Annotated in this window: 49 protein-coding genes and 2 tRNA genes; 31 read left to right on the top strand and 20 right to left on the bottom strand. The window is 71.2% G+C overall.

Annotated elements, in window-relative coordinates; all coding sequences use genetic code 11:
• On the bottom strand, positions 1–879 hold an 879-nt coding region (locus AC2CHG_RS09555; RefSeq protein ID WP_484524581.1), incomplete at its 3' end, for an ROK family transcriptional regulator.
• Between the two features lie 96 nt (positions 880–975).
• Positions 976–1,362, bottom strand: coding sequence for a hypothetical protein (locus AC2CHG_RS09550; RefSeq protein ID WP_135241524.1), 387 nt, complete (start codon positions 1,360–1,362; stop codon positions 976–978).
• A gap of 269 nt (positions 1,363–1,631) precedes the next feature.
• Here AC2CHG_RS09550 and AC2CHG_RS09545 point away from each other — a divergent pair.
• The 8 genes from AC2CHG_RS09545 (at position 1,632) to AC2CHG_RS09510 (ending at position 11,139) form a co-directional block, all read left to right on the top strand.
• Positions 1,632–1,704 (top strand) — tRNA-Asn (locus AC2CHG_RS09545).
• A 178-nt stretch (positions 1,705–1,882) separates the two neighbouring features.
• On the top strand, positions 1,883–4,018 hold the full coding sequence (locus tag AC2CHG_RS09540) for an MMPL family transporter (protein WP_262015204.1): 2,136 nt from the start codon (positions 1,883–1,885) through the stop codon (positions 4,016–4,018).
• Positions 4,011–5,246 carry an NAD(P)/FAD-dependent oxidoreductase gene (locus tag AC2CHG_RS09535; RefSeq protein ID WP_484524580.1) on the top strand — a complete coding sequence of 412 codons (1,236 nt, stop codon included), beginning with the start codon at positions 4,011–4,013 and terminating at the stop codon, positions 5,244–5,246. The genes AC2CHG_RS09540 and AC2CHG_RS09535 overlap by 8 nt, the downstream gene beginning before the upstream one ends.
• Positions 5,247–5,366: 120 nt before the next feature.
• Positions 5,367–5,443: transfer RNA gene (locus AC2CHG_RS09530), tRNA-Ile, on the top strand.
• A gap of 141 nt (positions 5,444–5,584) precedes the next feature.
• On the top strand, positions 5,585–6,784 hold the full coding sequence (locus AC2CHG_RS09525; protein WP_484524579.1) for a tyrosine-type recombinase/integrase: 1,200 nt from the start codon (positions 5,585–5,587) through the stop codon (positions 6,782–6,784).
• Positions 6,785–6,886: 102 nt separating this feature from the next.
• Positions 6,887–7,804 carry a hypothetical protein gene (locus AC2CHG_RS09520; protein WP_484524578.1) on the top strand — a complete coding sequence of 306 codons (918 nt, stop codon included), beginning with the start codon at positions 6,887–6,889 and terminating at the stop codon, positions 7,802–7,804.
• Positions 7,804–10,173, top strand: coding sequence for a hypothetical protein (locus AC2CHG_RS09515; RefSeq protein WP_484524577.1), 2,370 nt, complete (start codon positions 7,804–7,806; stop codon positions 10,171–10,173). Before AC2CHG_RS09520 ends, AC2CHG_RS09515 begins: the two co-directional genes overlap by 1 nt.
• 486 nt (positions 10,174–10,659) lie before the next feature.
• Positions 10,660–11,139: a DUF488 domain-containing protein gene (locus AC2CHG_RS09510; protein ID WP_484524576.1), complete on the top strand. Its 480-nt coding sequence runs from the start codon at positions 10,660–10,662 to the stop codon at positions 11,137–11,139.
• Here AC2CHG_RS09510 and AC2CHG_RS09505 read toward each other — a convergent pair.
• Positions 11,105–11,944, bottom strand: coding sequence for a hypothetical protein (locus AC2CHG_RS09505; protein WP_484524575.1), 840 nt, complete (start codon positions 11,942–11,944; stop codon positions 11,105–11,107). The two genes, AC2CHG_RS09510 and AC2CHG_RS09505, sit on opposite strands and share 35 nt — an antisense overlap.
• A gap of 259 nt (positions 11,945–12,203) precedes the next feature.
• Between AC2CHG_RS09505 and AC2CHG_RS09500 the strand changes: the two genes are divergently transcribed.
• A complete protein-coding gene (locus AC2CHG_RS09500) occupies positions 12,204–12,986 on the top strand; it encodes a transposase family protein (protein ID WP_484524574.1) in 783 nt (260 codons plus the stop codon).
• 157 nt (positions 12,987–13,143) lie between these two features.
• Here AC2CHG_RS09500 and AC2CHG_RS09495 read toward each other — a convergent pair whose 3' ends face one another.
• The gene (locus AC2CHG_RS09495; protein WP_484524573.1) at positions 13,144–13,524 is read right to left on the bottom strand and encodes a hypothetical protein; all 381 of its coding nucleotides are present in this window, start codon (positions 13,522–13,524) and stop codon (positions 13,144–13,146) included.
• A gap of 487 nt (positions 13,525–14,011) precedes the next feature.
• On the opposite strand from AC2CHG_RS09495, the gene AC2CHG_RS09490 reads away from it, so the two are divergent.
• Complete coding sequence (locus AC2CHG_RS09490; protein ID WP_463840835.1) at positions 14,012–14,326, top strand: hypothetical protein; 315 nt, start codon at positions 14,012–14,014, stop codon at positions 14,324–14,326.
• A gap of 90 nt (positions 14,327–14,416) precedes the next feature.
• On the opposite strand, the gene AC2CHG_RS09485 is transcribed toward AC2CHG_RS09490, so the two are convergent.
• Positions 14,417–14,890 (bottom strand): hypothetical protein, encoded by a 474-nt coding sequence (locus tag AC2CHG_RS09485; protein ID WP_357209417.1) that lies wholly within the window; start codon positions 14,888–14,890, stop codon positions 14,417–14,419.
• Between the two features lie 73 nt (positions 14,891–14,963).
• Here AC2CHG_RS09485 and AC2CHG_RS09480 point away from each other — a divergent pair, with 73 nt between their 5' ends.
• On the top strand, positions 14,964–15,401 hold the full coding sequence (locus AC2CHG_RS09480; protein WP_484524572.1) for a hypothetical protein: 438 nt from the start codon (positions 14,964–14,966) through the stop codon (positions 15,399–15,401).
• Between the two features lie 132 nt (positions 15,402–15,533).
• Here the strand turns inward: AC2CHG_RS09480 and AC2CHG_RS09475 are convergent, their stop codons facing one another.
• Positions 15,534–16,325, bottom strand: a complete 792-nt coding sequence (locus tag AC2CHG_RS09475; RefSeq protein ID WP_484524571.1) for an AAC(3) family N-acetyltransferase — start codon at positions 16,323–16,325, stop codon at positions 15,534–15,536.
• A gap of 108 nt (positions 16,326–16,433) precedes the next feature.
• Between AC2CHG_RS09475 and AC2CHG_RS09470 the strand changes: the two genes are divergently transcribed.
• From AC2CHG_RS09470 to AC2CHG_RS09460, 3 genes are all read left to right on the top strand, one after another.
• On the top strand, positions 16,434–16,940 hold the full coding sequence (locus AC2CHG_RS09470) for a SigE family RNA polymerase sigma factor (protein WP_357209419.1): 507 nt from the start codon (positions 16,434–16,436) through the stop codon (positions 16,938–16,940).
• Positions 16,937–17,434: a hypothetical protein gene (locus tag AC2CHG_RS09465; protein ID WP_484524570.1), complete on the top strand. Its 498-nt coding sequence runs from the start codon at positions 16,937–16,939 to the stop codon at positions 17,432–17,434. Before AC2CHG_RS09470 ends, AC2CHG_RS09465 begins: the two co-directional genes overlap by 4 nt.
• A 125-nt stretch (positions 17,435–17,559) precedes the next feature.
• On the top strand, positions 17,560–18,144 hold the full coding sequence (locus AC2CHG_RS09460; RefSeq protein ID WP_484524569.1) for a GNAT family N-acetyltransferase: 585 nt from the start codon (positions 17,560–17,562) through the stop codon (positions 18,142–18,144).
• A 4-nt stretch (positions 18,145–18,148) separates the two neighbouring features.
• Here the strand turns inward: AC2CHG_RS09460 and AC2CHG_RS09455 are convergent, their stop codons facing one another.
• Together AC2CHG_RS09455 and AC2CHG_RS09450 are read right to left on the bottom strand one after the other, a co-directional pair.
• A complete protein-coding gene (locus AC2CHG_RS09455; protein WP_484524568.1) occupies positions 18,149–19,336 on the bottom strand; it encodes an FUSC family protein in 1,188 nt (395 codons plus the stop codon).
• A gap of 50 nt (positions 19,337–19,386) precedes the next feature.
• Complete coding sequence (locus AC2CHG_RS09450; RefSeq protein ID WP_355508363.1) at positions 19,387–19,854, bottom strand: SRPBCC family protein; 468 nt, start codon at positions 19,852–19,854, stop codon at positions 19,387–19,389.
• A 157-nt stretch (positions 19,855–20,011) separates the two neighbouring features.
• On the opposite strand from AC2CHG_RS09450, the gene AC2CHG_RS09445 reads away from it, so the two are divergent.
• The 3 genes from AC2CHG_RS09445 to AC2CHG_RS09435 all read left to right on the top strand — a co-directional run bounded on the left by AC2CHG_RS09445 (position 20,012) and on the right by AC2CHG_RS09435 (position 21,666).
• The gene (locus tag AC2CHG_RS09445) at positions 20,012–20,773 is read left to right on the top strand and encodes a GNAT family N-acetyltransferase (protein ID WP_484524567.1); all 762 of its coding nucleotides are present in this window, start codon (positions 20,012–20,014) and stop codon (positions 20,771–20,773) included.
• Between the two features lie 80 nt (positions 20,774–20,853).
• Positions 20,854–21,246, top strand: coding sequence for a hypothetical protein (locus tag AC2CHG_RS09440; protein WP_194802274.1), 393 nt, complete (start codon positions 20,854–20,856; stop codon positions 21,244–21,246).
• 75 nt (positions 21,247–21,321) lie between these two features.
• Positions 21,322–21,666, top strand: a complete 345-nt coding sequence (locus tag AC2CHG_RS09435; protein ID WP_357209425.1) for a hypothetical protein — start codon at positions 21,322–21,324, stop codon at positions 21,664–21,666.
• A gap of 27 nt (positions 21,667–21,693) precedes the next feature.
• On the opposite strand, the gene AC2CHG_RS09430 is transcribed toward AC2CHG_RS09435, so the two are convergent.
• Positions 21,694–22,386: a hypothetical protein gene (locus AC2CHG_RS09430; RefSeq protein ID WP_484524566.1), complete on the bottom strand. Its 693-nt coding sequence runs from the start codon at positions 22,384–22,386 to the stop codon at positions 21,694–21,696.
• Between the two features lie 47 nt (positions 22,387–22,433).
• Between AC2CHG_RS09430 and AC2CHG_RS09425 the strand changes: the two genes are divergently transcribed.
• A complete protein-coding gene (locus AC2CHG_RS09425) occupies positions 22,434–25,577 on the top strand; it encodes an AfsR/SARP family transcriptional regulator (RefSeq protein WP_484524565.1) in 3,144 nt (1,047 codons plus the stop codon).
• 50 nt (positions 25,578–25,627) lie between these two features.
• On the opposite strand, the gene AC2CHG_RS09420 is transcribed toward AC2CHG_RS09425, so the two are convergent.
• Both AC2CHG_RS09420 and AC2CHG_RS09415 read right to left on the bottom strand, forming a co-directional pair.
• Positions 25,628–26,452: an ABC transporter permease gene (locus AC2CHG_RS09420; protein ID WP_355508353.1), complete on the bottom strand. Its 825-nt coding sequence runs from the start codon at positions 26,450–26,452 to the stop codon at positions 25,628–25,630.
• On the bottom strand, positions 26,449–27,405 hold the full coding sequence (locus AC2CHG_RS09415; protein ID WP_484524564.1) for an ATP-binding cassette domain-containing protein: 957 nt from the start codon (positions 27,403–27,405) through the stop codon (positions 26,449–26,451). Before AC2CHG_RS09415 ends, AC2CHG_RS09420 begins: the two co-directional genes overlap by 4 nt.
• 125 nt (positions 27,406–27,530) lie before the next feature.
• Here AC2CHG_RS09415 and AC2CHG_RS09410 point away from each other — a divergent pair, with 125 nt between their 5' ends.
• Complete coding sequence (locus tag AC2CHG_RS09410; RefSeq protein WP_484524563.1) at positions 27,531–27,914, top strand: hypothetical protein; 384 nt, start codon at positions 27,531–27,533, stop codon at positions 27,912–27,914.
• A gap of 47 nt (positions 27,915–27,961) precedes the next feature.
• Positions 27,962–28,519, top strand: coding sequence for a Uma2 family endonuclease (locus AC2CHG_RS09405; protein ID WP_484524562.1), 558 nt, complete (start codon positions 27,962–27,964; stop codon positions 28,517–28,519).
• Between the two features lie 20 nt (positions 28,520–28,539).
• Here AC2CHG_RS09405 and AC2CHG_RS09400 read toward each other — a convergent pair whose 3' ends face one another.
• Entirely contained in the window at positions 28,540–29,061 is a 522-nt protein-coding gene (locus tag AC2CHG_RS09400) for an SRPBCC family protein (protein WP_484524561.1), read from the bottom strand.
• A gap of 3 nt (positions 29,062–29,064) precedes the next feature.
• A complete protein-coding gene (locus AC2CHG_RS09395; protein ID WP_484524560.1) occupies positions 29,065–29,373 on the bottom strand; it encodes an ArsR/SmtB family transcription factor in 309 nt (102 codons plus the stop codon).
• Positions 29,374–29,460: 87 nt separating this feature from the next.
• Between AC2CHG_RS09395 and AC2CHG_RS09390 the strand changes: the two genes are divergently transcribed.
• Positions 29,461–30,390 carry an LLM class F420-dependent oxidoreductase gene (locus AC2CHG_RS09390; protein ID WP_484524559.1) on the top strand — a complete coding sequence of 310 codons (930 nt, stop codon included), beginning with the start codon at positions 29,461–29,463 and terminating at the stop codon, positions 30,388–30,390.
• Between the two features lie 295 nt (positions 30,391–30,685).
• Here the strand turns inward: AC2CHG_RS09390 and AC2CHG_RS09385 are convergent, their stop codons facing one another.
• Positions 30,686–31,138 carry a hypothetical protein gene (locus AC2CHG_RS09385; RefSeq protein WP_484524558.1) on the bottom strand — a complete coding sequence of 151 codons (453 nt, stop codon included), beginning with the start codon at positions 31,136–31,138 and terminating at the stop codon, positions 30,686–30,688.
• A 67-nt stretch (positions 31,139–31,205) separates the two neighbouring features.
• On the opposite strand from AC2CHG_RS09385, the gene AC2CHG_RS09380 reads away from it, so the two are divergent.
• Positions 31,206–32,432: an FAD-binding protein gene (locus tag AC2CHG_RS09380; protein ID WP_484524557.1), complete on the top strand. Its 1,227-nt coding sequence runs from the start codon at positions 31,206–31,208 to the stop codon at positions 32,430–32,432.
• 22 nt (positions 32,433–32,454) lie between these two features.
• On the opposite strand, the gene AC2CHG_RS09375 is transcribed toward AC2CHG_RS09380, so the two are convergent.
• Complete coding sequence (locus tag AC2CHG_RS09375; protein WP_484524556.1) at positions 32,455–33,594, bottom strand: site-2 protease family protein; 1,140 nt, start codon at positions 33,592–33,594, stop codon at positions 32,455–32,457.
• A 151-nt stretch (positions 33,595–33,745) separates the two neighbouring features.
• On the opposite strand from AC2CHG_RS09375, the gene AC2CHG_RS09370 reads away from it, so the two are divergent.
• Positions 33,746–34,360 carry a DUF6082 family protein gene (locus AC2CHG_RS09370; protein ID WP_355115794.1) on the top strand — a complete coding sequence of 205 codons (615 nt, stop codon included), beginning with the start codon at positions 33,746–33,748 and terminating at the stop codon, positions 34,358–34,360.
• 30 nt (positions 34,361–34,390) lie between these two features.
• On the opposite strand, the gene AC2CHG_RS09365 is transcribed toward AC2CHG_RS09370, so the two are convergent.
• Positions 34,391–34,597, bottom strand: coding sequence for a DUF397 domain-containing protein (locus AC2CHG_RS09365; protein ID WP_484524555.1), 207 nt, complete (start codon positions 34,595–34,597; stop codon positions 34,391–34,393).
• A gap of 13 nt (positions 34,598–34,610) precedes the next feature.
• Complete coding sequence (locus tag AC2CHG_RS09360) at positions 34,611–35,447, bottom strand: helix-turn-helix domain-containing protein (protein ID WP_091331024.1); 837 nt, start codon at positions 35,445–35,447, stop codon at positions 34,611–34,613.
• Positions 35,448–35,719: 272 nt separating this feature from the next.
• Here AC2CHG_RS09360 and AC2CHG_RS09355 point away from each other — a divergent pair, with 272 nt between their 5' ends.
• Together AC2CHG_RS09355 and AC2CHG_RS09350 are read left to right on the top strand one after the other, a co-directional pair.
• Positions 35,720–36,034, top strand: coding sequence for a DivIVA domain-containing protein (locus AC2CHG_RS09355; protein WP_151015826.1), 315 nt, complete (start codon positions 35,720–35,722; stop codon positions 36,032–36,034).
• Positions 36,031–36,285 carry a hypothetical protein gene (locus AC2CHG_RS09350; protein ID WP_484524554.1) on the top strand — a complete coding sequence of 85 codons (255 nt, stop codon included), beginning with the start codon at positions 36,031–36,033 and terminating at the stop codon, positions 36,283–36,285. Before AC2CHG_RS09355 ends, AC2CHG_RS09350 begins: the two co-directional genes overlap by 4 nt.
• Before the next feature lie 13 nt (positions 36,286–36,298).
• Here the strand turns inward: AC2CHG_RS09350 and AC2CHG_RS09345 are convergent, their stop codons facing one another.
• Complete coding sequence (locus tag AC2CHG_RS09345) at positions 36,299–37,150, bottom strand: alpha/beta hydrolase (RefSeq protein WP_355508323.1); 852 nt, start codon at positions 37,148–37,150, stop codon at positions 36,299–36,301.
• Between the two features lie 137 nt (positions 37,151–37,287).
• Here AC2CHG_RS09345 and AC2CHG_RS09340 point away from each other — a divergent pair, with 137 nt between their 5' ends.
• The 5 genes from AC2CHG_RS09340 to AC2CHG_RS09320 all read left to right on the top strand — a co-directional run bounded on the left by AC2CHG_RS09340 (position 37,288) and on the right by AC2CHG_RS09320 (position 41,646).
• Entirely contained in the window at positions 37,288–38,031 is a 744-nt protein-coding gene (locus AC2CHG_RS09340) for an SDR family NAD(P)-dependent oxidoreductase (protein WP_355508321.1), read from the top strand.
• Positions 38,032–38,141: 110 nt separating this feature from the next.
• A complete protein-coding gene (locus AC2CHG_RS09335) occupies positions 38,142–39,032 on the top strand; it encodes an ABC transporter ATP-binding protein (protein WP_484524553.1) in 891 nt (296 codons plus the stop codon).
• Positions 39,033–39,055: 23 nt separating this feature from the next.
• Positions 39,056–39,856 (top strand): ABC transporter permease, encoded by an 801-nt coding sequence (locus tag AC2CHG_RS09330; RefSeq protein WP_484524552.1) that lies wholly within the window; start codon positions 39,056–39,058, stop codon positions 39,854–39,856.
• A 21-nt stretch (positions 39,857–39,877) separates the two neighbouring features.
• Positions 39,878–41,029, top strand: a complete 1,152-nt coding sequence (locus AC2CHG_RS09325) for a sensor histidine kinase (protein WP_355508313.1) — start codon at positions 39,878–39,880, stop codon at positions 41,027–41,029.
• Positions 41,026–41,646 carry a response regulator transcription factor gene (locus AC2CHG_RS09320; RefSeq protein ID WP_043329150.1) on the top strand — a complete coding sequence of 207 codons (621 nt, stop codon included), beginning with the start codon at positions 41,026–41,028 and terminating at the stop codon, positions 41,644–41,646. The genes AC2CHG_RS09325 and AC2CHG_RS09320 overlap by 4 nt, the downstream gene beginning before the upstream one ends.
• Positions 41,647–41,652: 6 nt before the next feature.
• On the opposite strand, the gene AC2CHG_RS09315 is transcribed toward AC2CHG_RS09320, so the two are convergent.
• Both AC2CHG_RS09315 and AC2CHG_RS09310 read right to left on the bottom strand, forming a co-directional pair.
• Positions 41,653–42,543 carry a L,D-transpeptidase gene (locus AC2CHG_RS09315; protein ID WP_484524551.1) on the bottom strand — a complete coding sequence of 297 codons (891 nt, stop codon included), beginning with the start codon at positions 42,541–42,543 and terminating at the stop codon, positions 41,653–41,655.
• A gap of 73 nt (positions 42,544–42,616) precedes the next feature.
• Positions 42,617–44,062 (bottom strand): alpha-amylase, encoded by a 1,446-nt coding sequence (locus tag AC2CHG_RS09310; RefSeq protein WP_484524550.1) that lies wholly within the window; start codon positions 44,060–44,062, stop codon positions 42,617–42,619.
• Between the two features lie 236 nt (positions 44,063–44,298).
• Between AC2CHG_RS09310 and AC2CHG_RS09305 the strand changes: the two genes are divergently transcribed.
• Positions 44,299–45,331: ferric reductase-like transmembrane domain-containing protein (locus AC2CHG_RS09305; protein WP_484524549.1), on the top strand; the 1,033-nt coding region annotated here is incomplete at its 3' end.

Genomic DNA, 45,331 nt, shown 5'->3' with positions numbered 1-45,331 from the left:
GGCCACCGACAGCGTCCCGGCCGTGGCCAGCCGGTCCGCCAGCGCCGTCGAGCGCCCGGCCCGCGCGGCGCTCACCGCCTCGCGCACCAGTGCGACATCCCCGCAGTACGCCTCGACGCACCCGTTGTTGCCGCAGCCGCAGAGCGGCCCGTCCTCGGTGAGCTGGAAGTGGCCGATGTCGCCGGCCCCGCTGGCCGCGCCCCGGTAGAGCGATCCGGCGAGCACCAGCCCGCAGCCGATCGCCTCACCCAGCTTGACGTAGAGGAAGTCGTCGAACGGCCGGCCGGTGCCGGCGTGCCGCTCGCCGAGGGCCATCGCGTTGGCGTCGTTGTCCACCTGTACCGGGCAGCCCAGTTCGGCGGCGAGCGTGTCGCGTACCGGGAAGCGGTGCCAGCCGGGCAGGGCCGGCGCGGACACCGGCGTGCCGTCGCGGACCTCGACCGGCGCGGGCAGCGCCACGCCGACGCCGGTGAGCGACGTCAGTCCCGCCTCGACGCGCAGCTTGCCGAGCAGCTCGACGATGCGCCCGACCACCACGTCCGGGCCGAGCCGGACGTCCACCGGCTCGTCGTGCCGGGCGAGCGGGTTCAGTTCGCCGTCGGTGAGCGCGACCCGCAGGATGCCGTCGCCGACGAGCACCGCGCCGAACCGGACCTGCGCGCCGACGCGCAGCAGCGACGAGCGGCGTCCGCCCCGGGACGCGGCCGGCCCGGCGGTCTCCACCAGGCCGAGCGTGGTCAGCCGGTCCACCTCGGCGGCGAACCGGGCCCGGGGCAGGCCGAGGAGGTCGGCCAGTTCGACCCGGGAGCGTGGGCCGTCGTCGCGCAGCAGGCGCAGCAGTCGCGCCTGATCCGCCGTCTCCGGTCCGACCATCGGCATGTGGTCACCTCCCCACGGAGAATGTGCCACACCGCCGCCCGCGCACACGGGAGCGGGCCGGTCACCCGGAGGTGACCGGCCCGCTGTCCGCTTGCGTCAGAGCGTGTTGCCGGTGCTGGACGGCTTGGTGCTCGTGCCGGTGGTGGTCGAGCCGGACGCGCTGGTCGAGCCCGTCCCGTTGGCGCTGCGGCTGCCGACCGCGGCCGGCGTGCCGGCGAACGGCTTGTCGGCGTCGGTCATGCCCGGCTTGCCGCCGTTGGTGGCGAGCTTCTCACCGAGCTTGGTCTGCCCCAGCTTGTCCTTGCCCTCCGAGTAGAGCCGGTTCGCCTGGGCCTGCGCGACCCCGGCCGCCTCCTGGACGGTCGGGTGGTCGAGCACCTTGCGCCCGCGGACCACCAGCTCCTCGTACTTCTCCCGGCCGGCACGGGCGCCCAGGACGAATCCCGCAGCCAGCCCGCCAAGAAACATGATCTTTCCGCGCATGGCGGCTCCTTCCGTACCTGACGCTCTCGCCGGTTTCCCGCCAGCTCGGCGGAACGACCGTCTCGCGCCTGCGTTCTCTGTCGACGGCTAACTACCCATCCTGCTCTCCGCTCATGCCTCCCTGTGCCGAGATGACGATTTGTCCGGAATCCTGGCGCGTCAGCCGGTGCGGTCCTCCTCCGGTAACCCCCTGGCGCACCACCCCCCGATGTCCTGTACTCTTGTCCCCGTCGCACGGAGCGGAGAGATCCGAACCGAGCGGTGCACGGTCCCCTGTAGCTCAATTGGCAGAGCAGCCGGCTGTTAACCGGCAGGTTATTGGTTCGAGTCCAATCGGGGGAGCTTCGCTCCACGTCACGCCCGTCGGCATCGCCGGCGGGCGTTCGTCGTTCCGACGGCCTCCCTGCGGTGCCCGGCTGCCCGGTTTCCGCCCCCGAGGCCTCGTTCGCCCGGCAGGATGGTCGGCGTCGACTTAGACTCCCGCTGCGTCGATTGATGCGTCGATTCGAGGACGGTGGAGATGGCCGCAGGACGCAGCCGCTGGACCGCGACGCTGATCGCGGTGGCGGTGGTGCTGGGCTGGCTGATCGTAGGCGGCATCGCCGGCCCGTACTCCGGCAAGCTCGGCGAGGTCTCCACAAACGACAACGCCTCCTTCCTGCCGGCCGACGCCGAGGCCACCCGGGCGCAGGACCTGGCCGGCGGATTCGTCGACCGGGAGACCACCCCGGCACTCGTGGTCTACGAACGACCCGGCGGCCTCACCCCCGCCGACCAGCAGCGCATCCAGGCCGACGCGGCCCGCTTCGCCGAGGTACCGGGCGTGGTCGGCCCGCTGCCGCCACCTGTCGTCAGCCAGGACGAGCAGGCCGCCCAGGTGATCGTGCCGATCGACAGCGCCGAGGGCGAACAGATCCGGTCCGTGGTGCAACGCCTGCGCGACATCGCCGGCCCGGACCGCGACGGGCTCACCGTCGACGTGGCCGGACCCGCCGGGCTGCTCGGCGACCTGATCGAGGTGTTCAGTGCGATCGACGGGCCGCTGCTGCTGGTCACGCTGACAGTGGTGCTGGTCATCCTGCTCGTCGTCTACCGCAGCCCGGTCCTCTGGATCTTCCCGCTGCTGGCCGCCGGGATGTCGTACTCGCTCGCCGCCGTCTTCGTCTACCTGCTCGCCGACCACGACATCGTCAAGCTCAACGGGCAGGCACAGGGCATCCTCACCGTGCTCGTCTTCGGTGCCGGCACCGACTACGCGCTGCTGCTCATCGCCCGCTACCGGGAGGAACTGCACCGGCACGAGCGCCCCTGGGACGCCATGCGGACCGCCTGGAAGGGCGCCGCCCCGGCCATCATCGCCTCCGGCGCCACAGTCATCGTCAGCCTGCTCTGCCTGCTGCTGTCCAGCCTCAACTCCAACCGCGCGCTCGGCCCGGTCAGCGCCGTCGGCATCGCCGCCACGCTGCTGGTCATGCTCACGTTCCTGCCCGCCCTGCTGGTCCTCGGCGGGCGCTGGGCGTTCTGGCCCCGGCGACCCCGGTACGACCAGGCCGACCCGCGCACCGAGCACGGCATCTGGGCGCGGATCGCCGGCTTCGTGGCGCGCCGCGCGCGTACCGTCTGGGTCGTCACCGCCGTGGTGCTCGCCGCCCTCGCGATCGGGGTGACCCAGCTCGGCGCCACCACGCTCGGCCAGTCCCAGCTGTTCACCCAGCGCACCGACTCGGTCGCCGGGCAGGAGGTCATCGACAGGCACTTCCCGGCCGGCACCGGCAGCCCCGCCACCGTCTTCACCACCCAGGCCACCGCCCGGCAGGTCGCCCAGGTGGCGCAGGGCGTACCGGGGGTCGCCTCGGTGCTGCCGCTCGGCGAGCGGGGCGAGAACGCGCCGCCCGATCCGGACGCGCCCCCCAAGGTGGTCGACGGGCGGGTGCAGCTCAACGTCACGCTCGCCGACCCGCCGGACAGCAACGGCGCCGAACGCACCATCCGCGACCTGCGCGAGGCGGTGCACCGGGTACCCGGTGCCGACGCCGTGGTCGGCGGCTTCACCGCGATCAACGTGGACACCGCCGACGCCTCGGTACGCGACCGCGACGTCATCATCCCAGTGGTGCTGCTGGTCATCGCGGTCATCCTGGCCCTGCTGCTGCGGGCCCTGGTCGCCCCGGTGCTGCTGATCGCCACAGTGGTGCTGTCGTTCCTGGCCACGCTGGGCCTGTGCGCGCTGCTGTTCCGGTACGTCTTCGACTTCCCCGGCGTCGACCAGTCGTTCCCGCTGTTCGCGTTCGTGTTCCTGGTCGCGCTCGGCATCGACTACAACATCTTCCTGATGAGCCGGGTCCGGGAGGAGTCGGTGCGGCGCGGCACCCGCGCCGGAGTGCTCGCCGGGCTGGCCGTCACCGGCGGCGTCATCACCTCCGCCGGCATCGTGCTCGCCGCCACGTTCTCCGCGCTCGCCGTCCTGCCGCTCGTGGTGCTCGTCGAGCTGGGCGTGGCGGTCGCCGTCGGCGTACTGCTCGACACCATCGTGGTCCGCTCGCTGCTGGTGCCCGCGCTCGCGTACGACATCGGGCCGAAGGTCTGGTGGCCGGGCCGGTTGTCGCGGTCGCACCGCGAGGGCGACCGAGCCGGGGCGGGGGTGGACCGTGCCTGACACGGACGTGGTGGTCGTCGGCGGCGGCCTGGCCGGTCTCGCCGCCGCCCGGCGGCTGCACCGCGCCGGCGTGCCGTGGCGGCTGCTGGAGGCGGGCGACCGGCTCGGCGGGCGGGTCGCCACCGACCGGGTCGACGGGTTCCTGCTGGACCGGGGCTTCCAGGTGCTCAACGCCGCGTACCCGCGGCTCACCGGCCTGGTCGACGTCGGCACTCTGACGATGGGCTGGTTCACCTCCGGCGTGCTGGTACGCCGCGGCGACCGGCTGGAACGCCTGGTCAACCCGCTGCGCGAACCGACCGGCGCACCCGGCACGCTCACCGCCGGCATCGGATCACTGACCGACAGGTTGCGGTTCGCCGCGCTCGCCGCCGGCTACGCCACAGTGCCGGTCGGGCGGCTGCTCGGCACGCCCGAGACCAGCGCCGAGACGGCGCTGCGAAGGGCCGGGCTCTCCGACGCGATCATCGAGGAACTGCTCCGGCCGTTCCTGTCCGGCGTGCTGCTCGACCGCGAGCTGGCCACCTCCAGCCACGTGCTCGCGGTCATCATGCGCTCCTTCGCCCGGGGGAGGATCGGCCTGCCGGCGGACGGCATGGCGGCGCTGCCGAGGGCGCTCGCCGCGCCCCTGCCCGCCGAACTGATCGAGCTGAACACCCCGGTCACCCAGGTCGCGCCCGGCCGGGTCCGCACCCCGTCCGGCGAGATCACCTGCCGCGCCGTCGTGGTCGCTGTCGACCCGCCCGCGGCGGCCACGCTGCTGCCAGGGCTGCCGAGGGTACGCATGCACGCCTACACCACCTACTACCACCGCACCGACACGGCACCACTGGACGAGCCGATCCTGCTGCTCGACGGTGACCGGCGGGAACTGATCGCCAACACGGTGGTGGTGAGCCGGGCCGCGCCCACCTATGCCCCCGACGGCCAGCACCTGATCGCCACCTCGGTGGTCGGCCCGCAGGCCCCGCCCGAACCGGTGATCCGGCGCGAACTGGACCGCCTCTACGGCCGCTCCACCGCCGACTGGACCCACCTCACCACAGTCACCGTGCCGGACGCGCTCCCGGCCGCACCGCCACCGCAGGGCCGGCTGCGCAAGCCGGTGGCGCTCGGCGACGGCCTGTACGTGGCAGGCGACCACCGCGACAGCCCGTCCATCCAGGGCGCGCTCGCCAGCGGGTGGCGAGCGGTCGGCGCGGTCCTCGCGGAGTTGCGGCGCGGGTGAGCCGTCGACGGGTTGCGCGTTGTTATCCTCGCGTTGCCCATCGTGCTGTCGCGGCCGTGTTTCCGCCCGGTAGGTGGTGGTCCGCGCAGCGATCGGCGGGTTACGATCCGGCGCGGTCACGGGGCGGTAGCTCAGCCGGTTAGAGCAGGGGACTCATAATCCCTCGGTCGCGGGTTCGAACCCCGCCCGCCCCACCAGGTAGAACGCAGGTCATTCGATCTTTGCGTGGTGCTACTCGTGGTGCGAGCGAGCTACGTTCTGTCCCCATGGGGACAGCGAACGGGCGCGCGAAGCGCCAGCGGGGCGAGGTTGAAGAACTACCTAGCGGGTCGCTGAGGGTGAAGGTCTACGCGGGTATCGACCCCATCACCAAGAAGCGGCACTACCTGACCGAGACCATCCCAGCCGGCCCGGCCGCCCGGAAGAAAGCCGAGAAGGCGCGTACGCGGTTCCTCGCCCAGGTGGACGACCGGCGCAATCCGCGTACCCGGGCCACCGTCGACCAGCTGCTTGACCGGTGGCTCGAAGTCCTCGACGTGGAGGCGTCCACCCGGCAGGGGTACGTCAAGAAGCTCAACAAGCATGTGCGGCCGTTGCTCGGCAAGCTGCCGGTGGGCCGGGTGGACGCCGAGACGCTGGAGTCGTTCTACGCAGTGCTGCGGAAGTGCCGGGACCACTGTGGAGGCACTCGGAAGGCGATTGAGCACCGGAAGGCAGGGCCGCACGACTGCACCGACAAGTGTCGGCCGCATGAGTGCAAGCCGCTCGCCCCGGCCTCGATCCGGCAGATTCACTGGATCCTGTCCGGCGCGCTGAACCGCGCCGTCCGGTGGCGGTGGATCGCCGTCAACCCGGCAGATCAAGCGGAGAAGCCGGGGATGCCTCAGCCCAACCCGCACCCGCCAACGGCTCCCGAAGCGGCTCGTCTGGTCACCCAGGCGTGGAAGGACCCCGACTGGGGCGCGTTCGTGTGGGTGGCCATGACGACGGGGGCGCGGCGGAGTGAGCTGTGCGCCCTGCGGTGGTCCGCGATCGACCTGGACGCGGCCGTGCTGACCCTGCGGAGCGCCCTGTATGTAGACGACGCGGGGAAGCTGCGAGAGAAGGACACGAAGACGCATCAGCAGCGGCGCGTGGCGTTGGACGCGGAGACGGTAAAGGTGCTGCGCGACCAGCTGGCGCGCTGCGAGGAACGCGCCTCGGCCCTCGGGCTGTTGCTGGCCGCTGACGGCTACGTGTTCTCGCCGGACCCGGACGGTGGTACGCCGCTGGTACCGGACATGGCCACTCAGCGATTTAGCCGTATGGCCGCGCGCCTCGGCATCCCCACGAACCTGCACGCTCTGCGCCACTACTCAGCAACGGAGCTGATCGCGGCCGGTGTCGACGTTCGGACTGTTGCCGGCCGGCTAGGACACGGCGGGGGCGGTGCGACAACGTTGCGCGTGTACGCGGCTTGGTTGTCGGAGTCCGATCAAAGAGCTGCCGCTACCCTGGCGGCTCGTATGCCTGCACGGCCAGTGTCACCAGCTTCATGAGGTGACAGACGTCAGGGTGCCCCAGAAGAAAGAGGCGCTCGCCTGCCCGTCCAGGCGCTGCCCGATCCGCCGGGACTGACGGCTGCGTGCCACCATGTCTGCATGACCGCCAACAACACCCGTCGAGGTGGGCGCAGGTGGGGACGCTACTTGGCGGGTGTTGTAGGAGTGCTGGCCGTTGCTGGCCTCGGCGTGGCGACTAACATCGGTACCAATCTACCCTTACCCGACTGGGAGTGGTTGGACAAACCGGGCGTAGTATGGCCTATCGCGGGCATTTTGGTCATTGTAATCTCCATCGTGACGATCATCGATATGCGTTCCGGCGGCGACGAAGGCGATGGCAGTGGAGAGCAGGTTGGCGCGGGGCAAGTAGTTATCAACTCTCCTTCTGGTCCAGTCTTTACCGGGCCAGTGCAAGCGCAGTCGGCGCCACGCGAAGACCTGGCCCAAATCGACCTGCCGAGGCAGGGTGGCCGTGCTGAATCCTTCGCAGCCTCTGCGGTGGCTGGGACGCGCATCGGCTTGGTGGTGACTCGATTCATGAGTGACCCATCGGGCATTCAGTGGGAAGAGATATACAATCAAGTACGAATAGGTACAACGACTACGGAAATCACCGTCCAGGATGCGAGGAACGCGCCCGATGTTCGCGTCGACATTCTGGTAATCGTGCACGAGGCGCGGTTGGTGTTCATATCGCCGAGCCCTCTTCGAACCACTATCAGCCGCGCGCGTTCTGCGTTGCAGGAGCAGCCATCGCTGTCGATTGGACTATACCTAGTTGGGCCGGAATGTGAAGCGGCCAAGGACCATGTGAACCATTGGTTCGACTTGGATTCGCCCATGGCATCGATATATATCATCGGTGTTGAGTCCGCGGTCGGTCTCCGAGACGAGATGGCCCGCCTGCTGCAGGTAGTTATAGACCGTGACCCCCGACGCAGTCGTCCTTCCACTCTTGCGGACGATTTTGATGGCCCGGGAGAGTTGTACGATGCAAGATTGGGTGATTACTGATGAATCTGGCTTGGATTGCAGCAGTTCTTGAGCCGCTAGATATTGCCCTGGATCCACACTTTCCTGACGACGAGTACGACAGCACTGGACCGGCCCGACTGGCTGCCACCGTTCTTGGACGGCAATGGCGTCGCCAGTTGGAGTCTGAGGTGTCTTCGGCCGAACCGCACGACTTAGTGGATCTGGCTCAAGGATGCTTGAGGAATGACTTAATCGCCGAGTCCGTGCCGCAGCTCGCGGCTGCTCTCATTGAATCGCCCCCTAGTGACAGGGCCGAGTCGGCCGCCCTGGCTCTGATTGTTGCTAGTGCTTCTGGTGAGCTAGATGACTACAGCACTTGTCTCATGGTCCTTGATTCGCAATTGAGCAGGACCCAAAGAGAATCGACTGCCGATGACGCTCTTTTGACTGCGGTGCTGTTGCAGCAGAAGGCTCTCCGTATGCGTGATGCAGGCAAAGCCTATCTCGGGGTTTCGGCAGAGGCGGAAAGGGTTCTGTCGAGCTTGGTTGTCGAGCGCTGCAGCTCATTCCGAATGAGGTCTTCGGTCTCGCATTCACCCTACGTGACTCTTGCGCGAATGCGAGACGGCCTACTCTATGCTATTAGTAGCCTCGTTCCATTGGATGCGCCAGAGCGACAGAAAATCGCAGGACTGTCAGCGCGGCAAACGCGAACATTGGGTCAAGAAGTTAGCGTTACTGCGCGAACGGCGAGAGGTCGCGCCAATGGCTATGCGGAATATGTTCGAAATTCCTTCACTCGGGAATTTGATACTCGATCAAGCGTCGTCATAGGCGGCACGGGGTACGTCGATCTTTTCCCGCATCTTCTGTCGTTTGAACTTATTGGTGATAGTGCTGTCTATCCTGCGCGTCGCGAGCTCGCCCTTTTGCGGCTACTGCAATCGGAGGGCAGCGAAGTTGACTTGGCCGACGCCCTACGCCTGCTGCGACAAGCCGCAGCGAAGAAGGACCTTGGCCTAGTACTGCGGCGGCTGCGTGATGCGGGTCCGCTCTCCGCAATAAGTCGTGATGGCCGTCAGATTTTGCAGAGACGGACGTCGCCGGAGTTGCTGCGGACAGTCGAGTTGCAGGTTCTGGAAGCAGCCGCAGACCTGCTCACTCCGACTGAGGCTCGCCTCGGTCTTGAAGCTATTAAGGCAAGTCTGGCTGCAGGTGGCCCGCCGGACTTGCCGGGCATGTGGCAACTGGCCGTACTGCGCCGCGAGGCAGCTTGGCGGGCAGCTGCCGCATTGGCGAACATGTGCAGTGCGGGGGCTGAAGTATCCGACATGCTGCTGGCTGAAGTGAAGGCAGATAGCCAAGACCGACAACTGTTCGACACGGCAGTGCAGCGAGCCTTGTCAGTGCTTGATTGGGATTCCTTGCCGGATAAGGCCAAAGAGGCTTGGGCGACAATCATGTTGTCGCATCAGGATCGTCTACCTCGCGTGTCGAGTGTGATTGCGGACCGGCTGGGTCGGATTGAGCCGCCCCCTACCGGCGGTTCTTCGCTCGATATGTTGGTCTATCAACTTAATCTTGCGATCAAGGAGCAAGTGCACGACCGAACTCTTATTCAGGACGCTGAACAGCTAGTTCAGGGGATGATTGAGAATGTCCGCTCCGAGGCGGCGAGCGGAGTGCACTCGTTTGGTGGCATCAATCCGGGTGACGTTGCAGCCAGTCTAATTGTCGTCACGGGCAGCCGGAGTCTTTGGAGATATTTGGCAGGACTCTTGACGGATATGCGTGTGCCGCGTGATGCTCGAACGCCTGCCTTTGAGCGGCTTGCTCGCGCTAACGTGCTGATTCCGGAAAGGTTGGTTGAGTCGTTTCGTGCGCACGCTCAGAAGTTGCTGTACGGGAAGACGCCTGTGGACTTTGATTCCCCGCTTTGCCCGTACCCGGCTGCCTTGAGATTCCTTGGTGCGTTCGAAATTCTGCAAGATGCCGATGTGTATGACGCTATTGCAACCCTCGCCGGTGGCCGTACTGCTGCCAGTCGTCGTGAAGCAGCCGTGACGGCGGCGATCCTCGCACATAAAAGGCCGCTGCCCGCGCTTCTGGCGTTGGTTTTGCCACTGGTTGGTGATGAGAACCCGGAGGTCCGAGCCGCCGCGGGCCGTGCCCTAGTGCTCCTTCAGGATCCGAACGACCTTGGCGTTGTCGCGGGTCGCCGTATTGTAGATCTCCTCGCCGAAGACGGAATCTTGGTGCCCATGGTTGTGCTTCGGGAGTTGGGCGAAGTGTCAGGTTCACTGTCGCCGTCCATACGACGGCGAGTCGAGGAAGTTTCTGAAAGGCACAGTTCGCAGATTGTGCGTGCTCGTGCTAAGGAAGTTATCGAGCAATCCGGTCAAGGATAGATCCTGTGTTCAGGCTGCCCACGCAGAAGTCCGTTCGCGCGGGCTACTGACGTACCGGGCAGGCCGGACGCTGGCGCGGCGATCACGTCATCCGGGCCGGGAAGAACGACCGGGGCGACCGGTCGGTGTTCTGGGTTGAACGCCACGAGGGGTGAACCCGCTGAACCATCTCCGCATCTCCGCATCTCCGCAACCTGCTGCGGAGATCACACCCTCTTTGCGGAGATGGCCCTTCAGCAGCACTCCGCATCTCCGCAAGCATTTGCCCAGCTCGCAGCCGTGTTTGCGGAGATGCGGAGATGGTTCAGCCCTCCCGCGCAGCAACGCACCAACCACCCGCCGCCGGCCCGCGCAGGCCAGCCCGCCGAGAGCACTTGAGCCAACCCGTTGCCGTCTGCGGTCCGCTTCCGTTCGCAGGTGTGCAGGGCGGCACACTTCTTGGCCGTCCCGATGGTCTTGGCAGACGAGTCATGAAAGGGTGTCCCGATGAGCGTCACCTTAGCTGTGAGTCACCGGATCGGTATCCTGGGTGTCGGCTACGAGGGCCGCTCCATCGATGAGTTCGTGACCGGCCTCGCCGACATGGGCGTCACGCGCCTAGTCGATGTCCGGATGACGCCGATCTCCCGCAAGCGTGGATTCAGCAAGTCGGCCCTCAGCCAGGCACTCGCGGCGCAGGGCATCGTTTACGAGCATCGCCGGGAGCTTGGTAACCCGAAGGAGAACCGCCCCGGGTTCGGTGGCAACCCCGAAGAGTTGCGATCCGCGCGGGCGGTGTACGCCTCTCGGCTGCACCACGCTGAGTCGATGGCGGCGCTCAATGCGCTCGCCGAGACGGCGCAACGTGAGCTGGTAGCGCTGCTCTGTTTCGAGGCGGATGAGAGCCGTTGTCACCGCCAGGTCGTGATGCGCGCACTCGAAGACCGGATGCCTATCGTTTCGGCCAGTACACGCCCAGCACGCTGAAGACGTGCACGCGCTTGGCCTGGTTGCCGACGTAGAAGGCGACGTCGCGGTTCGGCGCGCACATCTCTCCCAGAAACTTGGCCTCCAGCGCTTCCCGTAGCGCAGCGTCCGAGTAGCCAGCGAGCCGGCGTTGTAGCGCTACCAACTCCCAGTCGATGACGTGCTGCTTGTGTCCTTTGCATCCGGGTTCGTGGCAGCGGTAGTGGTACGCCGCCTTGAAGCGGGGCGCCTGTAGCGGGGATCTGCTCCGGCCGCTGAAGAGGTCCGGCTGACTCGCGTAAGCCTCGATCTTGCGTTGCTCGTCATCGTCCCAGCCGGGGTGCGGCGTGACCTTGAGCGCGCGAACTTCCTTGGGGCGCACCAGGGCCAGCGATTGCGCGTCAGCGCGCTCCTGAGCGTCGCGATTGAGACGACACATCGAATCCTCGACGGCCGGGTCAAGCAACGGCTGCCGCGACCGCCAGCCATCGAGATGGCGTTCCTTCTGGATCCGCTCCATGATCGGCCTCCAGCTTTCGCGCCGCTGATCTTGCCGCGCCGGTTTCGCGTCAACGGAGATGATGTCGTACTTCTTGAACGCCTCGTCGCTGTCAAGATGCCGGAAGTTGATCGGGTAGAGGCGGACCCATGTCGGTCTCAACACGTCCGTCCGTAGCCCCGCTACACAGACGGTCTCTCCGTACTTCTCGGAAGGGTTCGGTGCAGCCTTCACAGTGATCAGGAGCTGTAGCCGAACGGTGCGGTCGTCGGCCGGCTTCGGGTCAGGCCCTGCTTCGCTTGAACCGAAGAGCGACATCTGCGCCATGCGCGCCTCCAGCGGGGATAGCCGTAGGTAGTCGTGTGATCACGCGAGGGATTCAGGTTCTCACGGGATCGACTGATCGGCATAGAGCGCGTGGTGCCGCTTGTGGTGCGAAGCGAGGACGGCTTAAGTGAGCTCTTTTCATCGTGATCAAGGGCGGCTGACCAGGTAGGCGGGGGCGGCGTGTCGATTGTCCGGATAGGACGAAGCTCCCGGTAGGACAGCAGTCGACCAAGACGCACTGCCCAGCACGGGAGCTTCGTTGCTGACCTATCCTGCCAGTATCCCGCTGTCCACGCGCAGCCTGACCCGCCTGACCGAGATGATCCGCGACCGCCGACGTGCGCTCGGCGGCCGCTGGCGGAGGCTGCCTGCGCAGCAGCAGGCGCTGATGGCCTTGGCCCATCTGCGCAACGGCGACACCCTCACCCGCCGCGCGGCCGGCTTCGAGGTGTCGGTGGCCACCGTGTGGCGGTACCTACGCGAGGCCGTCGACCTGCTCGCCGCCTGCGCCGACGACCTCACCGCCGCCATGCGTCGGGCTGCCCGGTTGGCGTACGCGATCCTCGACGGCACGCTGATTCCCATCGACCGGGTCGCTGACCAGCGGCCCTACTACTGCGGTAAGCACAAGCGCCACGGGGTGAACGTGCAGGTCCTGGCCGACCCGGCCGGGCGGTTGGTCTGGGCGTCGGCCGCGCTGCCCGGCGCGGTCCACGACCTCACCGCCGCCCGCACCCACGGACTGATCGACGCGCTGACCAGCGCAAACGTGCTGACCTTCGCAGACAAGGGCTATCAGGGAGCCGGCGGAAGCGTGCGCACGCCGTTCAAGCGCCACCGCTACCGACCGAAGCTGTCCCGCCGCCAGCGGGCCGTCAACCGTGGTCATGCCCGGCTCCGCGCCCGCGGCGAACGAGCCATCGCCACGCTGAAGACCTGGAAGATCCTGACCAAGCTGCGTTGCTGCCCCCGCCGCGCTACGGCGATCGTGCAGGCCATCCTCGTCCTGCACCGCGTCGAGACCAGCCGCTACTCAGGATGAAAACGGCTCAGTGGTTGTAGTGCTGCAGAGTCGCCTCGACTGTGGCTGTAGTTGCAGCTAGTGGGCGCAGTCTCCGTCACGAGGGCCACTCATAATTTCTCGGTCGCGGGTTCGGGCCCCGCCCGCCCCACCACGCGCAACGCCCTGCTCAGCCGAGCTACCAGTACCTGCCGCAGGTCGGCTCGAGCTTGTCGACCGCGCTCTCCAGGTCGCCCGTGTCGCTCGCCACCTTCACGATCGCTTCCGCATATTCGAGCTTGGGCTTGATCGAGCGGACCTCGACGTCCTTCCGGCCTGCGGCCATGGTGAGCACCTGGAACTTCTTCCGCAGCGTGCGGTCGGTCTGCTCGCCGCCCACCCTGTTCGCCACCGCCTCAAGGTTGACCAATCGGGTGGAGGCCTCCGCCCGGGCGTTGACGAGCTCGGCCTCCACTGTCGAACTGGCGGCGACCCCGACCAGGATGATCAGGCCGGCGATGGCCTTCTCCAACGGGCCCTTGACGGTGGTGCAGGCCGCCTTGTTGCTGGCGGTGGCCACTTGCGTGGCCTTCTTGGTCGTGGTCGGAGCTGCGGGGGCCGTCGAGGATCGCGGGGTGCCCGAGTACCGGGGGGTCGGCGAGGTTTCGGGTGCACGGGTCTGTGTGGCCGTCGGTGCCGTGGGCGTGGGGACGGGTGACTCCGTGGCGCTGGGTGACTCCGTGGAAGCGCCCGCCGCCACGGCCGTGGGCGTGCTCGGCATCTCGTCGGCGCGGCCACACGCCGAGGCGGTGAGCAGCATCGCAGCGACCGCTGCACAGAGCCCGAACCGTCGTACCGTCACGTCGTATCCCATCTCGCGATCTTGCGGGAGCGTGACGATACATGGCGGAGGCAGTGGCGGCCATCAACCGGCTGGACCGGCCGCCCAAGACAATCACCTGCCGGCGAACAGCCGGGGGAGCGCTACGAGGTGTCTCGCTGTACGGCTTCGCTGACGGGCCGTCGCCAGTCTTCCCGATCGCAACTCGCGTCGGCATGCTTGCCCGATGGAGAATCCGCACGCGTCGGTGCCGCTTGCCCTGCACCTGTATTGCAGGGTCGACGTCCTGGTGACCGACGCTGAGGCTCTTGCCGATCACGCAGTCGCCGAGCTGCGAGAGGCGAAGATCGACTGGTCTGCGGAAGACGACGACCTCGAATCGGCGGTGGGAGAGCTGCGCGGCAGCATCGCCGACTCGCTCGGGGCGGTAGCGGACATCAGCCGCCTGATCGAGGGCGTCCCGGGAGTCGAGTTCCGAGGCGGTTGGTGCCGGGCCGAGCCGGGGCCGCCTCGGGAGATCCCCGTTCCCGGAAGCCGGTAAGCGCCGGGGTCTGCCGGCGTGCGGTCCGCAGCCGGTCCGGCAAGAACCTGGCGGACGAGCGGTGGTAGCAGATGAGTGGTTCTCCGGGGATCAGGGCTTGGGCGCGACCTGGATGATGCTGCTACCACTGGTGGTCGTGTTGCCGTCGCCGACCACTGACGTGACCAGGTCGTAGAAGCCCGGCTCGGCGTCGGGACCGATCACGATCGTGCTGACGGGACGCTCGCCGGGAGTGCCCGCCGGCCGGACCGGTGTGGCCGTGAAGGTGACCAGTCCGGCCACCGCCGAAGCGGCCTTCAGGTCGTCCACCGTGCCGTACGGGCCCGTCAGGTGTGCGGTCAACTCGACCTGCGGCGAGGTGGAGCCGGGCTCGTCCGGGGACTCGACGGTCCACCGCACGGTCAGGGTCTGGCCCGCTTGGTACGGCCTGTCGACGTCCAGGTCCTCGCAGCAGGTGTACGCCGGGGGCGGCACCTCCGCCACCATCTCGGACGGTTCGGCGCCGCAGGCTGCCAGCAACGGCACGACGAGGCAGCTGAGGAGGCGCAGGCGCGGCGAGTTCATGCGCAGGATCGTAGGCAGGGTCCACCGCTGTCAGGGGGCGGCGGACAGATGTACCGCGGCCTATGGTTGCCGCGTGAACAGACGCCTGTGGGTGGTGTCGGCGCTGGCCGTGACCGCGCTGCTCGCCGTTCCGGTGACCGTTGTCGGCGTCCACGTGACCCACCCTCGGAACGAGGACGGCTACCTGGCGCACCTCAAGCAGTACGGCGACCGGCAGAACGACAGGCCGCTGGCGGTGTTGCCGCCGACCGCGGACCTGGTCGCCGAGGGCGACGCGGCGTGCGACTGGTTGCGCGAACAGCCGTACGCGCTGTGGCGGCACGATCCGGAGTACCGCGAGCTTGTCGTCTACGAGCGCTACGTCCGGCAGGTCGAGAACCGCCTACCGGCCTGGGGCGACGAGCTGCCCGACCGGCGATCGGTGACGGGAGCCGCGTGGACCCACCTCTGCCCGGCCGAGTGGGAACTACGCCAGCCCCGCCGTAACCCCTTCGCCCCCAAGCCGGACTGAACGCGCGGCCCGTCGTACCCGGTGCCCTCGCAACATCGATCTTGGAGTTGTGGCACCTCGCAAAAGCCGCGTGCGGGACATTCGAGGTGCCAAAACTCCAAGATCGACGAAGAATCCGCGCGCGGCGGGCGGTCAGCGCCCGCGGTTCGTGGCCATCCAGGCGGTGGCGAAGTCGACCAGGGTGCGCTGGCGCATCAGCCGGGCCGTGGCGCCGCCGACCCGGCTGATCGTCGCGCCGCCTGTCGCCTCGAAGTCGGTGCCCAGCCGGTCGAAGTCGTCCTCGTCCGTGACGACGTCTGTCCACGTGGTCCACCGGCTCGTGCCGTCCGGCAGCCGTACCGCCGAGCCCGTCATCGCCCGCGGCGGTGACGCCTGCCGCCACTCCGCCAGGTGCAGCGAGGTGTTGGAGCTGTGGTCGCAGCCGAGCAGCAGCACCTTGCCGTCGAGCCGGTACACCGCACCGAGCGGGGAGTGCTCGCCCAGCGCGTCGTCGAGGCGGTGCCTCTCCACGATGTCGGCGGCGTGCGCGCCGAGCGCGGCGAAGGACACCTGCGGGTGGTCGCTGCGGCGGGCGCCGGGCCAGGTGCGTACCGTTTCGGCGACGGCGCCCATCCACCGGCTCGGCGTGCGCGCGGGGTCGAAGCCGGGGGTGTGCTCGCGGATGACGGGCCACCACGCCTCCGGTACGGGCGGATGCCGCCACCCGGCCGGGTCCGTGTTGTCCGGCGTGTGGGTCGGCACGACGAGGGTGCCGCCCGGTCCGAGCGCCGCCAGCAGCGCCCGCACCACCGCCTCCGTGCCGCCGGCGACGAACCCGAGACTCCGGTACGACGAATGCAGCAGCAGAACGTCACCCGGGACGATGCCGAGCGCGCGCAGGCCGTACGCGAGTGAGCTGACGGTGTGCGGTGCGGCCTGGTCCACGCGGCGCAGTGTAGGCGGAACCGCCGCACAGCGATCTCGCCGATCCCGGGATAGCGGCGGTGCCCTCCGGCGTCTGTCACTGGTGAACGAGAAAACGAGGGTGGTGCGGTGGACGAGGACGAACGGGCGGTGCTGGCCGAGTTCGTGGCTAGCCGTGCGCCGGCGCTGATACGGGTCGCCTACCTGCTCACCGGTGACCGCAGCAGTGCCGAGGATCTGTTCCAGTCGGCGCTGTCGAAGGTCATCCCGAAGTGGCGGAGCATCCGGCACGCCGACCCGGAGGGCTACCTCCGTGCCGTCATGTACCGGGAGCAGGTGAGCTGGTGGCGGCGGTTGCGTCGTCGCCGGGAGTCACCGGTCGGGGTGCACGAGCCGGTGGTGGCCGACCCGGCCGGCGGTACGGATCTGCGGCTGGCATTGCGGGCGGCGCTGTGGCAGTTGCCGCCGGCGCAGCGCACCGTTGTGGTCCTGCGCTACTACGAGGACCTGCCGGAGGCCCAGGTCGCCGAACTGCTCGGCTGCTCGGTCGGGACGGTGCGCAGCCGGACTCACCGGGCGGTCAGCCGACTGCGTCAGATCCTGCCGGACAGCGAGCTTCTGGAGATGCGGCGATGAGTGATCCGTTCGAAGGTCTGCTCCGCTCCACCCTCACCGACATCGCCGAGGAGGCACCGACTGTGCAGGACTCATTGACCAGGGCGGAACGGCGGGTGCGTAACCGTCGACGCAACACGGTGGCGGCAGGTGCGGCGGGCATCCTGGCGGTGCTGGTGATCGGGGCGCCGTTCGCCTACGCCAGCCGCGGCGACGATCCGGTGATCTCGCCGCAGCCGGGCACGAGCGCCCCGCAGCCGGACCGGACCGAGCCGGTTCCGGCCCCGCCCGGCGTGGCGTCGCCCGTCCCGGTCGGCCCGGACGGCCGGCGGATGCCGGACGGCGCGGACCCGACTCGCCCGGGTGTGCCGTCGCCCGTCCCGGATTCGCCGGGCGCGCCGTCGCCCGTCCCGGTCGACCCGGACCCGAGCATGCCGGCCAGTCCGGTCCCGGCTCCGCCGGGCGTGCGGTCGGACAACCCCGTCGGCCCGTCGCCGAGCCCCGTCAGGCGCTGATCGACGCGCACGATCCGATCGGATCGGTGCCGAGAGCTGGGTCCGCGCCGATGGTGGCGGGCCCAGCTCTGCTGACGATCCGAACCGGATTGACACGCGGGGCGGGCCGCGGGGGAGAGTCGGGCATGAGCTTTCCGCTGTCGACGCCATCCGCTGTTCCCGCCGGCACGCTCACCAGCGGCCCGCAACCCACGCTGTTCGCGGCCGACGGCCTGGTCCTGCGCCCCTGGGCGGACGGGGACGCACCTGCTGTGCTGGCCGCGTACCAGGATCCGGAGATCCGCCGCTGGCACACCCGCCGGCCCGCGTCCCCGGAGCAGGTCTTGCAGTGGTTCGCCCACTTCCGTCGTTCCTGGCAGGAGGAGACGGGCGCGAGCTGGGCGGTGACGCGCGACGGCGCGGTGGTGGGCCGCATGACGTTGGGCGGCGTCAACCTCGACGACGGCGAGGCCGGATGCGCGTACTGGGTGGTCCCGGCCGCCCGTGGCGCGGGCGTGGCCTCCGGTGCGTTGCGGGCGGTGAGCGCGTGGGCGCTCGGAGACGGTCGGCTGCACCGGCTCTGGCTCGACCACTCGACCGGCAACGTCGCGTCGTGCCGGGTGGCGGTCAAGGCCGGGTTCCGGCTGGAGGGCACCAAGCGCAGCGCGGCCGTGCACGACGACGGCCGGCACGACATGCACCTGCACGCCCGCGTCCGCGGGGACGACTGACCGGTCACGACTGCGCGGCGGCCACCTCCCGGATGCGCCGCAGCGCCTCCGCGCGGTCCATCCCGGTCGCCTGGAGGATGTCGCTCGCGGCGGTCCGGACCTGCCCCACGATCACCGTGCCGGACAGCCCGGTCCCGGCCAGCTCCGCGCGCGTCGCCGCCGCCACCGCACGCAGCGCGTGCCGGCGGGCATCCTCCGGGCCCCGGTCCGCGAGAACCTCCTCCTGTACGGCGTGCACCGCCGCGCCGAGCGCCTCCACGGCGTCCGGCAGGCTCTCCGGTATCGGCTCCCCGTCCTCGATCAGCACGACGGCCCGCCGGGCCAGTACGCGGGTGTTCCAGACCGCCTGGTCCACGTCCGGCGCGCTGAGCTGGTAGTGCCGGACGGAACGCCGCCTCGGCCAGCGCGCCGGGGCGAGGTCGACGGTCTCCTTCGCGCCGCCGAACACGTCCCAGAACCGGCCCAGGTCCGCGCCGATCGCCTGCGACCGGCTGAGCGCCCGGTCGGCCAGCTCGTGGTCGCGTCGTCGTAGCGCGGCGGCGGTCGCCGCTAGCTGGTCGGCGAGTTGCCGCAGCGTCGGCGCGGCCACCCGCCGCATGACCCGCAGCGGGTTGATCGGCACCAGCAGCAGTGTCACCACCAGTCCCACGCCGCCGCCGATCAGCGCGTCGACGAAGCGGGGGAACTCCAGCGTGTGCCGGGAGGAGGAGAGCGCGCCGAGCAGCACCGCCGTACCGCTGGCGTTGCCCACGATCCCGCCCCGCGTACTCAATGCCAGCGCGACCAGGACGGACGCCGCGACGATCACGCCGGTCTGCCACACCCCGGCGCCGACGGCGCCGATCAACAGGTCCGACACGATGATGCCGAGCGTCACCCCGGCGAGCAGCTCGACGGTGTTGGAGAGGCGTCGCCCGAACGACGAGGTGATCACCGCGACCGCGGCGGCCGGGGCGAAGATCGGGCTCGGCATGCCGGTGAGCCAGCGCGCGGCGGCCCAGGCCAGCGCCGCCGCCAGTCCGGCCTGCACGGCGAGTACGGACTTGATCCGCAACTGCTGCATCCGGTCCCGCCCGGCGGCCCGGCCGCGCTCGTTCGCGCGTTCCCACGCCTCGTCGAACCGTTCCGCGTCCAGGCCGGCGCGCCGCGACGACCCCCGCCGGCCGCCGCGCCCCGCCTGCTGCCCGGTCACCGCCGGCGGCTACCCGCAAAAGCCGCCGCCAATCCCGGCGTCCGTCGTGGTCAGGCGCCCGGTTCGAGGTACGCGGCCAGGTGCGCCAGCGAGGACGCGATGCCCTCCTCGTGCACCGCCTGGTCGATGCCGGGCGGTACGCCGGTGGCGGTGACCGTCACAGCGGTGCCGTCGCCTGCGGCCGCGAGGTGCCAGGTCATGGTCATGGTGCCCGCGTACGCCGGGTCGTCGGCCTGGAACACGGCCGTCTGCACGACCCGGCGCGCCGGTACGAGTTCGGCGAACCCGACGTCGACCACGTCCGTCGCGTCCGACGTCTTACCAGGGCTGCCGGCCGGGTCGAGATAGGTGAGCACCATCCGGAACCCGCCGCCCGGCCGCGGATCCCAGCGCTCGATCCGCCCGTGCATCCCGTCCGGCGGCAACCACGCCTCCAGGGCTGCCCGGTCCACGAGCGCGCCGTACACCGCCCCCGGATCGGCGGCGATCGTCCTGCTGCCCCGATCGACCCTGCTCACCCCCCAACCCTAGGCCCCGCGCCCTCCCGCCCGCGGGTGCGCTCGTGGACCTTGGAGTTGTGGCACCTCGCGTAAGCCGCGAAGCGGGCATCTGAGGCGCCACAACTCCAAGATCGGCGGGGAGCGGGGGCGGGGCGCGCCCGGTACGCTGCCGCGCATGCCGGTACGACCGCACCTCGACGACTCGCTGCTGGTCGGGGACGACGACACTCCGCTGGCCCGGATGCGGGTGCGGGACGACGACGGCACTGCGGTCGCGGCCGACGTCCGGCCGCTGCCCGAGGCACCGCTCACCCGGCTCGTCGCGCAGGTGCGGCGCGACCTCGCCGGGCACCGGCTGGAGACGCCGGACGAGGCGCTGGCGGCGGCACTGGTGGCCGACGGGCTGACGCTGGACCGGGCCGCCACCGAGATGCGGCACGATCTCATCGACGTACCCGAACCGGTGGCGCTGCCGGACGGCTGGTCGCTCGGCGCCCCCGGCTGGGACGACGACCTCGCCGAAGGGCTGGACGCGGCGTACGGCCCGGACCACCCGGACGGCCGCTGGCAGCCGAGCGACACCGACGAGGTACGGGCGATGTTCGACACCGGCGAACCGGTGCCGCCCCTGGTGCCCGCCTCGGCCCGGCTGGTCGACCCGGACGGCCGCAGCGCCGGGCACGTGCTGTGCGCCGGGCCGGTGCCGTGGACCGACGACGACTGCGTCTGGATCCTCAACCTGGGTGTGGCGCCCCGCGCGCAGCGGCGCGGGTTCGGCCGGGCGCTGCTCGTGCACGCGCTGCGCGGCGCGCGTGAGGTCGGGCTGCCGTCAGTCGGCCTGTCGGTGGTCGACGGCAACCCGGCCCGCCGCATGTACGACGCGGCCGGCTTCCGCGTCCTCACCCGGGTGCTCACGGTCCGGATCCCCGAGGCGTAGGCCGCTGGCGTCAACGCGGCGTAGTTCGCGGTCGCCGCGCCGTTCCACTGCGGTTCCTTCCATGCACTAGCGTCGGCTGGGTGGGGAAGCATGCTGCGAGCTACGAGCCGTTGACTGTGGCGCGGCTGGGCGAGTTGCTCGTCGAGGTGGACGACAGCCGTCGCTGGCGGTTGGTTGCGGAGTTTCTGGAGGAGTTCCGCTGGGAGCCGCGCGAGACCCGCATACGGTTGCTGCAGGGGGAGCCGGCACCCACCGGAGACGAGCATTGGGACGTGTTTCTCGCGGCGCTGGTCGAGCACCTGAGCGCGAAGGACGGGCACGGCCCGCCGCCGTGGGTCGAGACGCGGTCGCTGCGGCGGTTCTGGTTCCCGTTCAACACCAAAGCTGCTCGAGTGGATGCAGTGGTTCACGCACCGGCCGCGTTCCGTCGCCGTGGTGTCTACGTGTCCGCACATGAGCTGGATGTGGCATGAGGCCTGAAGATCCCCTCCTGGACCGTACCGCGATCGTCGACGCGGGACATCGACGCCGTTTTCCAGCCGCACGGGGTGGTTCTCGACGAGGCCCGAGCGGTGGCGGACGAACTCGGCCTGCCGCACTGGTGGCTCAACGAGCAGGCGAGCGCCTATGTGGCTCCTGGCGGTGACGCGTCCGCTCCACGTGTCTTCGACCACCCGGGCCTTCGAGTCGCCGCTGCGTCTCCAGAGCATCTGCTGGCCATGAAGGTGCTTGCCGCCCGGCGGCGGGATGCCGAAGACATCCGCTTCCTCATCGATCACCTCGGGCTGACGAGTGCCGAGCAGGTGCTGGATCTGTGCGCCGAGATCTTTCCCGAGGAGGAGGTGCCGGGCCGGGCAAGGCTTGTGCTCGACGACGTGTTCGGCGCCGATTGAGGCCAGGAGTAGCTGCGCGGTGAACCTTCAGACGCCGGTGAGCAGAGGGCGGTGCTCGGACCAGAGCCAGCGCAGGTAGTCGCGCAACCGTTCCGGGGTGGCGATCCAGCCCTGGCCGGGATAGCGGAGCAGCCGGCTGACCTCGCCGGCCACCAGGTCGTACCCGGCCGCGCCGGTCTCCGGCACCGGGGCGTCCGGTGCGACAGCCACCGGCAGCGGGACCATCGGGATCCGCAGGCCGGCGTCGTCGCAGGCCCGCAGCACGGTGAGATAGACCCGGACCAGGTGGTACGGCGAGACGACGAGCGCGACGCTGCCGACGCCCAGCGCCCGTACCTGCTCCACGATCCAGGCGGCCTGCCGGCCGGTGCCGGTGACCGGCTCGGGCTGGAGCACGACCCCGTCGGTCCGGCGCAGACCGAGCCCGCGCAGCCGGCCCGGTGTGAGCGGGCGGTACGTCCGCTCGGCCGAATCGGTGTTCGCCACCAGCAGGTGCCGCAGTGCGGGGCTGGTCTCCCAGGCGCGGATCGCGTCGGTGAGACGCCAGTCCTCGCCCTGGCCGGTGGCCACCACCAGCGCGTCCACCCGCTCGGCGGCGCGGTGGGGGAGCGTGAGAACCATCGTGACCGCCTCCAGCACCGCCAGGAGCCGGTCGGCCGGGACGTCAGCGAATGCCTCCGCCTCCACGAGCCGTGGCAGCGGGCGGGACACACTCGTCACCCCCGCGATCTTGCCACCATCGGTTCGACGGCGGGTGAGAGAGTGGCATGGTGCGGGTGGGGATCCTCGGGCCGCTTGAGGTCCGCGACGGCGATCGGCCGGTCGACGTCGCCGGGGCGCGGCTGCGGGCGCTGCTGATCCGCCTCGCCCTGGACCCGGGCCGGCCGGTGAGCGTGCCCGCGCTGGCCGAGGCGCTCTGGGGTGACGAGCCGCCCACCGACACCGCCAACGCGGTGCAGACGCTCGTGTCCCGGCTGCGCCGGGCGGTGCCCGGGCTCGTGGTACGCAGCAGCCCGGCGGGTTACCGGCTCGACCTCGCCCCGGACGACGTGGACGCCGGGCGGTTCGAGCGGCTGACCCGGCAGGGGCGGGCGGCGCTGCGTGACGGGGACGCGGCGACGGCGCGGACGACGTTGCGCGACGCGCTGGCGCTGTGGCGGGGGCCGGCGCTGGCCGAGGTCGCCGACGTGCCGTACGCGGCGGCAGCGGTGGCGCGGCTGGCGGAACTGCGGCTCACCGCGCAGGAGGATCGGATCGACGCGGAGCTGCGCACCGGGCGGCCGGAGCTGCTGGTCGCCGAACTGGAGGAGCTGACCGCCGCGCATCCGCTGCGGGAACGGCTGGGCGAACTGCACCTGCGGACGCTCGCCGCCGCCGGGCGGCCCGCCGAGGCGCTCGCCGCGTACGAGCGGATCCGGCAGCGGCTCGCCGACGAGCTGGGCGTGGACCCGTCGCCGCAGTTGCGGGCCGCGCACCTGGAGCTGCTGCGCGGCGAGGCGGCCCCGGCGCAGCCGACGGCCGTGACGCGGGGCAACCTGCGGACCGCGCTCACCACGTTCGTCGGGCGCGACGAGGACCTGCGGCGGCTCACCGGGCTGCTCGCCGGCAACCGCCTGGTCACCCTGCTCGGGCCGGGCGGAGCAGGCAAGACGCGGCTGGCGAGCGTGGCGGCGGGCCGGCTCGCCGACGGCGTACCCGGCGGGGCCTGGCTCGTCGAGCTGGCACCGATCACCGACCCGGCGGACGTACCACGGGCCGTGCTCGACACGCTCGGCCGCCGGGACCGGACGCTGGAACCGGTACGCCCGCCGGCCCGCGACCCGCTCGGCCGCCTGGTGGAGACGATCGCCACCGACGAGACGCTGATCGTGCTGGACAACTGCGAACACGTCGTCGAGGCCGCCGCCCGGCTCGCCGAGGAACTGCTCGGCCGCTGCCCGGGACTGCGCGTGCTGGCCACCTCGCGGGAGCCGCTGGGCATCGTCGGTGAGGCGCTGGACCCCGTACCCCCGTTGCGCCTGCCACCGGCGGACGCGACGCCGGACGACGCGCTCGCGTACCCGTCGGTGCAGTTGCTGCGCGACCGGGCCGCCGCCGTGCGGCCCGGGTTCGCGGTGACCGGCGACAACGTGGCGGCAGTGGTGGAGATCTGCCGGCGGCTCGACGGCCTGCCGCTGGCCATCGAACTCGCGGCGGCGCGGCTGCGGACGCTGTCGCCGCGGCAGGTCGCGGCCGGTCTGGACGACCGGTTCCGGCTGCTGACCGGCGGCAGCCGCACCGCGCTGCCCCGGCACCGCACGCTGCGGGCGGTGGTGGACTGGAGCTGGGGACTGCTCACCGACGACGAGCGGCGGCTCGCCGAACGGCTCGCGGTCTTCCCGGCGTCGGTCACCGCCGACTCGGCGGCCGGCGTCGCCGGCCCGGCCGCCGCCGCGCTGCTCGACGCGCTCGTCGACAAGTCGCTGCTCCAGGTCGTCGGCGACGGGCGGTTCCGGATGCTGGAGACCATCCGGGAGTACGGGCTGGAACGGCTCGCCGCCGCCGGGGCGACGGCCGGGGCGCGTGCCGCGCACGCGGCGTACTTCCGGGAGCTGGTCCGGACCGCGGAGCCGCACCTGCGCACGGCCGGTCAGCTGCCGTGGCTGCGGCTGCTGGAGGCGGAACGGGAGAACATCGTCGGCGCGCTGCACCACGCGTGCGACGCCGGTGACGCCGACACCGCGCTGCGCATCGGCGCCGGGCTGGCGTTGCCGCTGGTGATCTGGGGCGACGACGGCGGCATCGGCGGTGACGTGCTGGCCCGCGCGCTGGCGCTGCCCGGCCCGGCACCGGCGGAGGAGCGAGCGGTGGTGCTCGCCATCCGCATCGGTTCCGAGCTGGCACGCGGCGAGCAGGTGCCGCCGCCGGAGCAGCTCGCCGAGCTGACCACGGCCCTGCGGGCGGCGGAGGGGACCAAGCATCCGATCGTCGGGCTGCTCGCACCGATGCTGTCGATCTTCGACGACGACACGGCGGCCGGGATCGCGGCGATCGACCGGGCGCGCGGGCACCCCGACCCGTGGACCGACGGCACGTTGCTGGGGATGCGCGGCAAGTTCAAGGAGAACGACGGCGACGCCGAGGGCATGCTGCGTGACCTGACCGCCGCCGCCGCCGAGCTGCGCGCCGTGGGCGAGCGGATGAGCCTGTCGCACGTGCTCAGTGAGTACGCGGACGCGCTCACCAAACGCGGCGACTTCGAGGCGGCGACCGCGGCGCTGGAGGAGTCGGTTCGGCTGGCCCGGGAGCTCAACCCGGCCTCCGAGCCGGGCTTCCAGCTGATCTGGCTCGCGGCCATCCGCGCCCGCTCCGGCGACGTGGCCGGCGCCAAGGCCGAACTGCGCCGGTTCGTGACCGACCGGGACGGCCGGGACGGCGCGTTCGGGCTGATGATGCTCGGCAGCATCGCCCGCTCCGACGGCTCGCTGGACGAGGCGCAGGAGTGCCTCGCCGAGGCGATGCGCCGCCAGGCCGCGACGCCGCTCGTCGCCCCGCAGTTCCGGGGCCTGCTGCTGGCCGAGATGGGCCACCTGGCGCTGGCCCGCGATGATCTGCCGGGCGCGCGCCGGTGTCTCGACGAGGCGACCACGCGGGCCCTCGCCGCCCGGGACATGCCGGTGGTCGCGATCGTCACGGTCGGCTGGGTGGCGTTGGCGGTGGCGGAGGGCCGGTACGAGCGGGCCGCCGAACTGCTCGGCGTCTCCGACTCGCTGCGCGGCCGGCCGGACCGGTCCAACCCGGACGCGCAGCGGCTCGCCGAGCGGCTGCGCGCCGAGCTGGGCGAGGAGAGCTACGCCGCCGCGTACACCAGGGGTCATGGCCTGAGCCGGGCCGACGCCCTCGCGTGCGTGGGCGGCGACCCGGCTGGATGATCCTTGCGCCGGGCGGCCCGGCGCGGACCAGTCCGGGCCGGTGCGGCCGGTCAGGCGCGGCGGCGGTAGGCGCGGACGGCGAGCGGCGCGAACACCGCGATGATCGCCACGGTCCAGAGCAGCGACCGGCTCACCGGCCCGGCCACCGGGCCACCGATCATCAGGCCCCGGGCCGCCTCCATCACGTCGGCCACCGGGTTGACCCCGACCCACCACTGCAACCAGCCGGGCAGCGTGTCCGTCGGCACCATCATGTTGGTGCCGAAGGTCAGCGGGAACAGCAGCAGGAACGCCGTGCCCTGCACCGCGCCCGGGCTGCGCATCAGCACCCCGAGCAGCACGCCGATCCAGCTGACCGCGAACGCGAAGGCGATGGTCAGCAGGCACGCGGCGAGCGCGGACAGCGGATCGGTGCCGATCCGGAATCCGAGGGCGTAGCCGAACCCCAGCAGCACCACGATGGAGACCACGAATCGGACCAGGTCGCCGACCACCGAGCCGACGAGCGGCGCGGACCGGGCGATGGGCAGGCTGCGGAACCTGTCGAACACACCCTTCTCCACGTCGGTGTTGAGGCTGACACCGGTGGCGATGGACGCGAACAGCACGGTCTGCACCATGATCGCGGGCAGCAGGAACTGCAGGTACTCGTGCTGTGAGCCGGCGACCGCGCCGCCGAGCAGGTAGACGAAGATCAGCACGAAGACGACCGGCTGGAGCGTGACGTCGAGCAGTTGCTCCGGCGTCCGGATCGTCTTGACCAGGCTGCGGCCGGCCAGCGCCAGACTGTGCCGGGCCATCCCGAACGGACGGACCGCGGCGTGGGCGGTGGCGGGCCGGGACGGCGTCGCCGTCGTACGAGTGGTCGTGGTCATGCCGCCACCTCCGCCTGCTCCTCGGCGCCGTGGCCGGTCAACGTGAAGAACACCTCGTCGAGGCTGGGCAGCCGCAACGCCAGCTCGACCACCCCGATGCCGGTGTCGTCGAGCCGGCGGACCACTGCGGTGAACGTGGCGTCGTCGTCCACCGGCACGGTGAGCACGCCCGGCCGGGGCAGCTCGGGATCGGTTCCGGTGGCGGCGCGCAGGATCTCGGCGACCGCGCCGATCCGGCCCGGATCGGTCGGCCGGACCACGATCGTCTGACTGCCGGCGATCCGCTTCAGCTCGCCCGGCGTACCGTGCGCGATCACCCGGCCGTGGTCGATCACCGAGATCTCGTCGGCGAGCGCGTCAGCCTCGTCCAGGTACTGCGTGGTCAGCAGCACCGTCGACCCGTCGTCGACGAGCGAGCGGACCACGCCCCACATCTCCTCCCGCTTGGCCGGGTCCAGGCCGGTCGTCGGCTCGTCCAGGTAGATCACCTCCGGCCGGCCGACCAGGCTCGCGGCCAGGTCCAGGCGGCGGCGCATGCCACCGGAGTACGTCTTGGCCGGGCGCCCGGCCGCGTCGGTCAGGCCGAACCAGGCGAGCAGCTCCGCCGCCCGCGCCCGCGCCTCGCGGCGGCTCAGGTCGAGCAGCCGGCCGATCAGCACCAGGTTCTGCGTACCGGTCAGGTCCTCGTCGACCGAGGCGTACTGGCCGGTCAGCCCGATCAGCCGGCGGACCCGGGCGGCGTCGGTGACCACGTCGTGGCCGCCGACAACGGCGCGTCCCCCGTCCGGGCGCAACAGTGTGGCGAGGATCCGTACCGCTGTGGTCTTGCCGGCGCCGTTGGGCCCCAGCACCCCCAGCACGGTCCCGCGGCGTGCGGCGAGGTCGATCCCGGCCAGCGCGGTGGTCGTACCGAACCGCTTGACCAGGCCCTCCGCCTCGAATGCGTAACTCATGCGCCGACGATGACCGGGGCCGCTGGCACCGGGCGCACACGCCGCGCACACCGCCGTGTGCGCGGCGGCGGAATCGAGTACGCGTGCTCATTCGCCCGCCCCGCCGGCCGGGCAGGATCGGAGGCGTGACGACGAGACGTACGCTGCTCGGCGGCCTGTTCCTGGCGCTGGCCACGGCCGGTGCCTGGGTGGCCTGGCTGAGCTGGGAGTCCGGCTGGACCGTGGACCCGCAGACCGGCGACATGAGCGGACCGTACGCGGTCTGGCAGGTCGCCGCCGCGGTGCTGACCCTGGGCGCGCTGGCCGCCGTCGCCGGCTGGTGGCTGAACGTCTGGCTGGTGGCGACGGTGATGACAGTGGCGTTCACCGTTCCGTGGGCGGTGCACGCCGCCTCGACGGACGACACCGGCCTGTGGGCGGTCGGTGCGGCGATGGTGGCGATCGGCATCACCATCGGGACGACGCTGGTCGGCGGCGCCGCCGGGTGGCTGCGCCGCCGGACCGCGTGACGAGCCGGATGCCGCGGCTACGCCTGCTGCTGCCATAGGATGGCGTCATGAGCGCTGAGGCAGTCGGCATGCACATGCCCGCCGTCGTGACGCTCGACGACGTGGCGGCGATGAATGCCGCGGACCCGAACGGTCACCGCTACGAGACCAGCCCCGACGGGGTTCTGTCGGTCATGCCGCCGACCGACTCCGAGCACGCCATCATCGCGAGCCGGATCTTCGCTTGGCTGATCATGGCGGGCTGGCCCGCTGAGCAGGTGCTCCAGGCCGTCGGTGCGCGGGTGCCGGGGCCCAGCGGCGACGGTGGCCGGATCCCCGACATCACGGTGTGGCGGAAGCCGCCCAGCCGTCGCGTCTGGTCCGCCGTGGCCGACCTGGTGCTGGTGGTCGAGATCGTCTCGCCCGGCTCGGAGACGATGGACTCGGTGACGAAGGCCAGGGAGTACGCCAACGCCGGCATCCCGCGTTACTGGGTCGTGGAGCGGGACGGCGCGCAGACCGTCACGCTCCACGAACTCGGTGGCGACGGCCGGTACACCGAGCACGCCCGGATGCCGCTCGCCTGGCTGCTGCAGACCGCGCCCGCCGACCACCTCGACGGGTAGGGCGGTCGTACCGGCAGGCGTCAGTCGCGGTTCAGGCGTTCGGCGTACGCGTCGCGCAGCTCCGCCCAGCCGAAGTCCTTCGCCTCCGCACCCCGGATCGGGCCGACCGGGTCGCCGTCGAGCAGTTGAACGGCGACGTCGAGGCAGAGGTGCCAGCCGGCAGCAGTCATCGGGGCGAGGTCCGGACCGCCGACCCGGTGCCGCAGCGTGAGCGTGGTGCCGTCGCCGTTCGCTGTCAGCTCCCAGCGGAGCCTGTCGTCGCCCCAGGCGTACTCCAGCAGGTGCGGCCGGTCCGCGCGCAGTACCCGGGCCGGCGCCGGATGGGTCCGGTCGCCGTCGACGGCGCTGAGTACGGCGTCGCCGGGGCGGCTCAGGTCGCGGTCGGCCAGGAACGGCGCCCACTCGGCGAGCCGATCCGGGTCGGTGAGCGCGGCCCACACCGTCTCCGGCGGGTGTCGCAGGTCGCGGACGAAGACCAGTTCGTTTTCGGGTGTCAGCTTCACCCGGGCGAGCGGGCCGGGGCGGAACGAGTCGCGGTCCATCTGTCACTCCTGACTGTCGAGATGGCGTTCGAGGGCGTCGAGATGCGCGGTCCACATCGACCGGTACGGCCCGAGCCAGTCGTCCACTGTTCGTAGCGGCGCTGTGTCGACGCGGTAGATCCGCCGCTGCGCGGCAGTACGGCAGGTGACCAGGCCGGCGTCGCGGAGCACGCGCAGGTGCTTGGAGACGGCCGGCTGGCTCATGCCCAGCGCGTCCACCAGCTCGCCGACGCTGCTCTCCGCCCGGCGCAGCCGGTCCAGGATGCGGCGCCGGGAGGGCTCGGCCAGCACGGCGAAGGCGTCGACGGTCACCCTTGCAATATGCCTTGCTGGTTATATGCCTGGCAAGGAATGACAGGTCGCGCTGCCCCGGCCCGGCGGGCTCCATATGCTCGGGGTATGGAACTGCGGATCTTCACCGAGCCCCAGCAGGGGGCCACATACGACCAGCTCCTCGCCGTGGCCCGCCGCGCGGAGGAGACCGGCTTCGCCGCGTTCTTCCGCTCCGACCACTACCTGAAGATGGGTTCGGTGAGCGGCGACCCCGGCCCGACCGACGCGTGGACCACGCTCGCCGGCCTGGCCCGCGACACCACCCGGATCCGGCTCGGCACCCTGATGACAGCCGCCACGTTCCGGCTCCCCGGCCCGCTGGCGATCACCGTGGCGCAGGTCGACCAGATGAGCGGCGGCCGGGTCGAGCTGGGCATCGGCACCGGCTGGTACGCCGAGGAGCACTCCGCCTACGGCATCCCGTTCCCGGCGCTGGGGGAGCGGTTCGACCGGCTGGAGGAGCAGCTCGCCGTCATCACCGGGCTCTGGTCCACCCCGGACGGCTCCACGTTCGACTTTCCCGGCACGTACTACCCGGTCAGTGACTCGCCCGCGCTGCCGAAGCCGGTGCAGCGTCCCCGCCCGCCGATCCTGCTCGGTGGTATGGGCCCGAAGCGCACGCCCCGCCTGGCCGCCCGGTACGCCGACGAGTTCAACCTGCCGTTCGCCTCGGTCGAGGACACCGTCACGCAGTTCCAGCGGGTACGCGACGCCTGCGCCGAGATCGACCGGGATCCGTCCACGATGACCTGGTCCAACGCGCTCGTGCTCTGCTGCGGCCGCAACGAGGCCGAGGTGAGGCGCCGCGCCGAGGCGATCGGGCGCGACCCGGCCGAGCTGCGCGCCAACGGCGCCGCCGGCACGCCCGCCGAGGTGATCGAGACGCTCGGCCGGTACGCCGAGACGGGTAGCTCCCGCGCCTACCTCCAGGTGCTGGACCTGACCGACCTGGACCACCTGGAGCTGGTAGCCGCCGAGGTGATGCCCCAGATCTGACCGGGCTCGCCCGCCCCGCCGCCCGTCCCGCCTCCCGGCTCCCGTCGAGATCTTGGTAGGAAACGGCCCCCATAGGGGCCCTTTCCTACCAAGATCTACACCGGTCCACCTCGCGGAACGACAATCTCGCGTCACGGGAGGCACTCCCGCACCACCGCCACAACCCCGCGATCTTGCGGTTGCGGCCCTTTCTGTGCCGGATTTGCGGCTCTTGTCGGGGCAGTAACTGCATGATCAACGGTGTGGGCGCCAGAACTCCAAGATCGTCGCCGAGTCGCGTGAGCGCCGGGGCGCGTCAGCGTGGGGTTGCGCGGCGGACGGTGTCGAGGCGGCCGTCGCGGTCGCTGTCCAGGTACGTCACGTCGGGCACACCGTCGCCGTCCAGGTCGACCTGCACCACGTCGGCCACGCCGTCGCCGTCCAGGTCGGTCACCACCTCGACGGAACCGTCCAGGTGCCGGGTCACGATCGACCGGCCGGACGCCTGGCGCGGCGGCGGCCCCGGGTGGGGCACCGGGTCCGGCTCGGGCTCCGGCGTGGGCCCTGGCACCGGCGCGGTCGCGGCGGGCGTCACCCCCACACCGGCGGTTCCCACACCGGCCGGTCCCACACCGGCCGGTCCCACACCGACGGGCCCCACACCGGCTGGCGGCATCTCCGCAGCGTCGGGGTCCACGCCGGTCGGGTCGATCTCCTCCTCCGACGGGTACACGTCGCCGCGGAGGCTCGGGTCGCGGTAGCTGCTCATCCCGCCAGGATTCCCGCCGAGTGGCCGGGGCAACCCTGCCGGCGCATGATGGCGCATGATGCAGCGCATGACGGACACCAACTGGGCCGGAAACGTCAGCTGGTCTGCGCGTACCCGATCGCGGCCGACCTCGACCGACGACCTGCGCCGGCTGGTCGCGGAGGCCGACCTGGTCCGGGCCGTCGGCACCGGCCACTCGTTCAACCGGCTCGGCGACACCACCGGCACCCAGATCGCGCTGGACGGCCTGCCGCCCGCGGTCGCGCTCGACCCCGACCGTGGCGCGGTCACCGTCGCGGCCGGCGTCCGCTACGGCGACCTGGCCACCGCGCTCCAGGCTCAGGGGTACGCGCTGGCGAACCTCGCCTCGCTGCCGCACATCTCGGTGGCCGGCTCGGTCGCCACCGCCACCCACGGGTCCGGCGCGCGGAACCGCAACCTCGCCGCCGCCGTCGCCGGGCTGGAACTGGTCACCGCCGACGGCGACCTGATCACCGTCGACCGCGGTGACCCGCGGTTCGCCGGGATGGTGGTCAACCTGGGCGCGCTGGGCGTGGTCACCCGGCTCACGCTCGACGTGGTGCCCACGTACGCGGTGCGCCAGCACGTCCGCCTCGGCCTGCCTCGTGCGGCGCTGGACGAGGCGCTCGACGCCGCGTACAGCGTCAGCGTCTTCACCTCGTGGCGCTCGGAGCGTTTCGACCAGGTGTGGGTGAAGCAGTACGCGGACCAGGCGCCGCCGCCCGCCGACTGGCTGGACTCGGTCGCCGCCGACTCGCCCCGGCACCCGGTGCCCGGCATGTCGCCGGAGCACTGCACGGCGCAGCTCGGCGAGCCGGGGCCGTGGCACGAGCGGCTGCCGCACTTCCGGCTCGGATTCACGCCGAGCAGCGGCGACGAGTTGCAGTCCGAGTGGCACGTGGCCCGGGCCGACGCGTCGGCGGCGCTCGCCGCGCTCGACCCGATTGCCGACCGGATCGCCGCCGTGCTCCAGATCTGCGAGCTGCGGACGATCGCCGCCGACGAGCTGTGGCTGAGCCCGAACTTCCGGCGCGACTCGCTGGCGCTGCACTTCACCTGGATCGGTGACCCGGTGGCGGTGGCGCCGGTGCTGGCGGAGGTGGAGGAGCGGCTCGCCCCGTTCGCGCCGCGCCCGCACTGGGGCAAGCTGTTCGACCGCGATCCCGCCGCCGCGTACCCCCGGCACGCCGACTTCGCCGCGCTGCTGCGCGAGTTCGACCCGAAGGGGAAGTTCCGCACCGCCGAGATGGACCGCTACTTCCCCCGGGACTGAGTCAGCTTTCCTCGGGACTGGCTCAGCGTCCAGCCGGCACCTGCTGGCGCAGGCTGCCGCGCTGGACCGCCCGGCTGATGTCGCTGGGCGAGACGATGCCGACCAACTGGTCGTCGATCACCACCAGCGCCCGGCCGTCGGTGCACTCGTTGAGGCGGGGCAGCAGGTCGGTGAGCTGCTCGTCCGGGGGGGCGAGCACCAGTTCGTCGGCCCGGCAGGACACCTCGGCCAGGGTGGTCGACGCGCGGCGGTCCGCCGGGATGCCGCGTACCCGATCGAGCGTGACCAGACCGACCGGCCTGCCGTCGACGGTGAGCGGCAGTGCCGAGTGCCGGTACGCGAACAGGTAGTGGTCGACGAAGTCGGCCACGGTGAGGTCGCCGGACGCGGTCTGCGGCTGCGGCGTCATCACGTCGCCGACCCGGATGCCGCGCAGCGCGTCGCCCATCCGGGCGGCGCGTTCCTCCTGACCGGCGGCCCCGAGCAGGAACCAGCCGATCAGCGCCAGCCAGAGCCCGCCGAACCCGGCGCCGGTGAAGAACCGCCACAGCCCCAGCCCGATCAGCACCACGCCCAGCACCCAGCCCGCGCGGGCCGCCACCACCGACGCCTTCGTCCGGTCGCCGGTGAACTTCCAGACCGCCGCGCGCAGCAGCCGCCCGCCGTCCAGCGGGGCGGCGGGCAGCACGTTGAAGATCGCCAGCAGCACGTTGATGCCCGCGAGCCAGGACAGCGCGCCGAGCAGCAGCCCGTGCCCGCCCGCGGCGGCGACCGCCACCGCGATCCCCGCGAAGAACACGCCGATGATCAGGCTGACCAGCGGCCCGACCCCGGCGATCCGCAGCTCGGCGCCCGGGTCCTTCGCCTCGCCTTTCAGCTCGGCGACGCCGCCGAACAGCCACAGCGTGATGCCCTCGACCTCGATGCCGTTGCGCTTGGCGACCACCGCGTGCGCGACCTCGTGGGCGAGCAGGCCGAGGAAGAAGACCACAGCGGCGGCCAGACCGGCCGCGATGTAGGCGACGGGGGAGTGACCGGGGTACGAGGCCGGGAACAGGCTCGCCGACAGCGCCCACGCGATCAGCACGAAGATGACCAGGACACTCCAGTTGACGCCGACCGGTACGCCGGCGATCCGACCCAGACGGAAACTCGCCCTCATGTTCCCGTCATACCCGGCGCACCCACCCGCACACCAGAACCTGCTGCACGGCGTGCCGGACCTGCGGTGAGTGCAGAGCCAGGAGGATCGGGGTGCCAGGAGGCAGCGCACATGATTGATCAACTTTGATGAGAGAACTAGCCTTGCGTAGATGAGGAGTGTTCGCGGCGTAGCCGTCTGGGCGTTGTTGGTCTTCTTGGGAGGGCTTGCGCTGCTGCTCTCCCCGCCCCTGATCGACTACGCCTTCGATCCGAGTACCGACTGGGAGCGCTTGGCGAATATCGGCCAAGCCTACGGCTCGGTATCCATGCTTCTCTCTGCGCTGGCTCTCGTGGGTGTGGTCGCCACCACCATCAGTCAAAACAGGCAGGCCCGCATCGCATTGGAATACGCGCAACGTGACCAGCACGCCTTGTTGCTCAAGATGGCCATCGACGATGCCGTGCTGATGGAGTGCTGGGGGTCGCTGACCCAGGACCCTGCCCCTGAACGGCGAAGGCAGCGGGCCTACATCAACCTGATCCTCAACTTCTGGGCCGCGACCTGGCAACTGGGCGGGATGCCTGAGAGTCAGTTGCGAGGTCTGCTGGCGGCTGACATCTTCGCCACCGAGATCGGCTTGAGGTTCTGGGAGCAGGCGCGGCTTACGCGAAAGGTCGTGCACGCGGGGGCGCAGCCAGCAGCGTTCGACCGGATTGTGGAGGACGAGTACCTGCGCGCCCTTGCGAAGCTACGAAGCGCGGAGGCTTCGGGCACCGGATCGTAGGGCAGGGTGGGCAGGCGATGCCTGCCGCGTTCAGTTCCGGAACGTCTCGTGCTTGACGCTCGCAACGAAGGTCGACCAGGCTGCCGGGTCGAAGGCGAGGATAGGACCTCGCGGGTCCTTGCTGTCGCGGAGTCCGACCACGCCGGGCAGGCCGTCGGCGACTTCGACGCAATTTCCGGAGCCGTTGCTGCGGGTGCTCTTGCGCCAGGTCACCGTCGCCTGGTTGGCCTTTTCCACCCGCGCCGTCCTCTCATAGCTTGTCGATCGCCCCCAGGATGAGGTCGCGCGACTCCCGGGCGCCGGCCGCCGTGGCAACCAGGTGCTCGAAGACGCGGCTGTACTCCCTCACCTGTTGGCCTTCGAGATAGAGGCTACCCGCGCGGGTCTCGACGTAGACGACCCCCGGATCGGCCGGCTCGGGGAAGGCCAGCACGCTGAAGGCGCTGCCCATCGACCCGTACTCGCCCGCGCCGAACGTCAGGATCTGGATGGTGCGGCCGGGCCGATCCGCCTCCTCGGCCAGTCGCCGCAACTGCGCCGCGAACAGCTCCGCGCCGCCGACCGGCCGCCGCAGGGCTGCCTCGTCCAGCACCACCCAGAGCTTCGGCGGAGTTTCGGTGTCCTGACGGCGCATGCGCAACTCCACCCGCCGGTCCACCTCGTCGGTCGGAGCGTCCGGGTGCTCGGCGCGAATGACCGCGCGGGCATAGTCGGCGGTCTGGAGCAGACCCGGAATCAGTTGTGGCTCGAAGGCACGGATCTCGGACGCCTCGGCCTCCAGCCCGACGTAGACCTCGAACCAGTCCGGCAGCACGTCGTCGTACGCCTGCCACCAGCCCCGCTTGCGGGCGTCGCGGGCGACCTGGACGAGCGCGTCCACCTCGTCGCCCTCCACGCCGTACAGCTCAAGAAGTCCACGTGCGACCGGCGGCATGACGGACACCTGCGCGTTCTCGATGCGGCTGATCGCCGACTTCGAGATCCCCACCTCCTTGGCGGCCTGGTCGGCGGTCATGCCGGTTTGCTCGCGGAGGCGACGGAGGGCAGCGGCCAGGCGTCGACGTCGGACGGTCGGGCTTCCAGTCATGCCGGTCAGTGTGGCGGAACCGGACGAGCTTCGCAATGACACACTCCCGAATCGGGAGTTGCGCAAAGGGTGCGGTTCACTGCACGATGAGTGAGTGGCCGGATCGGGTCGGTTACCGGGCTTGTCGACCTGGGCCACGCGGTGTGCCCTGCTGACGTACTGCTGGTCGAAGGCTGCGGTGGCAGGTGCCGGGGTGGGTCCGCCGGTGCGGGGCGGGCCGGTGGGCCCGCCCTTCCACGGTTCGATCTCGACGGTGAGAGGCAGGTCTTGTCATGCGCGTCTTCCTCCGGCGTGTCCGGCGTCGTCGGCGGTCGGTCCTCGGATCGACCTGCTACCGCTCCTCCGCCTACCACCCGCTGCGCCCCTGGCAGGTTCGTGAGCGGAGCTTCCGGCCGACCCCGCTGGGACGGCGCGGGCTCGACCCGCAGGAGGTGCGGGAGTTCCTCGACCGCGTTGCCGGTGACCTGGCCGCCGTCTACGACGCACTGGCGCAGAGCCGCCGGGAGACGGACCGGATCAAGAACGCGCTGCGCCGCTGGCAGTCGGAGCAGGCCCAGGCGCGCAACGAACGGGGATACGACAGATGACCGAGCGATGGGTGATCCACCTGCCGGTCGTCGTCAACGACCTGCTCTCCGCTCAGCGGCTGGCCCGCGTGGTGGCGCACTGGACCCACGTCCTGCCGCAGACCGAGCCCGGCGGCACCACTGTCTCGGCGGAGGACGACCAGAACGTTCGGCACTGGGTGTTCTGCGACCGGTCGTTGCCCGGTGGGCAGCGGTGTCTGCTCCGGCCCGAACACGACGGTGAGTGCTCCCGGCGGTTCCGGCCGCGATGAGCGCCTGCCTGGGTCAGCGTCGTCGAGGGGCCTCGGCGACCACTGTCGGGGAGAACTCGTTCGCCGCCTCGACCGCCCACTCCAGCGCGAAGTCCGCCTCCTCCTCCCAGCCCGGTTCGCCGCCGACGAAGTGCGACCGGCCGGGGAACTCCCGGTAGCCGGTCAGCGCCGTCGAACTCCGGTAGAGGTTGGCGATCGAGCTGGCCAAGGTTGCGGGCACCACGTGGTCCTCGCCGCCCGCGGTGATCAGCAGCGGGGCGCGGTCGCTGCGCTTCTTGTCGATCTCGGTGGCCGAGTTCGGGTCCAGATTGGCGAACGCGGCCTCGAACAGCACGTGCCCGGCGCCCGGTACGGCGTACCGCTCCCAGGCGGCGTCGGACTGTTCCTGGCTGATGGTGTTGCCGAACGCGTACCGGAAGTCCTCCGGCGTGAACGGCACCGCCCGGTGCCGGTTCGCCGGGTTGTGCAGGATCGAGTACCCGGAACGCAGCGTGCTGGGCGGCAGCTTGAGCACGCCCCGTACCGGCGCGGGGTGCACGGCGACCACCGCGGCGCCGAGGTGCCGGTCCGCCAGCAACTGGGCGATCAGGCCGCCGAACGAGTGGCCCATGACGATCGGTGGGCGCGGCAGGTCCCGGATGATCGCCTCGTAGTGGTCGGCGATGTCGGCGATGCGCTGCGCGGCGATCGGCGCGGGGTCGGCCCGCAGTTCCTCCACCTCGCGGTCCATGCCGGGCCAGGCGGGCGTGAGCACCTGGAAGCCGCGCGCGGAGTACCGCTGCGCCCAGTGCTCCCAGCTCCGCGAGGTCATCCAGAGCCCGTGGATGAGCACGATCGTGTCGACCCGTCCCGTCGGTGCGCTCATGTCCGCCTCCCCGTTTCGCCGCTGGACGGCCCGCGCGTACCCGGACTGGGTGCCGGCAATCCTGTCTGATCGAACAGACGGGAAACGGCCGGCGACCCGGATGATCGCTGTCCTGAGTCGACTGTCAGGATGACGGCATGACGGTCAGACTTGCCGACAGGGTCGCCCTGGTGACGGGCGGGAGCCGGGGAATCGGCGCCGCCGTCGCTCGCCGGCTGGCCGAGGACGGCATCCACGTCGCGTTCACCTACCGCACCGCGGAGGACAGCGCGAAGTCCGTGGTGGCCGAGATCGAGGCGTACGGCCGGACCGGCCTGGCGATCAACGCGGACAGTACCGATGCGACGGCCGTCGTCGGCGCCGTGGAGCGGACCGTCGCCGAGTTGGGGCGGTTGGACATCCTGGTCAACAACGCCGGGGTGTTCGCGGGTGGGCCGATCGAGTCGGTCAGCCTCGACGCCCTGGACCGGGCGATCGCGGTGAACGTGCGCGGGACCTACCTCGCCACCCAGGCGGCGGTACGCCACATGGGTGCCGGTGGGCGGATCGTCAACATCGGCAGCAGCTTCGCCAGCCGCGTCCCGGCACCGGGGGTGAGCGCGTACGCGATGACCAAGAGCGCCGTGAACGGGCTGACCCGGGCGCTCGCCCGGGAACTCGGTCCGCGTGGGATCACCGTCAACCTGATCCTGCCCGGCTCGACCGACACCGACATGAACCCGGCGGACAGCGCCGGCGCGGACGGGCAGCGGTCGCACATCGCCCTCGGCCGGTACGCGGAGCCGGAAGACGTGGCGGCTACTGTCAGTCACCTGGTGGGCGCCGGTGGACGGCACATCACCGGCGCGTCGATCGCGATCGACGGCGGCGCGACGGCCTGAGCGGCCCCAGAACGTGCGGCGTCGGCGGTGTGACCGCCTGACAAATGTCACGGCCGTAAGGTGACTGCCGCTCCGGGGAACCGGACACCCGGCACCGGAGCATCGTGGGCATGACCGAACCCGCACCGGCCGTCGACCTGGCCGGACTCACAAAGACCTTCGGCCCGGTGACCGCCGTCGACGGGCTCGACCTGCGGATCGCCCCCGGTGAGGTGGTGGCGTTCCTCGGCCCCAACGGCGCCGGCAAGACCACCACCGTCGACATGCTGCTCGGGCTGGCCCGCCCGGACGCCGGCACCGTGCGCCTGTTCGGCGGTGAACCGGCCGACGCCGTCCGGCTCGGCCGGGTCGCCGCCGTGATGCAGACCGGCGGCCTGCTCAAGGACCTCACCGTCGCCGAGACGGTACGGATGACAGCGCACTTCTACGGTCACACCCGGCCGGTGGCGGAGGTGCTGGAGCGCGCCGGCATCGTCGGGATCGCCGACCGCGCGGTGGGCAAGTGCTCGGGCGGTCAGCAGCAGCGCCTGCGGTTCGCCCTCGCACTGCTGCCCGACCCGGACCTGATGGTGCTGGACGAGCCGACCACCGGCATGGACGTCGAGGGCCGGCGTGACTTCTGGCAGGCGATCCGGGCCGACGCCCGCTCCGGCCGGACCGTCCTGTTCGCCACCCACTACCTGGACGAGGCCGACGCGTACGCGGACCGGATCGTGCTGGTCCGCCAGGGCCGCGTGGTCGCCGACGGCACCACCGCCGAGATCAAGAACCTGGCCGCCGGGCGGGTCGTGCGGGCCACCCTGCCCGGCGCCGACCAGGCCGCGCTCGCCGCGCTGCCGGGCGTCCGCTCGGTCGAGGTACGCGGCGACGTGGTGCTCGTGCACAGCGAGGACTCCGACGTGGTGGCCCGGCACCTGCTGACCCGCACCGGCGCCCGGGACCTGGAGATCACCTCGCGCAACCTCGAGGACGCGTTCCTCACCCTGACCGCCTCCGCCTGAACCGACCCTCGGGGAGTCCTGCCATGACCGCCACGACCTCGTCCACCACCGGCACCCGCGCGGCCGACCGCCGCCCGCCCGCGCTCGGCGGCTTCTGCGCGCCGGTGCTCGGCATCGAGATACGCCGGGTGCTGCGCAACCGCCGTACGCTGCTGTTCATCCTGGTCATGCCGGCCGTGTTCTTCCTGCTGTTCGGGCTGCCCACGCGTGGGGAGAAGTTGGACAACGGGCTGCCGGTCACCGGCTGGATCATGATCAGCCTGGCCGTGTACGCGGCGATGGTCGCCACCACCAGCGCCGGCGCGGCTGTCGCCACCGAACGCGCACTGGGCTGGAGCCGGCAACTGCGGCTGACCCCGCTGCGCCCGGCCGCGTACGTGGCGACGAAGGTCGCCACCGCGATGGTGCTCGGCCTGCTCGGCGTACTCGTCGAGTTCGCCGTCGGCGCCGCGTCTGGGGTCCGGCTGCCGGCGCACGTCTGGGTCGAGTCCGGCCTGACCGCCTGGATCGGCGCGCTCGTGTTCGCCGCGTTCGGGCTGTTCGTCGGCTACCTCGCCCCGGCCGAGAACGTCATGCAGTTCATGGGCCCGGCGCTGGCCATCCTGGCCATGCTGGGTGGCCTGTTCGTACCGCTGGAACTGCTGCCCGACGTGATGCAGCAGATCGCCGAGTTCACCCCGGTGTACGGGGTCGGTCAGCTCGCCCGGGCGCCACTGACCGGCACCGGGGTGGACTGGGCGGCGGTGGCGAACGTGACCGCCTGGACCGTGTTCTTCGGACTCGGCGCGGCCCGGCTGTTCCGGCGGGACACCACACGCGTCTGAGGTGGCACTAGCGTGATCGGCGTGACGTCGCCACCCGTCCCGGCCCGGCCGGTGAACCGCCACTGGCGGTTCACCGGCTGGCTGCTGGCGGCGGTCTGGCTGTTCTTCCTCAACATCCCGTTCACCACCGCACTGCACCAGCCGCAGATGTGGCGGCGGCTGGTCGGGATCGGCTCGCTCGTCGCGTTCGCCGTGGCGTACGTGCTGATCTTCGAATGGGCCCGGGCCCGGCGGCAGCGCCACCTGCCGGTGCCGCCCGGCCGGGCCCGGCTGCTGATCGCCGTGCTGCTCGCGCTCGGACTCGCCGGGATCCCCGGCACCGGCGGCGACTGGCTGACCACACTGGTCTTCGTCGCCGCTGCGGCGGTGTTCCTGCTGCCGTCGGCGGAGGCGCTGGTCGTGGTGGTGCTCGCCGCGGCAACGCCGCCGGTGACCGCGCGTCTGGTGCCCGGCTGGGAGCACGAGAGCACGCTCGTCTTCGCGGTGCTGCTCGCCTCGTTCGCCATGTTCGGGGTGAGCCGGCTGGCCCAGCGCAACGGCGAACTCCAGGCCGCGCAGCAGGAGATCCGCCGGCTGGCGGTGGCGGAGGAACGCGCCCGCGCCGCCCGGGACCTGCACGACATCCTCGGGCACTCGCTCACAGTGGTGGCGGTCAAGGCCGAGCTGGCCGGCCGGCTGATGGAACTGGACCCGGCCCGGGCCGCCGCCGAGATCGCCGACGTGGAGCGGCTGGCCCGAGAGGCGCTGGCGGACGTGCGGGGCACCGTCGGGGCGTACCGCGGGGTCGATCTGGCCTCCGAACTGGCCGGCGCCCGGTCGGCGCTGGCCGCCGCGGGCGTCGTCGCGGAGCTGCCGGAGTCGGTGCCGCCGCTGCCGGCGGACCGCGACGAGCTGTTCGGCTGGGCGGTCCGCGAGGGGGTGACGAACGTGGTGCGGCACAGCGGTGCCCGCCGGTGCGTCATCCGGGTGGAACCGTCGGCGGTGGAGGTACGCGACGACGGCCGGGGCCCGGCGGACCAGCGGGGCACGGCCGGGCACGGCCTGGCCGGACTGCGGGAACGGGCCCGGCGGCTGGACGCGACTGTGACAGTGGCGCGGCCGGACGACGGGCGTGGTTTCCTGCTCCGGGTGACCGTGCCCGGGGCGGTTGCGGACGGAGGGGCGCATCGGTGACCGAACCGATCAGGCTGCTGCTCGCCGACGACCAGGCGCTGGTCCGGGGCGCGCTCGCAGCGCTGCTGTCGCTGGAACCGGACCTCACGGTGGTGGCCGAGGTGAGCCGCGGCGACGAGGTGGTGCCGGAGGCGCTGCGCACCGGCCCGGACGTGGCGTTGCTCGACGTGGAGATGCCGGGTCTGGACGGGGTGGCCGCGACCGCCGCGCTGCGGGCCGCGCTGCCGTCCTGCCGGGTGCTCGTGGTGACCACGTTCGGGCGTCCCGGCTACCTGCGCCGGGCGATGGAGGCGGGTGCGAACGGCTTCGTCGTCAAGGACACCCCGGCGCGGCAGCTCGCCGACGCGGTCCGCCGGGTGCACGCCGGGCTGCGGGTGGTCGACCCGGCGCTCGCCGCCGAGACGCTCGCCACCGGGCCGAGCCCGCTGACCGAGCGGGAGACCGAGGTGCTGCGTACGGCGCGCGGCGGCGGCACGGTGGCCGAGCTGGCGGCGACGTTGCACCTGTCCGAGGGGACCGTCCGCAATCATCTCTCCGCCGCGATCGGCAAGACCGGCGCCCGTAACCGGGCGGACGCGGTGCGGGTGGCCGAGGCGAACGGCTGGCTGCTGGGCTGAGCCCGGTCAGGGCAGCCGGTCCACCACCACGAAGGCGGTGCCCGGCTCGACCTCGGTCAGCAGCAGGCGCTGGGCGCTGCGGGTCAGCCGGATGCAGCCGTTCGTGACGTTCTTGCCGAGCGTGTCGTCGTTGTACCAGCTGTGCAGTCCGATGTGGGCGCCGCGCAGCCCGGTCGGCACCGCGTCCGGGTCGTCGGGGATCGCGCCGAGGGCGAAGATGTCGACGCCGCCGTAGACGGCCTGCGGGGGCGGGGTGCGGCCCAGCACGAACGTACGGCCCAGCGGGGTGAGCTGCCCGGACATGCCGAGGCTGACCGGCCAGGTGCGCATCGCGCGTCCGTCCCGGCTCCAGGTGAGGCGGTGGGTGCGCCGCTCCACCACGATCTGGTCGCGCAGCACCACTGTGGTCCAGCCACCCGACGGCAGCCAGGCGATGGTGCGGTTCGCCGACGGCAGCAGCACCGCCGTCCAGCCGGAGCGGCGGTCGACGATCGGCACGGTGAGCCGTACGCCGCTGATGGTCGGCGCGAGGAACGCCAGCGGACGGCCGCCCGGCGCGTCGTACGCGGCCACGTTCCGGTTCGGGCGCAGCCCCTCGCTCAACGGGCGGGTGTCGGCCGGGTCCGGGTCGGGCGGGAAGCCGCGCGGCGCCGGGTCGTAGGTGACCACCGGCAGGTCGTCCGGCGGCGGCGCGGCGGGCGGCACCGACTCCACCGGCGACGGGCTCGGCGCGGCGGTCGTAGCCGGGGGTGGGGCGGCGGGTGGCGTCGCTTGGCGCGCGGGCGCGGCGGTGAGCGCGCGGCCGACCAGCAGCGCGGTGACGAGCAGCAACGGTACGGCGAGCGCGGCGATCAGCCAGCCGGGAGGCCGACGTGTGGCGAACCGGTCGAACAGCACGAAACCGACTGTAACCGACCGGAAGCGCTCGTACCCGGTACTACGGGTACGAGGGCTTCGCGGCCCGGGTGGCTCAGCTGAGCTTCGCGCCGATGTGGATGGCGATCGCGTCGTGCGCGGGGACGTTCGCGGCGAACCAGCCGGACGAGTCCACCGTGATCACCGGCCCGCTGCACGAGCCGTTGCTGAACGTGCCGTGGACGACGTCGCAGTAGCGGCCCGCCGGCAGCCCGGTGTAGTACGAGCGGCCGTTCACCGCGCTGTCCTCGTCGTTTATGGTCAGATAGCCCTTGCCGGTACGGCTGAACGCGATGTGCTGGTAGCCGTTGTCGTACCAGTTGGAGACCCCGGCGCCCTCGGTGGCGTTGCGGAAGCCGACCATGTTGGCGATCACCGGCCAGCGGTGCTCGCACTCCCAGCCCGAGTAGCAGGTGACGTTGGTGATCCGGTTGCTGCCGTCGGCGGGCGGGCCCTGGTCCCGGCCGCTGTAGGTGAAGCTCGACATGACCGCCGGGGTGCCGTACGGCCAGGCGAGCATGAACGCGTTGGCGAGCGCGTACGTGCCCCGGTTGCGGTAGGTCAGCACGCCGCCATCGCGCTGGGTGTCGTGGTTGTCGGTGAAGACCACCGCCTTCGCGCTCGACAGGTAGCCCCAGGACTCGCCGAAGTTCTTCAGGTACGCGAGCCGCTCGTTGTTGAACATCCGGGCCAGGTCCTTGCCGTACCGGAACTCGTGCACGTCGCCGTTGCCGGTGTACTCGGTCGGCTGGATCGGCTCACCGGCGCCGTAGATGACCTCCTGCACCAGGTACGCGCTGCGGTTCAGCTTGGCCTTGATCGCCGCGATGTCGGCGGCCGGCATGTGCTTGCTGCCGTCCAGCCGGAAGCCGTCGACGCCGAGCGAGAGCAGGTCGTTGAGGTACGCGGCCAGCCGGCCGCGCACGTACTCCGACTCGGTCTTGAGGTCGGCGAGGTTGACCAGCTCGCAGTTCTGCACCTCGTACCGGTCGTTGTAGTTGGCGATGTCGTTGTTGCCGTTGCGGCCGCAGTAGTGGAAGTCCTGCGCCGAGTAGACGCCCGGGTAGTTGTAGTGGCCGTACGACGAGCCGGCCCAGCCGGTGCCGCCGTTCTCCTGGCCGGACATGTGGTTGACCACGGCGTCGACGATCACCTTGACGCCCGCGGCGTGGCAGGTGTTCACCATGGACTGGAACTGCGCGCGGGTGCCCTTGCGGGACTCGATCCGGTAGCTGACCGGCTGGTAGGACACCCACCACGGGCTGCTGTTGACGTGCTCCTGCGGCGGGGACACCTGCACGTAGCCGTAGCCCTTCGGGCCCAGCGTGCTGGTGCACTCGGCGGCCACCGAGGTCCAGTTCCACTCGAAGAGCTGGACGATGACCTTCTTGGCGCCGGGGGTGGCGGCGGCGGCCGGGGGTGCCGCCGCGGTGAGGGGGACGAGCAGGCTCGCGGCCAGGCCCAGGGCGAGCGCGGCGGCGCGGCATCGGCGTCGATGCATCAGGACTCCTGCGGGGTGCGGGGATGCGGGGGAGTGGAGCCTGTATCAGTGCCGGCTTCTTGCAACCGGACTGAAATTTTGCGGCAAGGTTACGAGCCTGTTGCAAAGTCTGTCAACGCATGGGCATCCGTCGTTGCGTCAGGCGCTACACGCGCGTCCGGTCCCGACGGTTCGAGAAACCGGCCGAGAAATTCGCCACCGGAGGTGATCCGTCCGCGCCGTCCCTCCGTACCTGAGTGGGGAGCAGGGTCGGCCGGTGGGGGCGCCGCCGCGAGACGATCGAGGAGCAGATGGCCCGGGCACAGCAGAACGAGAAGGCGACGACCGTCCGGACCACCAGCACCAGCCGTGGTGCCCGGACGATGTCGAAGTCCGCGATGGTGGCGCTGACCGCCTCCGCACTCGGCCTCGCGTGGGCGGGTGTGGAGCTGGCCGGCGCCGGCGGCGTCATGTACTCGTACGGATTCTTCTTCACCGAGTTCTTCGCCGGGGTGGTCGCCCTGGTCTCGCTCAGCATCACCGTGATGCTGGGCCTGCTCGCCACCGACCGCCTGGTGCTGCTCATCCGGCACCGCGTGCTGCTCCAGTCGGCGCACCGCGCCACCGGCGTACTCGGCGTGGCCGGACTGGTCTTCCACGTCATCACCAAGGTCGCGATCGGCCGGGCCGGGCCGACCGACGCGGTGGTGCCGTTCCTCAGCGGCAGCGGCCTCTACGTCGGACTGGGCACCGTCGCCGCGCTGCTGATGGTGGGCGTGCTCTGGACCGGCCTGGTCCGGGTCCGGTTCGCCGGCGTCGGTCCGAAGTGGTTCTGGCGCGGACTGCACTCGATGGCGTACGTGTCCTGGCCGTTCGCGCTCGTGCACGGCCTCAACGCCGGCCGGCCCGCCGCCGGCTGGGTGGTGCTGAGCTACCTCGCCTGCGTGGTGCTCGTGGTGATGGCGTTGCTGGTGCGCGTCTCGGTCCACCTCGGCAAGCGCAGCCGCGAGCAGCACCAGGCCGTCGCGCTCAACAAGGCGATGGCCGGCAAGGGCGAGGAGCGTACCGGCGTGTTCGCCGCGCTCACCCGGAAGAAGGCCGCCGACAAGACGGACAGCGGCACCGGCCGGGGCCGCTGGGCCGAGGCGAGCGCCACCTGGACCGCCCCGGCCGGCACCGCCCGGCGGCGCGACCCGGAGCGGTTCGCCGTACCCGTGGTGCCGGAACCCGGATCGCTGCGCGAGCCGGTCCGCGCCGCCGCCGCCCGGCGGCGCGAGGCCGAGCCGGACG

It is taken from the genome of Micromonospora sp. ATLC20, from assembly GCF_057196585.1.
The sequence above is the reverse complement of the archived record's forward strand: the minus strand, read 5'-3'. Positions and strand labels throughout refer to the sequence as shown.

Coding starts and splice junctions, on each gene's coding strand:
- AC2CHG_RS09550 (WP_135241524.1), bottom strand. CDS start 1,362: ATGCGCGGAAAGATCATGTTTCTTGGCGGGCTGGCTGCGGGATTCGTC.
- AC2CHG_RS09540 (WP_262015204.1), top strand. CDS start 1,883: ATGGCCGCAGGACGCAGCCGCTGGACCGCGACGCTGATCGCGGTGGCG.
- AC2CHG_RS09520 (WP_484524578.1), top strand. CDS start 6,887: ATGACCGCCAACAACACCCGTCGAGGTGGGCGCAGGTGGGGACGCTAC.
- AC2CHG_RS09515 (WP_484524577.1), top strand. CDS start 7,804: ATGAATCTGGCTTGGATTGCAGCAGTTCTTGAGCCGCTAGATATTGCC.
- AC2CHG_RS09510 (WP_484524576.1), top strand. CDS start 10,660: ATGAGCGTCACCTTAGCTGTGAGTCACCGGATCGGTATCCTGGGTGTC.
- AC2CHG_RS09505 (WP_484524575.1), bottom strand. CDS start 11,944: ATGGCGCAGATGTCGCTCTTCGGTTCAAGCGAAGCAGGGCCTGACCCG.
- AC2CHG_RS09490 (WP_463840835.1), top strand. CDS start 14,012: ATGGAGAATCCGCACGCGTCGGTGCCGCTTGCCCTGCACCTGTATTGC.
- AC2CHG_RS09485 (WP_357209417.1), bottom strand. CDS start 14,890: ATGAACTCGCCGCGCCTGCGCCTCCTCAGCTGCCTCGTCGTGCCGTTG.
- AC2CHG_RS09465 (WP_484524570.1), top strand. CDS start 16,937: ATGAGTGATCCGTTCGAAGGTCTGCTCCGCTCCACCCTCACCGACATC.
- AC2CHG_RS09460 (WP_484524569.1), top strand. CDS start 17,560: ATGAGCTTTCCGCTGTCGACGCCATCCGCTGTTCCCGCCGGCACGCTC.
- AC2CHG_RS09445 (WP_484524567.1), top strand. CDS start 20,012: ATGCCGGTACGACCGCACCTCGACGACTCGCTGCTGGTCGGGGACGAC.
- AC2CHG_RS09425 (WP_484524565.1), top strand. CDS start 22,434: ATGGTGCGGGTGGGGATCCTCGGGCCGCTTGAGGTCCGCGACGGCGAT.
- AC2CHG_RS09420 (WP_355508353.1), bottom strand. CDS start 26,452: ATGACCACGACCACTCGTACGACGGCGACGCCGTCCCGGCCCGCCACC.
- AC2CHG_RS09415 (WP_484524564.1), bottom strand. CDS start 27,405: ATGAGTTACGCATTCGAGGCGGAGGGCCTGGTCAAGCGGTTCGGTACG.
- AC2CHG_RS09405 (WP_484524562.1), top strand. CDS start 27,962: ATGAGCGCTGAGGCAGTCGGCATGCACATGCCCGCCGTCGTGACGCTC.
- AC2CHG_RS09400 (WP_484524561.1), bottom strand. CDS start 29,061: ATGGACCGCGACTCGTTCCGCCCCGGCCCGCTCGCCCGGGTGAAGCTG.
- AC2CHG_RS09390 (WP_484524559.1), top strand. CDS start 29,461: ATGGAACTGCGGATCTTCACCGAGCCCCAGCAGGGGGCCACATACGAC.
- AC2CHG_RS09385 (WP_484524558.1), bottom strand. CDS start 31,138: ATGAGCAGCTACCGCGACCCGAGCCTCCGCGGCGACGTGTACCCGTCG.
- AC2CHG_RS09380 (WP_484524557.1), top strand. CDS start 31,206: ATGACGGACACCAACTGGGCCGGAAACGTCAGCTGGTCTGCGCGTACC.
- AC2CHG_RS09375 (WP_484524556.1), bottom strand. CDS start 33,594: ATGAGGGCGAGTTTCCGTCTGGGTCGGATCGCCGGCGTACCGGTCGGC.
- AC2CHG_RS09370 (WP_355115794.1), top strand. CDS start 33,746: ATGAGGAGTGTTCGCGGCGTAGCCGTCTGGGCGTTGTTGGTCTTCTTG.
- AC2CHG_RS09360 (WP_091331024.1), bottom strand. CDS start 35,447: ATGACTGGAAGCCCGACCGTCCGACGTCGACGCCTGGCCGCTGCCCTC.
- AC2CHG_RS09355 (WP_151015826.1), top strand. CDS start 35,720: ATGCGCGTCTTCCTCCGGCGTGTCCGGCGTCGTCGGCGGTCGGTCCTC.
- AC2CHG_RS09350 (WP_484524554.1), top strand. CDS start 36,031: ATGACCGAGCGATGGGTGATCCACCTGCCGGTCGTCGTCAACGACCTG.
- AC2CHG_RS09345 (WP_355508323.1), bottom strand. CDS start 37,150: ATGAGCGCACCGACGGGACGGGTCGACACGATCGTGCTCATCCACGGG.
- AC2CHG_RS09340 (WP_355508321.1), top strand. CDS start 37,288: ATGACGGTCAGACTTGCCGACAGGGTCGCCCTGGTGACGGGCGGGAGC.
- AC2CHG_RS09335 (WP_484524553.1), top strand. CDS start 38,142: ATGACCGAACCCGCACCGGCCGTCGACCTGGCCGGACTCACAAAGACC.
- AC2CHG_RS09330 (WP_484524552.1), top strand. CDS start 39,056: ATGACCGCCACGACCTCGTCCACCACCGGCACCCGCGCGGCCGACCGC.
- AC2CHG_RS09310 (WP_484524550.1), bottom strand. CDS start 44,062: ATGCATCGACGCCGATGCCGCGCCGCCGCGCTCGCCCTGGGCCTGGCC.